The organism is Modestobacter sp. VKM Ac-2986 (assembly GCF_026967795.1).
Taxonomy (GTDB): domain Bacteria; phylum Actinomycetota; class Actinomycetes; order Mycobacteriales; family Geodermatophilaceae; genus Modestobacter.
The window spans coordinates 352021-409691 of the sequence record NZ_JAPVBH010000005.1 but is presented as its reverse complement, the minus strand read 5'-3'; the positions used below and the strand labels follow the sequence as shown (position 1 = coordinate 409691).

The following is a 57671-nucleotide window of genomic DNA, read 5'->3' as shown; positions in this document are numbered from 1 at the left end:
GCGGGCACCAGGTCGGTGAGCAGCTGCATCGCCTCACCGCCGATCAGCGCCGGGATGAGGGACTCCATGCCCTCGACGGCGATGCCCTCGGCCAGCTTGCCGGCGACCTCGGCGAGCTCGGGGTGGTCGACCGCCAGCTGGACGGCGCGGGCGCGCACCTCGTCGGTGAGCAGCAGCTCGCGGCACGGCGGTGCCCACAGCCGCTCCGGGCGCTCGTCGAGGGAGCGCTGGTCGGCGGCGGAGAAGTACCGCAGCTCGTCGACCTCGTCGCCCCAGAACTCCACCCGCACCGGGTGCTGCTCGGTGGGCGGGAAGACGTCGAGCAGGCCACCGCGGACGGCGAACTCGCCGCGCTTCTCCACCAGCTCGACCCGCACGTAGGCGGCGTCGGACAGCGCCTGCGCCACGTCGTCGAGCTCGGCGGACTGGCCCGGCGCCAGCTCGACCGGCACGAGGTCGCCCAGGCCCGGGGCCAGCGGCTGCAGGACGCTGCGCACCGGGGCGACCAGGACGTCGACGCCGCCGTTCGCGCCGGGGTGGGTGAGGTCGCGCAGCACGGCCAGCCGGCGGCCGACGGTGTCCGCGCGGGGGCTGAGCCGCTCGTGCGGCAGCGTCTCCCAGGCGGGGAAGACCTCGACCCGGGAGTCGGGGACGAAGCAGCGCAGCTGCGAGGCCAGTGCGTCGGCGTCCCGCTCGCCGGCGGTCACCACCAGCACCGGGACGGCGGCGCCCCCGGGACGGCGGGCCGCCAGGGCGGCGGCGACCAGCGGCTGGACCGACGGCGGCGCGGTGACCGCGAGCTGCGCCTGCCCTGCGTGCTGCACCACCGAGGCCATGCCGGGGTCGGTCAGGACGACGTCGAGCACGCCGCGCAGGCTCACGACAGTGACACTCCCGGTTCTGGGGCCGCACACGGCGCGCCGGGTGCGCGCGGGGGCCGGGTCCCAGGTTAACCCCGTGCCGGGGCCGCCGCGGACCGTCGGGAGGAGACCTCCACGACCCCGCGGGCGCTGGTGGGAGGGCCGGTCAGACGGAGACGGCGGCACCCGCGGGACGGGCGGCGTCCAGGGTGGCCAGCGCCTTGCGCAGCTGCGTGGAGGAGGTGTGCATCGTGTACGGGAAGTAGTGCACGGCCACGCCCACGGCGGCGAAGTCGGCTTCGAGCTTGTCGCCCTTGGCGGTGCCCCGCCAGTCGTCGCCCTTGAAGACCACGTCGAACTCCACCTCGCGCCAGGTGTCGATCTTGTCCGGCACGACCTCGGCGTGCACGCCGTCGACGACGCGCAGGTTGCGCACGATCTCCAGGCGCTCGGCCAGCGGCACGACCGGGAGGCGGCCCTTGGTCAGCAGCAGCATCTCGTCGGAGACGACCCCGGCGATCAGGTGGTCGCAGTGCTCGGCGGCGTGCCGGAGGATGTTCAGGTGCCCGACGTGGAAGAGGTCGTAGGCCCCTGGTGCGTAGCCGATCACGGTCATGTCGTCTCCCGGTGCGTCTGGCGCTGACGTGGTGCTGGTGGTCGATGACCACCCACGGTGACGGGACGGCGGTCCGAACCCGCCTCACCACCCCGTTCGTGAGCAAGTGAAGCCCCGCAGACGTCACGCAGCGTCATCTATCTGCGGCTGTCACCCCATCGGGCACCGCCCGGCACACCGGCGGGTGACGCCGCTCCCCCCGTCGGGTGTGGGCCCCGCGGACGGCCGGCGGGCCGGCCACCCCGCACGGGTGAGCACCCCCCGCCACTCCTGGTCGCACCCCGCCCCGGGCCCGCAGACTCGGCAGGACACCAGGGCAGGACGGCGACCGGCCGTGCGCGGAGCCGGCGGCAGGTGCGGCCGTGCCGCACGACGGGGAGCAGACACATGGAACTGAAGGACTACGTCGGCGCACTGCGGCGGCACTGGCGCGTGGGCGCCGGCACGTTGCTGGTCTGCCTGGTGCTGGCCGGCACGGTCGTGCTGGTCGCACCGCGCACCTACCAGGCCACCGCCCAGGTGTTCGTGAGCTCCTCGGCGCAGGGCACGGCCAGCCCGCAGTTCATCAGCGCGCGGGTGGAGAGCTACCCCGACGTCGCCGTCAGCGCCGCGGTGCTCGACCCGGCCGAGGACGACCTGCAGCTGGGCCTCACCGTCCAGCAGCTGCGCGGCCACCTGAGCGCGGTCAACCCCTCCGACACCTCGCAGATCAACATCACCGCGAGCTTCGCCGACGCCGAGACCGCAGCGGCGGTCGCCAACGCGGTGGCCGAGCAGTTCACCGGCGTCGTCGAGGAGCTCGAGCAGCCGGGCACGGGCACCTCCCCGGTGGCCCTGACCGTCACCAACCCCGCGACCGCCCCGGTCAGCCCGGCCACGCCGCAGGCGCTGCCGACCCTGCTGCTCGGCCTGGTCGTGGGCCTCTTCCTCGGGCTGGCGGCCTCGATCGTGCGCAGCCGGCTCGACCCGACCGTGCACGACGAGGACGGCGTCCGGCAGGCGTGGGGCCCCGACCCGGACCTGGCCGTCCTCAGCGCCCCCACCGGCCGCCGGCAGGGCGCGCTCAGCGGACGCCCCGCGGCCACGCTCGCCCGCCGGCTGGACCTGCTGGGTGACGACCGCCCCGGCTCGGTGCTGGTGCTCTCCCCGTCCCCCGCGGAGCAGGCGGCCGCCACCGCCTTCGCCGCGGACCTCGCCCGCGAGCTCGCCGCGCGCGACGTGCCCACCGTGCTCGACGACGCCGACCCGGCCGCCGTCGCGTCGGGTGCGGCACCGGTGTCGGTCTCCGTCACCGACCCGCTGGCCCCGGTCGCCGCCTGGCGCCGGGCGGCGGGGAGCTCCGTCGTCCTGGTCGTGCCCACCGGTCGGGTGGTGGCCGCGGACGTGACCGAGGTGCGCACCCTGCTCGGCGAGGTCGGCGCCACGGTGCTGGCCCTCGTGCTCACCCCGCCCGGGCCCCGGCACCGCCCGGCGCCGATCACCGGCGCCGGCACCGACCCGGCCGCTGCTGCGCCGGGCACGCCCGCCGTGGTGCCGGCCCCGCGCGCGGCGGCGGCGCCGTCGCCGTCCCCGCGGGCCACGCCCGCCCCCCGGTGACGGCGGCGCCGGTCCGGCGTCCCACCGCCCTCGCCGGAGGAGGACCGGACGCCGCGTCCGCCGCCCCCGGCCGGGCGACGGTGGCCCGCACCGTGGTGGCCCTGCTGCTGGTGGCCAGCACCGTGGGCTGGCGGCGCGGTGAGTACTTCACCGGCGCCCTGGACCCCGTCGTGGCCGGCAAGGGCCTGCTCAGCGTGCTGGCCCTGGCCGGTGCCGTGCTGCTGGCCGCGTCGGGACCGCGGCGGCGGGTGGGCACCGGCTCGGTCTGGTTCCTCGCCGTGCTGCTCAGCAGCTCGGTGCTCGGTGCCCTGACCCACGGCACGCTGCTGCCCAGCGGCCTGGTCGCCGTCCGGCTGGTCGTGGTGGCCGCGACCGTCCTGCTGCTGCTGCGCTCCTCCACCGTGCTCGAGTTCTCCCTCGCCCTGGCCCGGGCCTGCGGGGCGATCGCGCTGGTGTCGATGCTGACCGGCCTGCCCACGCTGTCCTCCGGCCGGCTGGCCGGGGGCGTGCCGCCGCTGAGCCCGAACGAGCTGGCCCTGCTCGCCGGGGTCGTCGTGGCCCACGTCGCCTGGCGCACGGTGCTCGGCGAGGTCAGCGTGCCCGGCACCCTGGCCGCCGCCGTCGCGCTCGCCGTCATCTGGGAGACCGGCTCGCGCACCGGGCTGCTCATGCTGCTCGTCGGGGTCCTCGTGACCGGCCTGCACCTGCGGCGGGCCCGCGTCGGCCTGGTCGTCAGCGGACTGCTTCTGGCCGGGCTGGGCGCGTTGGCCGTGGCCGGCACCGGCGCGGCCGCCGGTTTCGCCGAACGCGACGGCGCGGGCACCAGCACCCTGCACTCCCGGATGATCGCCTGGCGCGCCGCGACCACCTGGGCGGAGTCGGCCTGGCAGCTGGTGTTCGGCGGCGGTCTGTCGGTGAAGGAGATCGCCGTCCAGGGTCAGTTCTGGAAGACCCAGCCGCTGGACAGCAGCTGGGTGTCGGCGCTGGTGCAGGCCGGGGTGCTCGGCGTGCTGGTGACCGGCGCCTGGGCGGTGTGGGCACTGCGCGGCGCGTGGCGCGCCCCCCGCCCGCAGCGCGCGCTCTTCCTCGGCCTGCTGGTCTACCTGCTCGGGCGCAGCGTGCTGGAGAGCGGCCTGTTCGACGCCACCCCGGCGTTCCTGGCCTTCTTCGCCACCAGCCTGCTGTGCGAGGGGGCCTCACGCGACAGACTGGCCGACGACCTGCGCACCGACCCCCTGGCCGGGAGGCCGCCCGCGCCGGCGTCCGCGCCGCACGCCTGACGCCCGCCCTCCCCGACGACGGGTGGGGCCCCGCACGACCCGGGCGCGGCCCGGGCGACTGAGAACGAGGAGGACACGTGCGCAGGACGGTGCTCGTCGCACACCCGTCGGCCGACCTCTACGGCTCGGACCTGCAGCTGGTGGAGAGCGTGAGCGGGCTGACCGCCGCCGGCTGGGAGGTCGTCGTGGCGCTCCCCGGCGAGGGCCCGCTGCGCGCCCGGCTCGAGGCCGCCGGGGCCACGGTGGAGCTTCTCCCCGTGCCGGTGCTGCGCAAGTCGCTGCTGCGCCCGGCGGGGCTGCTCGGCCTGGTGGTCGACACCAGCCGCGCGCTGCCGGTGATGGTCCGGCGGCTGCGCGCCCTGGACCCCGCCGTCGTCTACGTCAACACCGTCACCGTGCCGCTGTGGCTGGTCGCGGCCCGGCTCGCCGGACGGCCGGCCCTCTGCCACGTGCACGAGGCCGAGGACGACGCCCCCCGCCTGGTCGGCGTCCTGCTCAACGCCCCGCTGCTGCTGGCCCGCACGGTGGTGGTCAACAGCAACGCCGCCGCGGCCACGCTGCTGCGTGCGGTGCCCGCCCTGCGGCGCCGCACCGAGGTGGTGCACAACGGCGTCGCCGGGCCGCCGGAGCCGCTGCCCCCGCTCGCGGCCCCGACCGGGCCGCGCCGCGTCGTGCTGGTGGGCCGGCTCGCCCCGCGCAAGGGCACCGACGTCGCCCTCGAGGCGGCCGCGCTGCTGCGCGCGCAGGGCCGGGACGTCGTCCTGCAGCTGTGCGGCACGGTCTTCCCCGGCTACGAGTGGTTCGAGCAGCAGCTGCGCGACCGCGCGGCCCGGCCCGACCTCGCCGGCGCCGTCGAGTTCGCCGGCTACACCTCGCCCACCTGGCCGGCCCTCGCGCAGGCCGACGTCGTGCTGGTGCCCTCGCGGGCCGAGCCGTTCGGCAACACCGCGGTGGAGGCCCAGCTGGCCGGCCGGCCGGTCGTCGTCTCGGCGGTGCAGGGGCTCCGGGAGATCGTCACCGACGGGGAGACCGGCCTGCTGGTCACCCCCGGCGACCCCGCCGACCTCGCCCGGGCGGTCGGCACGGTGCTCGACGACGCCGGGCTCGCCGGGTCGCTGGCCACTGCCGGCCGGGGGTCGGCGCTGCGCCGGTTCAGCCGGCAGCGCTATCAGGACACGGTGACCGCCGTCGTCGAGCGCACCGCCCGCTGACCGGTCCCCGGGGCGACCCGGGTGACCGGGGCGGTCAGGCCGGGACGGGTGCGGCGGTGGTGCCGGCGGCGGCCGGGACCGACAGCAGCGGCACCAGCACCAGGCGGCGGACCGCGACGGCGGCCAGCAGCGGGCCGAGGGCCAGCGCGGCGGGCGCCCAGCCGACGCCCCCGGGCACGAGCAGCACGAGCGCGAGCACCGCGACCAGCGACAGGAGCTCCAGCGACCGCAGGGCGAGCACCCGGCGCTGCCTGCGGTGCACCGAGGCCAGGCCCGAGTAGGGCAGCAGCACCGCCGAGGCGAGGGCGTAGGCCGTCCACCCCACGACGGCCCCCACCGGCACGGGGTAGTCCCCGCCGGTGAGCGCGGGGCCCAGCCACGGCAGCACGAGCACCGCGGCGCCGCCGAGCGCGGCGACCGCCAGCGCGAGGGCGGCGGCGGCCCGGTCGGCGTACCGCAGCCCGGCGGCGGGGCCGGCGGCCTGCAGCGAGACGAAGTGCGGCAGCAGCCAGGAACCGAGTCCGGCGACCAGCACCAGGGTCGGGGCCGTGTAGACGCGGGCGGCCTCCAGCGGCCCGTACGCGGCCGCGCCCGCCAGCGCGACCACCAGCAGCCGCAGCACGGTCAGCAGCGCCGGCCGGATCGCCTGCGCCGCGGCCCGCCAGACGCCGAAGGCGGCCACCACCCGCAGCGCGGGCCGGCGCCACGGGCCGCGGGGACGCTCGTGCGCGGGCAGGAGCGGCCAGGCCACCAGCGCGGCACCGGCCTGGCCGACGAGCAGGGCCAGCAGGAAGTCGGTGAGGTCGAGCGCGCCGGACAGCCGGAGCAGGCCCAGGGTGCCCAGGGCCAGCAGCAGGCTCGTGCCGTCGACGGCCGGCAGCGACCAGAAGCGGCCGGTGGCCATCAGCAGCCGGCGCAGCGCGTCCTCGGCGACGAAGGCGGCCGTGGCCAGGCCCAGCACCGGTCCGGCCCAGGGCGGCACCACGCCGGTCAGCACCCCGAGCAGGGCACCGCCCACGCCGGCGGCGCCGCACACCCAGGTGGCGCCGACGAGCAGGCCGGCGCGGGTGCGCGGCTCGTGCCGGTCCAGGACGGTGAGCGAGTCGCCGACCAGCCCGCTGCAGACGGCGGTGGCCAGCACGATGACGCCGTACAGCAGGGCGAAGGTGGCCAGCCCGCCGGCGCCGAGCGAGCGGGCGGCGGCCACCTGCAGGGCCAGCCCGGCCAGCGCCTGGGTGCCCTGCGCGGTCAGCGCACCGGTGGCCGGGCGGCGCAGCACGCGCAGCAGACCCGTCACCGGCCCATCGTGACAGCGCGACGGCCCGGCCCCGCCGCAGCGGGACCGGGCCTCACCCGCCAGGGGTGGTCGCGCGGGTGCGGTCAGGCGAGGGGCCGCACGGTGAGCTCGCCGAACCGCACCGTGGCCGGTCCGGTCGCGGAGCCGGAGAGGTAGCCGAGCAGGCCGACCGAGCCGGGCGCCTGCAGCGAGGCGGTGGTGTCGGTGCGCGTCAGGGTGGGGGTCGTGGGCTCCGGGGAGCCCGCCGGCCAGACGGTGACCGCGAGGTCGGTCGTGCCGGTGCCCCGGACGGTGAACCGGACGTTGAGCTCCTGGCCGCTGGTGTAGCGGTCGGCCAGGACGACGTTGCTGCCCAGCAGCGTCTCGGTGCCGGTCCCGGACAGCCGGGTCACCGCGACACCGGTGCTCCCGTCGGCCAGCAGCCGCACCCGGGCCCGGTACTCCTGGTTCGCGGCCACGCGGCGGCCCACCAGGTAGACGGAGGTGCCCGCCCCGCTCGGGGTCTCCGTGGAGGAGAAGCTGGTCCGCACGTCGGCGTCGGTGCGGCGGACCGCGTCCAGCACCGAGCCCGTGTTGGTGCCCGGGGTCAGGGCGAACACGGCCCGGCCCGGGGTCACCGACTGCCGGGTCGCCCCGGCCGTGGCGGTCCAGGCGCCGCCGAGGTCGGCGGTGCCCAGCCCGCCGGTGGCCGTGCGGTTGAAGGCGTCCGAGGCGACGGCGGCCGGGGCGCCCGGCGGGGTCGGCTCCGGCGCCGGGGCCGGTGCGGCCGGGGCGGTCACCGTCACCTGGCGGACGACGCTGGCGGTGGCGCCGTCGTCGTCGGTCACGGTCAGCGTCACCGGGTACGTGCCGGCCGCGGCGTAGGTGTGCGTGGCCGTGGCCCCGGTGCCGGTCGCGCCGTCCCCGAAGGCCCAGGACCAGGCGGTCACCGTGCCGTCGGTGTCGGTGGAGGAGCTGCCGTCGAGCGTGGCGGCGAGGTCCGCCGTCGAGGCCGTGGCCACCGCCGTCGGCTTCGCGTTGACCGGGGCCGGGGCCGGGGCCGGCGCCGGGGCCGGGGCCGGGGTGGCGCCGGCCGGCGCGGCGGTGAGCGTGCCCACGGAGACCGTGACCGGGGCGGTGGCGCTGCCGGCCAGGTAGCCGCTGACGCCGATCGAGCCGGGGGCCTGCAGGGACGCCGTGGTGCTGGTGCGGGTCAGCGTCGGCGTGGCCGGCTGGGCCGTGCCGGCCGGCCACACCGTGGCCGACAGCGTGGTCGGGCCGGTGCCGGTGACCTGCACGGCGACCTGCAGCGGCGTGCCGGCCGTGTACGTCAGCCCCGGGACGGTGACCTCGGCCCCGACCAGGGACTCCGTGGCCGTGCCCGCCAGCTCGGTGAACGCCACCCGGACGCTGCCGTCGGCCAGGAAGCGCAGGCGGGCCCGCTGCTCCTGGTTGGCGCCCACCCGCCGGCCGGTGACGTACACCGAGGCCCCCGTCCCGGTCGGCCGGGCCGACAGGGTCAGCGTGGTGCGCAGGTCGACGCTGGTCTGCGACACCGCGCCCAGGTACGAGCCGGTGTTGGTGCCGGCGGCCAGCGCCAGCGCCGCGGCACCGGGCTTCACCGACTGGCGGGTCGCGCCGGCCGAGGCCGTCCACGCGCCGCCCCGGTCGGCGGTGCCCAGGCCACCGGTGACGGTGCGGCCGAAGGCGTCGGAGGCCAGCACGGCGGAGTTGATCGTCAGCGAGGTGCGGGTGGTGCCGGTCGCGCCGTCGTCGTCGGTCACCGTGAGGGTGACCGCGTAGGTGCCGTCCGCCGCGTACTCGTGGGTGGTCCGGGCACCGGTGCCCGTGGTGCCGTCGCCGAAGTCCCAGGTGTGGCGGGCGACCTGACCGTCGGTGTCGGTGGACCCGGTGGCGTCGAAGGTGCCGGTGCGGCCGGCGGCCGCTGCGGTCGCCACCGCGGTCGGCGCGACGTTCGGCGGCGGCGCGGTCACCGTGACCGACGTCCGCTGGACCGCCGTGGCGCCCTTGTCGTCGGTGACGGTCAGGGTGACCGCGTAGGTGCCCGCGGCCTGGTAGGCGTGGCTGGTCGTGCGCCCGGTGCCGGTCGTCCCGTCACCGAAGGTCCACGCCCAGGAGGCGATGGTGCCGTCCGGGTCGCTGGAGGCCGACCCGTCCAGCGACGCCGTCAGGTCGGTCACCGACGAGGTGGACGACGCGGTCGGGGGCAGGTTGGTGACCGTGCCGGTGGTGCCGGCCCGGTGGTGGCCGGCGACCTGGGCGGCGGTCAGCGCCGTCGGGTAGACGGCGACCTCGTCGATCTTCCCGGCGAACCAGGGGGAACCGGACCAGCTGGAGTCCCCGCCGATGCGCCAGTAGCCGTAGTTGGGCTCGGCGGTCGTGGCGTCGGCGCGGGAGGCGACCAGCGCGCCGTCGACGTAGAGCTGCTGGCCGGCCGCACCGAGGGTGGCCACGACGTGGTGCCACCGGCCGTCGTTGTAGGCCCGGGGGCTGGTGACCGAGTCCGTCGCCCCGGTGTAGGTGCCGAAGAGCAGCCGTCCGGTGGCGTCCATGTAGACGTGCCGGTCGTAGTTGCCGCTGGTCCCGGTGGTCGAGGTGCCCCAGCCGATGATCTTGCCGCCGTTCCTCGTGGTCGTGTTGACCCACGCCTCGAGGCTGAACGTCTGCGGCCCGTAGGCCTTGGTGGTGGTGGCCGCGAAGCCGGTGGCGGTGCCGCTGAAGGACGCCGCCGTGTCGGTGTCCTGGGCCACCGCGCCGGCCTGCCGCAGGCTCACGCCCGCGTTGAGGGTCAGGTCGTTGGCGCCGGCGCGGTCGCGGGCGACCGTCCCGCTGGACTCCCCGAGCGACCAGGCGCCGCTGGCGCCGTCGGCGCGCACCAGGGAGGTGTAGCTGCGGGCCGGCGTGCTGCCCGCGGCCACGGTGACCGACGCCGTGGGGCCGGTGTTCCGGTTGCCGGAGGGGTCGACCACGCCGACCCGGTAGGTGTGCGCACCGGCGGTCAGGCCGGTGTCGTGGAAGGCCAGCAGGTCGGTGCTCCACCACTGCGAGGGCGAGGTGACCTCGTACACCGGGGTCGTCCCGCCGTCCCGGTACACCCGGTAGGTCAGGGACTGGTTGTCCTGGTCGGTGCTCTCGGTCCAGCTCACCCGGGCGGTGCCCGGGCTCGTGGACGTCACGGTGGGGGTCAGGCCCTTGCCGGTCGGCCCCATCTTCTCCGGGGCGGTGCCGGGGACGGCGAAGCGCACGAGGCCGCGCTGCTCGACGCCGTTGACCCGCGGGAACTCACCGCCGTAGACGACGTAGCGGCCGTTGCCGGTCACCGACCAGCCGGCCTGCTTCTGCCCGGTGACCTCACCGGCGGCGAAGCTGGGGTCCCAGATCTGCGCGGCGGGCGCGGGCGTGCCGACGAGGGCGGTGTTGCCGCGCACGTCGGCGTACCTGCGGTTGGTGCCGGTGGCGGCGACCGAGAGCGCCGAGGCGAACCGGAACACCTGCGGGGACTGCTCCGGGGCGCCGCCGTAGTTCGCCGCGGCGTGCGTGTGCGACGCCAGGTACACGGCCCCGCCGGCGGCGAAGCCGCTGTAGGTGTCGCCGCGGCTGTCGGCGACCCAGCGCACCGTGCCGGTGACCGCGTCGGCGGCGAAGGCGCCCTCGAGGTTGCCGGGGCCGTAGTAGTCGTACCCGGTGCCGTAGACGTTGGTGCCGTCGGTGGACAGGCTGTACACCGCGGAGTTGATGCCCTGGTTGGTGATCAGCTGGTTGATCGCGAAGGGCCGGGTGGCGCCGGTGACCGCGTCCAGGGCCCCGACGCCGGTGGCGTCGACACCGTTGAGGGTGTCGAAGCGCCCGGCGGCCACCACCTGGCGGCCGCCACCGGTGACGACCAGGGACATGACGTCGCTGCTGGTGCGGGCGTTGGCGGCGGTGTCGAGCGTGCCCGTGGGGTTGCCCTTGGCGTCGAAGACGGGCAGCCGGTTGCCCTTAGTGTCACCCACGCCGGGCACCGGGGCCCACGGCAGCAGGGCGCCGTTGCTCGCGCTGACCGCGGCGAGCCGGCTGCGGCTGGTCGAGCCGACGGCGTTGATCCCGCCGCCGAGGTAGACGGTGGTGTTCGTGGCGGCGATGGCCCGGACCTGGCCGCTGACGCTCGGCTTGAAGTCCGGCAGCAGCGCACCGGTGGAGGTGCTGTAGGCCGCGACCCGGTTGCGGACCTGGCCGTTGGCCCGGGTGAAGTCACCGCCCACGTAGACCCGCGAGCCGTCGGGCGAGGCGGTCACCACGAGCGCCGTGCCGTTGAGGTCGGGCGCGAAGGAGGTGATCAGCGCACCGGTGCGGACGTCGTAGGCGAGCATGTTGTTGCGCACCGTCTGCTGGGTGCCGGGCGCGGCACCGGCCGGGCGGGCGAAGCCGAACCTGCCGGCGACGTAGACGGTGTCGCCCACGACGACCTGCGACCAGGCGACGCCGTCGATCTGCACGGTGGGCAGCGCGTCGGCGGTGACCGTCTGCGGGGTCGCGGGGTCCGTCGCGTCCAGCGGACCGGAGTCCGCGCGCGCCGTGCCGGCCAGCAGCGTCAGGGAGCCGGCGAGCAGCAGCGGGCTCAGCAGGCCCGCAACGACCCGTCGGGTCGTGCTCGCTGTCGGTGACCTCATGCGGTGTTCTCCCTGGTTCTGGGCGGACGGCCGGCCGACGTGGCGGGCTCGACGGGTACTGAGAGTGACGATGTCAGGGAAAGCGGCGGCCGCCCATCCCCGGATCAGGTGGTGGTGACGCCGGGTGGCCACCGATCGGGTGAGGCCGGTGACGCACCGAGGTGGACGGTGGTCGGCGTGACCGCGAGGGCCCGGACCCGGCTCTGCAGCGCGGGCTCCCAGCTGGTCACCAGGGTGCCGCTGGCGGTGTCGTGGGCGGCCACCCGCTCGCGGGTCTGGCCGTCGGCGGTGGTGAGGTCCCCGGCCACGGTGAGCCCCGCGACCAGACCCGCCAGGGCCCTCGTGCGCACCGGCACCGGCGACCCGCTCATGTCGTCGTCCCACCCTCGTCGTGCTCCAGGTCCGGCCGCCTCACCGGGCGTCGGACTCGCTCGGTGACGATCACACGGTGTAGCGGGCCTGACACCCCCCGGACGGGGTGACCTGGTCCTGGAGGACCCAGCTGGGTGACAGTCACGTCACCGTCCGTGTCACCCGTCCGTGCGGTGGCGTGGCGGTCCCGACGCGGGGACCGGGCGCCCCCGGGAACGCCGGGAGGGGCCGACCGCGGTGTGCGGTCGGCCCCTCCGGGCGGTGCGACGGGTGCCGTCCGGGCGGGTGCCCGGACGACCGGTCAGCCCACCGGGCCGGTGAACTGCAGCAGCGGGGCGCCGGCCTCGTAGCCGACCTCGACGGTGACGGCGGAGCGCGCGTCGACCGGGACGCTGAAGACGTAGACGCCCGTCGCGGACGCACCGGGTGCGACGGTGCCGGTGAACGGCGCCTGCGACGGGTCCTCCACCGGGGAGGCCGGCGTGCGGTCGGGCCCGAGGTAGAGGTTGGTGGCCACCCCGCCCAGCGACACCGGCTCCGCGGTGCCGTTGGTGACCTGCACGGTCACCCGCAGCGCCGGGCCGGCGATGTTGCCCGGTCCGTTCGCCGAGGCGTCGATCGACTCGATCCGCGGCAACGCGGCCACGACGCCGTTGCCCACCGTCGCGGGTGCGTCCAGCGGCACGGCCGGCAGCTCGGGCGGCCCCTCGTCGGCGTCGGACGTCGGGCCGGTGGGCGTCGGCGTCTGCGGGGAGGGCGGCGGGGCCTCGCTCGTCGGCGCCGCGGACCCCGCCGCCGGTGCGCTGCTCGTGGCCGCCGTCCCGGTCGGGGTGGCGTCGGCGCCCGCGGCCGACGGCGCGCTGCCGCCACCGCCGAGGGTCACCGCGGCGACGACCGCGGCGACCAGGGCCGTCGCGGCGGCGGCCAGCGCCAGCCGGCGCCGGCCCGGGCGCCCGGTGACCGGGTCGGGCCCGGCCGGCTGCGGCGTGGTGGAGGGAGTGCTCATCGAGGCAACCTGCCCATCTCTCGGAACCAGCTGAGGGCGGCCAGCGCCAGGTAACCGGCCGTCAGGACGGCCAGCCCGGCGTAGACCGACAGGAACACCACCGGCGCGCCCAGGAGCACGAAGACCCAGCACAGCAGGCCGTAGTCGGTGGGCAGGACGACGAGGGAGCGCAGCACGCTGGGTCGGCCCGCGGTCCGCTGGGCGCGGGTCGGGGCACCGTGCTGGGCCCGCAGCGCCTCGTTGAGCATGGTGCCGAAGAACAGCACGGCGGCCACGACGCAGAACGCCAGCGGCACCAGCAGCACCGGCCCGCGCTCCACCGGCTCGAAGCGGTACAGCCCGACCAGCAGTGCCAGGTGCAGGCTGGAGGTCTTGAGCGCGTCGACCATGTGGTCCAGCCACTCACCGGCGGGCGAACCGCCGCCGCGGAGCCGGGCGAGCTGGCCGTCGGCGGAGTCCAGCGCGTAGCCCACGGCGAGGCAGCCGGCCACGGCCAGGCCCAGCCACCAGGACGGCGCGACCAGGGCGAGCAGCGCGATGCCGGTGAACGTGCACAGCGCGCTGATGCCGGTGACGGCGTTGGGGGTCAGCCCCGCGTGGAACGCCAGCGCGGCCAGCAGCCGGCCGGCACGACGGTTGACGAACCGGCTGTACGCCGGCGCCCCGGCCGCGCCCTTCTGCGCGGTGGACAGCCGGCCGAGGGTGTCCCGGAGGGTCTCCCCCGGCGCCACCCGGCGCGGTGCCGGCCGCACCTCGGGAGCCGGTGGGCTCAGCAGCGTCCCGCTCACGACCGGGCCGCCCGCGGGGCGGCGTCCTCGACGGACGCAGCCGGCGCCGGCGCGCCGTCGGCGGAGGCGGTGAGGTGACGACGGCGCGCGTCGACCGCACCGGCCTGGCGCGCCACGGGCACGAGGGCGCCGACGGTGGTCTGCCCGGCCCGGGTGGCCGGCTCCGGCTGGGCGGCCGGGCCGAGGCGCAGCCGCACCCCGCGGGGGCGGGTGCGCGGGAAGTCGCGGGCGGCCAGCCGGCGGCACAGCTGGGCGTAGCCCTCGGCCACGTGGTCCCAGTCGTAGCGGGCCGACAGCAGCCGGGCGCGCTTGCCGTCCTTGCGGGTGCGGGCCGGATCGGCCTCGGCGGCGGTGACCGCCACCGCGACGTCCTCGGCCGTGGAGAAGTAGCGGCCGCTGGTCTCCAGCACCTCGCGGTTGAAGGAGACGTCGTAGGCGATGGTGGCCGCGCCGGCGCCGATGGCCCGCAGCAGCGAGGGGTTGGTGCCGCCCACCGAGTGCCCGTGCAGGTAGGTGGCGCAGTGGGCGTAGAGCTGGTCGAGCAGCTCCTGGTCCCACACGCCGCCGAGGAACTGCACCCGGTCGTCGGCCAGCGAGTGCACCCGGCGGGTGTGGTCGTCGGCGTAGGGAGCCGAGCCGACGACGACCAGCGGCAGCTGCGCGTCGCTGCGCCGGTACCCGTCGACAATGACGTCGACGTGGTTCTCCGGCTCGAACCGGGCGACCACGAGGTGGAAACCACGCTCGGTGAGCCCCGCCTCGGCCAGCTTCTCACTCCGGGCGGCGTCGATCTTGGGCGCGCCGTAGGCGATCAGCTCGGTGGGCGCGGCGAACTCGTCGCGGTAGTAGTCGGCGATCCCGCGGGCGTCGGCGATGAGCGCGTCGGACCAGCGGACCGACAGCGCCTCGACGATGCGGTAGTAGCGCTTGCCGATGCCGCCCCACTTCGCGCGCTTCCACTCCAGGCCGTCGACGTGGGTCGCGACCGGGATGCGGGCGGCGCGCACCAGCGGCAGCCACGGGGCGTTGGCGGCGTTGAAGACGATCGCGGCGTCGACCCGGTGGGTGAGCAGGTGGAGCACCGACAGCCCGGTGTGGCTCAGCGTCTCCAGCGACCGGCGGCGCAGGGCCGGCAGGTGCACCAGGCGCATGCCCAGGTGCTCGGCCGGTCGCGAGGCGTCGGCGGTGGTGCGGCAGTAGACGACGACCTCGTGCCCGGCGTCGGCCAGCCGACGGCCGACCTCCTCCACGGCGGTCTCGAAGCCGCCGTAGCGGGCCGGGACGCCGCGCGTCCCGACCAGGGCGATGCGAAGCGCTCCCGACCTCCTGCGTGGCATGGCCTCTGGCTCCGTTCCTACGGGTTCAGCGGGTGCCTCGTCCTCGAGACGCCCGGTCACCGGCCGACGGCTCGGTGGTGGGCCCAGCCGTGCCGGCCGGCCCGGGAGAACCATCCCCCGCACACGCGAGGGCGTCGCCGTTCGCTGTCAACTGGTCACCCAGAGGGAGGAAGCCACCCGGTCGTGGACCGGGTGGCTTCCGCTCGGGCAGGGCGCCGTCGCGCCCGGTGGCTCAGTAGGCGCCGGAGGCGCGGACCACCGCGCGGGCGGTCTTCCACAGGATTTGCAGGTCCAGGGCCAGCGACCAGTTCTCCACGTACCGCAGGTCCAGCCGCACGGCCTCCTCCCACGGCAGGTCGCTGCGGCCGGAGATCTGCCACAGCCCGGTCAGCCCCGGGGTGACCAGCAGCCGGCGGCTCACCTCGCTGTCGTAGCGGGCGACCTCGGCGGGCAGCGGCGGCCGCGGGCCGACCAGCGACATGGTGCCGCGCAGGACGTTGACCAGCTGGGGCAGCTCGTCGAGGGAGAAGCGGCGCATGTGCCGGCCCAGCGGGGTGACCCGCGGGTCGTGCCTGATCTTGAACAGCAGGCCGTCGGCGTCGTTGCCGTCGGAGAGACCGGCGACCTGGGAGTGGGCGCCGTCGACCATGCTGCGGAACTTCAGCATGGTGAAGTGCCGGCCGCCCAGGCCGACCCGCTCCTGGCGGTAGAGCACGGGGCCGGGGCTGGTGAGGCGCACGGCCAGCGCGAGCCCGGCGAAGACCGGGGCGAGGGCCAGCAGCGCGACCAGCGCGACCGAACGGTCCAGCGCGCCCTTGACCACCCGGCGCCAGCCGGTGAAGCGGGGCTGCTCGACCGAGAGCAGCGGCAGCCCGTCGAAGGGCCGGATGTGCAGCCGGGGGCCGGCCACCTCCACCAGGCCGGGGGCGACCAGCAGCTCCAGGCCGGTGCCCTCCAGCTGCCAGGACAGGGTGCGCAGGTACTGGGCGGCGGTCTCGCTGGCCGAGGTGACCGCGATGGTGTCGGCCTGCACGCGGCGCGCGAGGTCCAGCACGTCGTCCAGGCCGGCGACGGGCAGCCCGGCGGCCCGGGCGACGCGGGAACGGTCGTCGGGGGTGACGCAGGCGGCGACGACCTGCAGCCCGGCGTGCTGGGTGCGCTGGAGCCGGTCGACCAGCTCGAGCACGGCGCCGCCGCGCCCGACGACCACCACGCGCTTCACACCGCGGCCCTGAGCGCGCTGGTGGTGGAGCACCCGGCGGGCGGCGTACCGCTCGAGCAGGGTGACCAGGGCCAGGGTGGGGACGGCGCCGACCACCAGGGCGCGGCTGAGGTCGAGCTCGGCGGCGTAGCTGAGGAAGCCCAGGCCGGCCAGCAGCAGCAGGCCGGCGCGGGAGACCCGGTGGAACTCGTCGGAGCCGATGCCGAAGGACCGCTCCTCGTAGGCGCCGGTGACGGCGAGCAGGGTCGGCCAGGCGACCACGAGGGACAGGCTGGCCCAGAGCAGCCCGCCGGTCGGGGCGACGTCGTCGGCCCGGGCGGACAGCACGGCCGCGGCGGCCACGGCGGCGAGCGTGGCCTCGACGGCGATCAGCCGGCGGCGGTGCCGGGCCGCCCAGCGGCGCGGGGTGTCGGTCCGGGCGCCGGTGAGCGTGGGCAGCGGCGTCCGGACGGCGGCGCGCAGCAGGCCGGGGACCGGGCGGGCCAGCGCGCTCGTCGGCTCTGCACGTTCCAGCAGCATGGTTCCCCCGGGGACTCTCGTCACGCGTTGTCATCGACGTCGCCGGCGTCCACCCGGCGGGTGGCCGTGCAGGCCATCCGCCGGTGCCATTGGCGACACTGAGTGACGATCACAGGAGGTGACGATCCGGGGCAATCGGCCCCGCGCCGGTTCACCCGCTGGGGCGGGGCGTCCACCCGTCCGGGCGAGGACGGCGACCGGGGGTGGTCAGCTGCGGGGGTGCACGCTGTTCTGGGCGGCCTCGAGACCGCGTTCGAGGAGCAGCTCGGTGGCGTCGGCGGCCTCGCTGATCAGCAGGTCGAGGGTCTTGCGCTCGGTGGCGGAGAAGTCGCGGAGCACGAAGTCGGCGGGGTCCTGCCGGCCGGGCGGGCGGCCGATGCCGACCCGCACGCGCAGGTAGTCCTTCGTGCCGGTGGAGCGGGAGATCGACCGCAGGCCGTTGTGCCCGCCCTCTCCCCCACCGCGCTTGAGCCGCACGGCCTCGAAGGCGATGTCGAGCTCGTCGTGGACGACGACGAGGTCGGCCGCGGGCAGGTGGTGGTAGTCCAGCAGCCCGCGCACGGGGCCACCGGACTCGTTCATGTAGGTCAGCGGCACGGCCAGCACGACGCGGCGGCCGGCCAGCCGCCCCTCACCGGACAGCGCCCGGGAGCGCGCGCCCTTGCCCGCGGACAGCTTGACCCCGGCTCGCCGGGCGAGCTCGGCGAGCACCATCGCACCGACGTTGTGCCGGTTGCCGGCGTACTCGGGTCCGGGGTTGCCCAGCCCGACGACGAGGAACGGGCCCTCGGAGGGTGCCGGGGCCGGGGCGGGTGACGCCGCGGGGGCGCCGGCAGTGCCGGCGCCCCCGCGGGTCGTGCTCTCGCTCAGTGCAGGACTCAGCTGTCGGCGGAGTTCGAGGCGGCGTCCATCGACTCGCCGCTGCCGGCGTCGGACGGCTCCGGCACGACGTCGCCGTCGGCGTCGGACTCGTCGCGCTCGATGCCGGCCTCGGCCTCGGCCTCGGCGAGCTCCTCCTCCAGCTGCGCGGCGGTCGGCGCACCGAGGAAGCCGATGACCAGGGCCTCGGGGTCGGTGACCAGCGTCGCGCCGGCGGGCAGCACCAGGTCGCCGGCGGTGATGCCGTTGCCGGCGGTGCGGCCGGTGATGTCGACCTCGATCGGGCCGGGCAGCTGGGTCGCGTCGGCCTCGAGGGAGACGGTGTTCAGCTGGTGGTTGCTGATCGTGTCCGGGGCGGCGTCGCCGACGATGATCACCGGGACGTCGACGACGGTCTTCTCACCGCGGCGGACCAGCAGCAGGTCGACGTGCTTGTGCTCGCGGCTGATCGGGTCGCGCTGGACGGCCTTGGTCAGCGCCAGGTGCTCGGTGCCGTCGAGGGTGACGGTCAGCAGCACGTTGGTGCCACCGTTGCGCAGCGCCGCGGCGAACTCGCGGGCGGGCAGCGTCAGGTGGACGACGTCCTGACCGTGGCCGTACAGGACGGCGGGGACGCGGCCGGCGCGGCGGTCGCGGCGGGCGCTGCCCTTGCCGAACTCGGTGCGGGACTGGGCGGCGAGGCGGAAGTCGGCCACGGGGTGTGCTCCTCAACAGTGGATCGGGTCTGCGCACCCAGCGCACGACCGCGACGACCCCTGGAGGCCACACGCACGTCGATCACGGAGCAGGCCGGAGCCACTCCCTCGCCGGGCAACAGGAACCAGGCTACACGGGCCCAGCCAGCGGACCTGACGCCCCCGAAGGCCGCGCACCAGCTGATCGAGGCCCAGGACCCCGACCCACCGCGGCGACGGCCCGGTGCTGACGCGACCGATGGAGGGACGCGGACCGCCGTCCCGGAGGGACGCCTGCGGGACCGGTCGCGGGGCCGGAGGCTCCCGACCGGGACCGCAGCCGGTCCGGCTGCACCGGCACGGGGCCCGGAGGGTCCCTGCCGGTGCAGCACCAACGGCTCAGCGCGGATCGGGCACGGCTCGTGGCCGCGGTGTGATCCGGAGGATCACGATGAGCTCAGCATGGCTCCTGCCCGCGGTGCGGCCCGGAGGGTCGCGAGTTAACTGGCCCCGTCGAACAGACTCGTCACCGAACCGTCCTCGAAGACCTGCGTGATGGCGCTGGCGAGCAGGGGTGCGATGGACAGCACCGTGAGCTTGTCGAAGCGGCGCTCGGGCTCGATGGGCAGCGTGTTGGTGACGATGACCGCGCTGACCCGACTGTTCTTGAGCCGGTCGACCGCCGGCCCGGAGAGCACGCCGTGGGTGGCGGCGATGATCACGTCGGCGGCACCGGAGTCGAACAGGGTCTCGGCGGCCTTGCTGATGGTGCCGCCGGTGTCGATCATGTCGTCGACCAGGATGCAGACCCGGCCCTCGACCTCACCGACGACGCGGTTGGCGACGACCTCGTTGGGCCGGGTCATGTCGCGGGTCTTGTGGATGAAGGCCAGCGGGGTGCCGCCGAGCTTGTCGCTCCACCGCTCGGACACCCGCACCCGGCCGGAGTCGGGCGAGACGACGGTGAGGTCGCGGTCGCCCCACCGGCGCTTGACCTCGTCGACGAGGAGGTCCATGGCGAAGAGGTGGTCGACGGGGCCGTCGAAGAAGCCCTGGATCTGCGCGGTGTGCAGGTCGACGGCCATGAGGCGGTCGGCGCCGGCGGTCTTGAACATGTCGGCGACCAGGCGGGCGGAGATGGGCTCGCGGCCGCGGTGCTTCTTGTCCTGCCGGGCGTAGGGGAAGAACGGCGCGACGACGGTGATGCGCTTGGCCGAGGCGCGCTTGAGCGCGTCGACCATGATCAGCTGCTCCATGAGCCAGGTGTTGATCGGCGCGGTGTGGCTCTGCACGACGAAGGCGTCGCAGCCGCGCACCGACTCCTCGAACCGCACGAACAGCTCGCCGTTGGCGAACTCGTAGGAGGCGGTCGGGGTGGGGGTCACCCCCAGGTGGCCGGCGATCTCCGTGGTGAGTTCGGGGAACGCCCGTCCGGAGAAGAGCATCAGGCTCTTGTTGGTCGTCTGCCTGATCACGCTCATGGCTGCCCCTGCTGGTCGTCGTCCGAGGTCCGGGCCGGGTGCGGGCCGGAGGGCTCTGGTGGAGTGTCGGTCGCGGGGGCGGATGCCGCACCAGCAGCCGCTGCTGCGGCCTGCGCTGAGGGGCTCCCCGGACGCCGTCGTCCCACCCAGCCTGCCACATTGCGCTGCTTGCCCCGGGCGACGGCCATGGCCCCCGGCGGGACGTCGGAGGTGATGACCGACCCGGCGGCGGTGTAGGCGCCGTCGCCGATGGTGAGCGGGGCCACGAGCATGGTGTCCGAGCCGATCCGGACGTGGTCGCCGACGGTGGTCGAGTGCTTGGCCACGCCGTCGTAGTTGACGAACACGGTGGCGGCACCGACGTTGCTGCCCGCGCCGATGGTGGCGTCACCGACGTAGGACAGGTGCGGGACCTTGGAGCCCTCGCCGACGGTGACGTTCTTGGTCTCCACGAAGGCGCCGACCTTGGCGCCGCGGGCCAGCCGGGTGCCGGCGCGCAGGTAGCTGAACGGGCCGACGGTGGCCGACGGGCCGACGTCGGCCTGCTGGCACTGCGACCGCAGCACGGTGGCGCCCTCCCCCACCCGGGTGTCGACGAGGGTGCTGTCGGGGCCGACCTCGGCGCCGGTGCCGACCGAGGTGGTGCCCAGCAGCTGGGTGCCGGGGTGCAGCACGGCCTCGGCGGCGACCTCGGCGGTGACGTCGACCCAGGTGGTCTGCGGGTCGACCACGACGACGCCGGCGCGCATGAGGTCGTCGAGCACCCGGTCGTTGAGGGTGCGGCGGCGGGCGGCGAGCTCGCGCTGGTCGTTGCAGCCGAGGGTGTCCTCGGCGTCGGCGGCGGTGTGCCCCCCGACGCGCTCGCCGTCGGCGACGAGCAGCCCGAGGACGTCGGTGAGGTACTGCTCGCCCTGGTCGTTGGCGGCGCCGACCCGGCGCAGCGCCTCCCGGACGGCGCGGGCGTCACCGACGTAGACGCCGGCGTTGACCTCGGTGATCGCGCGCTGGGCGGCGTCGGCGTCCCGCTCCTCGACGATCGCGGTGACCGCGCCGGCGTCGTCCCGGACGATCCGGCCGAGACCGGTGGGGTCGTCGACCCGGGCGGTGAGCACGGTGAGCAGGTTGCCCGCGTCGGTGTGCGCCCGGACGAGGTCGGCGAGGGTGGCGGCGCGCAGCAGCGGGGCGTCGCCGTTGACGATGAGCACGGCGCCGGCGAGCTCGGGCAGCGCGTCGAGGGCGACCGCGGCGGCGTGCCCGGAGCCCAGCTGCTGCTCCTGCAGCGCGGGGACGGCGGCGGGCGCGACCTCGGCCAGGTGCGCCTCGACCGCCTCCCGGCCGGAGCCGACCACGACCACGATCCGGGCGGCGCCCAGCGGTGCGGCGGCGGCGAGCACGTGGCCGAGCATGGAGCGGCCCCCGAGCCGGTGCAGCACCTTGGGGGTGCGCGAGCGCATCCGGGTGCCCTGGCCGGCGGCGAGCACGACGACCGCGCCCACCTGCCCTGTTGTCGTGGTCGGCTGCTGCTGGCTCACCTGGCTCCTCGGGACGGGCGGGGGACGGCGTCCGGCGGTGCAGGGCTGGTGCGCCCGGCGCCGTCCACGCGCGTCCGCGGACTGGCTGGGGGACTCGGACTCGAACCGAGACTGCACGGCTCCAAAGGCCGGCGGGCTGCCGATTACCCCATCCCCCACCACCGCCGGCGTGGACCGGCGGTGCAGCGTCGAGCGTAGTTGACCGACCCGCTCTCCCCCCCGACCCTCGCGGGTCCGGGCGGGACTCCGGCCCCCTCGGAGGGGCCCGCCGTGAGCGGAGCGAGTGGTGGGGGCGAGGGGGGCCTCCCTCAGCCCACCAGGCGGGCGCCGGGCACCGGGCCGTGCACCGCGCGCACGGCGCGGAAGGTCCCGGCGCCGGCCAGGTCGGCGGCCAGCCGGGCGGCGCCGTCCTCGTCCTCGGCCAGCGCGGCCACGGTCGGCCCGGACCCGCTGACCAGGGCCGCGGCGGCGCCGGCCTCGGTGGCCGCACGCAGCGCGCGGCGGAGCTCGGGACGCAGCCGCACGGCCGGTGCCTGCAGGTCGTTGGTCAGCGCCGCGGCCAGCGCAGCCACCGGGCCGCTGCGCAGCGCGGCGAGCACCGGCTCGGTCGAGGCGGCGACGGCGCCGTCGGGGATCTCCCCGGCCGCGCGCAGGGCGTCCAGCTCGCCGTAGACCGTCGGGGTGGACAGCCCCTCCCCCGCGATGCCCAGCACCCAGTCCCAGCGCCGGCGGGCCAGCACCGGCGAGAGCTGCTCACCACGGCCGGTGCCGAGCGCGACCCCGCCGAGCAGGCTGAACGGGACGTCGCTGCCGAGCTGGGCGGCCAGCGCGGCCAGGTCGCCGCGGGTGGCGTGGGTGCCCCACAGCGCGTCGAGGGCGACGAGGGTGGCCGCGGCGTCGGCGCTGCCCCCGGCCAGCCCGGCGGCGGCCGGGATCGACTTGTCGACGACCAGGTGCGCGTCGGCGGACACCCCGGCGTGCCGGGCGAGCAGCTCGGCGGCCTTCCAGACGAGGTTGCGGGAGTCGCTGGGCACGACGGCCGGCCCGGCGCCGTCAGCCGTGCCCTCACCGCGGACCTCCAGCGACAGGCCCGTCGACCGGCGCACGGTGACGGTGTCGAAGAGCGAGACGGCCAGGAACACCGTCTGCAGCTCGTGGAAGCCGTCGGCGCGCAGCGGGCCCACCCCGAGGTGGACGTTGACCTTGGCCGGCGCCCGGGCCACCACGGAGCCGTCACCGGCGATCCGGCCGGGGCCACCGGCCGTCGTGTTGCTCATCCCCTCAGCCTGCCACCGCGCCCGAGGGGTCGGTGCCGACCTCGGGGGTGGCGGCCAGCCGGGCGAAGTCGGTGACCGACAGCTGCTCACCGCGGGTCGTGGGGTCGATGCCGGCGGCCCGCAACCGGGTCTCGGCCGCCGCGGGGCTGCCGGCCCAGCGGGCGAGGGCGGCGCGCAGGCCCTTGCGCCGGGTGGCGAAGGCGGCGTCGACCGCGGCGAAGGTAGCCGCCCGGTCACCGGGGGGCGCGGGCCGCCGGGTGAGCGCGACCAGCCCGGAGTCGACGTTGGGCACCGGCCAGAACACCGGGCGCGGGACGTTGCCGGCCCGGCGGACGTCGGCGTACCAGGCGGCCTTGACGCTGGGCACGCCGTAGGACGCCGTCCCGGGGGCGGCGGCGAGCCGGTCGGCCACCTCGGCCTGCACCAGCACGAGGGCGCTGGTCAGCGAGGGCAGCAGCTCCAGCAGGTGCAGCAGCACCGGCACCGCGATGTTGTAGGGCAGGTTGGCCACCAGCGCGGTGGGCGGGGGGCCCGGCACCTCGGTCACGCGCAGGGCGTCGGCGGTGACCACGGTGAGCCGCTCGGCCCACTGCGGCGTCCGCTCGGCGACGGTGCGCGGGAGCTGCTCGGCCAGCCGCGGGTCGATCTCCACGGCGGTGACGTGCGCGCAGGCGCCGAGCAGGCCCAGGGTCAGCGACCCCAGGCCCGGGCCGACCTCCAGGACGACGTCGTCCGGGCTGAGGTCGGCGGTGCGGACGATGCGGCGGATGGTGTTGGCGTCGTGCAGGAAGTTCTGCCCGAGCTGCTTGGTCGGACGCAGGTCGAGCTGCTGGGCGAGGTCGCGGATGGCGGCCGGGCCCAGCAGCCCGTCGGACTGCTCCGGGGTGGCGCTCAGGTCCGCACCCGCGGACCGGTGGAGAGGTCCGCCATCAGTCGAACAGGTGGCTGCCGCAGCCCCACTGGCCGGCCCCACTGCGGGCGTAGAGCATCTGCGCGCGCATCGTCTGCTCCTCGACCGAGGCGGCGGCGGGGTCGCCGCTGCCACCCACGCCGGCCCAGGTGGCCCGGGAGAACTGGTACATGCCGCGGTAGGTGCCGCTGGCGCTGACCGCGTTGGGGCGGCCGCCGGACTCGCACCGGGCCAGCGCGGCCCAGTTCAGGCCGTCGGCGGTGGCCGGGGCGCCGGCCGCGACTGCAGCGGGCGCCGGCTCGGGCTCGGGCTTGGTGCCGACGGAGACCTGCTGCTCGACCGGCTTCTCGGTCACCGCGGAGGAGACCTGCTCGCGGCCGGTCTCGACGCCGTCGGTGACGGTGACCCGCCAGGTGGTGGTGCGGGCGCCCTCGACGCCCTCCTGCGTGACGGTGCGCTCGCCCTCGAGGGCCTCGGCGTCCTCGGTCTCGACGGTCTCGTAGTCGATCGTCTCGACCTCGGTGACCTCCTCGACCTGCACGCGGGTGACCCGCAGGACCATCCCGCCCAGCAGCGGCTGGGCCGGGTAGAGGGAGGTGCGGTCGGTGGCCGACAGCGCGATGCCCTGCTCGGCGAGGAGGTCGCCGGCCGTGGCGGCGGTGGTGGTGACCACGCGCTCGTGGCCGTCGGCGACCAGCCGCACGTCCTTGCTGGTGGTGATGGCCAGGTCCATGCCGTCCAGCGGCAGACGCTCGCTGCGGTCGGCCGACAGCTGCAGCTGGTCGGTGCGGTAGCCGAGCTGGTCGAGCGCGTCGTCCACCGACAGCGCGGTGGTGACGACCTCGCTGCGCACGCCGTCGACGGTGAGCGTCAGCGGGCGGGCGCGGTTGACCACGATCGTGTCGCCGTCGTTGACGTCGGTGCCCAGGGCGGGCAGCACGACGTCGTGCGCGGCGGGGGTGAGCCCCTCGTCGGCGAGCACCTCAGCGGCCGTGCCGGCGTAGGTGGTCACCAGGCGGGACTGGCCGTCGACGGTGAGGGTCAACGACTTCTCGGCCGCGAAGTAGGCGGCGACGCCCGCCACGAGGCCCAGGAGGACCACCGCGAACAGGCAGGACTTCAACGATCGGCGCACAACACATCCAGGTCAGCAGGACCCGGGCAGGGGAACCGGGCCGCAGGCGGAGGGCACCACCGTCAGGCGGCTCCCAGGAGCAGGCGAACCCGTCGTCGTCGCGATCAGGGGGTCACCCCGGCCGTGCACGACCACCTGGGTGTTCCCCACCCCGGCTGTCGGTCACGACACGATAACGAACGAACTCGCTGACACAACCGTGCTGAGTCAGGACACCAGCAGGTCGACAAGTCGTTCCGCAGGCACGCCGACACGGGACGTGACAGTGGACGGCGTGTTGGCGGGTCGTCCAGCGACGGGCACGGTGGGCAAGCCCACAGGGTCCGGCCCGTGCACCGACGGTCGGGCCGGCGCCGCGGCGGTCAGGCCAGCGCGGCGGCGCCCTGGCGCAGCGGCCGCAGCCAGGTGAGCAGGTAGCCGGCCACGGCCAGGCCGGCGGCGAGCGCGCCGAACCCGCCGGCAACCAGCGCCACCGGCAGCAGGCCGGCGCCGTCGCGCACCTCGTCGCCGAGGTCGACCCCGGCGACGAGCAGCAGGACCCCCAGCGGGACCAGCGCCAGCACGCTGGCCCCGGCCACGACCAGGTGCGCGGTCCAGGTGCGCTGCGCCTCGTCGACGGGCAGGTCGGCACCCTCGGCCGGCAGCGGCCGGAACAGCACCCGGGCCAGCGCCAGCTCGGCCAGCAGCCAGCCGAGGGCGGCGGTGACCACGAGCGCGGTGAGCGCGGCGTCGGACAGGTGGCCGGAGGACCCCAGCAGCACGGCGGTCACCAGCTCCCCCGCCACGGCCGCCCGCATGCTCCACAGCAGCACCAGCGACACCTGCTCCCCGCGGGCGGGACGGCGGGCGGGGCGGGCGACCGCCCAGCGCGGTCGCGGCCGGGTGACCTCGGCCAGCAGCACCCCGGCCAGCAGCCCGGCGGCCAGCGCGGGCAGCCACAGGAACACCGACGCCTCGGCGAACAGCACGACGCTGGCCACGATGCCGGCCACCCCGAGCAGCCAGCCCAGCTGCCGCACCCGGCGGCCGTGCACGGCCTGCCGGGACAGCTCGGCGGAGCCGGCCGGGGACAGCTCGACGAAGCCGACCGCCGCAGCGGCCACCGCCCGGCGGCCGGCAGCCAGCGACCAGGCCCGGGCCAGCGCGGCGGCCGGGACCAGCAGGGCGATGAAGAGGACGAACGCGATCAGGCGGCCCACGTGGTCAGTGTCCCCCTGTCGGGCCGGTCGTGGCCGTCCCCGGGCGCGTCGCGCACCCAGGCCCCGCCAGGACGCCCCGCCCCGTACCCGTCAGGGGTGGGGGCGGGAGGTTCACCAGGGCCCGAAGACCCGCTCGGCGGTGGCGGTGAGGGTGTCGCAGAGCTGCTCCAGCCCGGTGCCGGTGACCTCGGCGAGCGCGCGCACGGTGTGCGGCACCAGCCGTGCGGCGTTGGGCCGGCCCCGCAGCGGCGCCGGGGTGAGGAACGGTGCGTCGGTCTCGACCAGCAGCTGGTCCAGCGGCGTCAGGGCGGCGGCCTCGCGCAGGTACCCGGCGTTGCCGAAGGTCAGCGTGCCGGCGAAGGACAGCACGTAGCCGCGGTCGATGCAGGCCCGGGCAAACCCCGCGTCCCCGGAGAAGCAGTGCAGCACGGTGTGCTCCGGCGCGCCCTCGTCCTCGAGCACGCGCAGCACCTCGTCGTGGGCGTCGCGGTCGTGGACCACCAGCGCGATCCCGTGCCGCTTGGCGATGTCGATGTGCGCCCGGAAGGACGCCTCCTGCGCGGCCCAGCCGTCCTCGCCGGTGCGGTACCGGTCCAGCCCGGTCTCCCCCACCGCCCGCACCCGGGGCAGCGCCGCCAGCCGGTCGATCTCGGCCAGCGCCTCGGGCGTGGCCGCACCGGCGCCGGCCTCGTTCGGGTGCAGCGCGACCGCGGCCAGCACCTCCGGACGCCGGGCGGCGAGCTCGGCCGACCAGCGGGACGACGCGGCGTCCACCCCGACCTGCACCAGCCGGGTCACCCCGACGGCGACCGCGGCCTCGACCGCCTCGTCGACCTCCGCGGGCGTGGGCTCGCGGTCCTCACCGCCCACGGCGATGTCGAAGTGCGTGTGGCTGTCGACCGCGGGTGCCGGCAGCGGCTCCGGCGACGGCGGCGGCTCGCCCCGCTTGTTCGCCCGCGACGACGCCGACCGGCTCACCGCTCGCCCCCGAGGGCGGGAGTGGCCATCGTCGCCCCTGTCCGAGCGCGGCCCAGAGGGGCCGTGTTCGGGGACATGGCCCCGCTGGGATCCCGGCGAGCGGTGTCGGCTGGTGGGCGGGTCACGCCTCGCCGTCCGTGGGACCGCCCTGGCCGCCCTCCTCCAGACGCCGGAGCTCCTCCTCCACGATCGAGGGGTCGAGCTTGGTGAACACCGGCGTCGGCGTGGCCAGCGGCGTGCCGGCCGGCGGCAGCGGCGTGGACGCCCACACGGCCTGGCTGGCGGCGTAGTCGCCGGTGATGATCGGGTACGGCGAGCCGTCGTCGAGGTCGGTCGTCTCCACGATCTGCGGGGCGGCCGACCACACGCCGGTCCCGCCGAGCAGCTCGTGCACCTTCTGCGACGAGTGCGGGAGGAACGGCGTCAGCAGCGTGTTGCAGTCCTTGATCGCCTGCAGCGCGGTGTGCAGCACGGTGTCCCGGCGGTCCGGGTCCTCCTTGAGCTTCCACGGCGCCTGGTCCGACAGGTACTTGTTGGCCTCGCCGACCACCCGCATCGCCTCGGCGGCCGCGGCCTTCTGCCGGTTGCGCCCTAGCAGCTCACCGATGACCGGGAAGGCGCCGGAGGTGGCGGCCAGCAGCGCGCGGTCGGCGTCGGTCAGCTCCCCCGGCGTCGGGATCGCGCCGACGTTCTTGGCGGCCATCGACACCGAGCGGTTGACCAGGTTGCCCCAGCCGGCGACCAGCTCGTCGTTGTTGCGGCGCAGGAACTCCGCCCAGGTGAAGTCGGTGTCCTGGCTCTCCGGGCCGGCCGCGGCGATGAAGTACCGCAGCGCGTCGGCGTCGTAGCGGGCCAGGAAGTCGCGCACGTAGATGACGACGTTGCGCGAGGAGGAGAACTTGCGCCCCTCCATGGTCAGGAACTCGCTGGACACCACCTCGGTGGGCAGGTTCAGCGCGCCGTAGGAGCCCGGCGTCCCGCCCTTGTCGCCACCGCCGTTGTAGCCCAGCAGCTGCGCCGGCCAGATCTCGGCGTGGAAGACGATGTTGTCCTTGCCCATGAAGTAGTAGGCGTCGGCGTCCGGCGTCTGCCACCACTGCCGCCAGGCCTCCGGGTCACCGGAGCGGCGGGCCCACTCGATCGAGGCCGACAGGTAGCCCACGACCGCGTCGAACCAGACGTAGATGCGCTTGTCGTCGCGGTCACGCCAGCCGTCGAGCGGGACGGGCACGCCCCAGTCGATGTCGCGGGTGTAGCTGCGCGGCTTGAGGTCCTCCAGCAGGTTGACGCTGAAGTTCAGGACGTTGGGCCGCCAGTTGCCGCGGGTGGCCAGCCAGTCCCCCAGCGCCCGGGCGAAGGCCGGCAGGTCGAGGAAGTAGTGCTCGCTCTCGACGAACTTCGGCGTCTCGCCGTTGATCCGGCTCACCGGGTTGATCAGGTCGGTGGGGTCGAGCTGGTTGCCGCAGTTGTCGCACTGGTCGCCGCGCGCGCCGTCGTAGCCGCAGATCGGGCAGGTGCCCTCGATGTAGCGGTCGGGCAGCGTGCGGCCGGTGGACGGGCTGATCGCGCCCAGCGTGGTCTTGGGGAAGACGTAGCCGTTCTTCAGCAGGCCCAGGAAGATCTCCTGGCTGACGTTGCGGTGGTTGACCGTCGTCGTCCGGGTGAAGAGGTCGTAGCTGAGCCCGAGGCTGGCCAGGTCGTCGACGATGATGCGGTTGTTGCGGTCGGCGATCTGCCGCGGGGTGACCCCCTCGGCATCGGCGGCGACCGTGATCGGCGTCCCGTGCTCGTCGGTGCCGCTGACCATCAGCACCTTGTCGCCGCTCATCCGGTGGAACCGGCTGAAGACGTCGGAGGGGACGCCGAAGCCGGAGACGTGTCCGATGTGCCGCGGGCCGTTGGCGTAGGGCCACGCGACGGCGGTGAGGATGTGCCGATCTGTCACGGCACGAGGGTAGTGAGGTCGGTCCACCCGGTTCGCAGGCGGCGGGCTCAGGGAGCGCCGGTGACCGCGGCCGTCGTCGGTGCCGGGCCGTCCGCGGGGGCGCCGAGCACGGCCACCCCGGCCAGGGCCAGACCGATGCAGACGACCGTGACGCCGCGCAGCACGCGGTGCTCGGGGGCGACCGGTGCCCGGCGCGGGGCGCGGGGGCGGCCGCCGGCGGCGACCCAGGCCAGTGCGGACGGCGCGCTGGCCAGCAGCAGCTTCCCGGTCGGGACGGCGAGGCCCAGCAGCGCGAGCGCGGGCACCGGCAGGCCGACGTCCCCGGCCACGGCGACGAGCCGCACGCCACCGGGACCGGTCAGCCCGTGGACGGCGAGGGCCAGGCACCCGCCGATCTCGGCGACCGCGACCCCGACGAGCAGCCGGCGGCCGGCGCCGTCGACGAGGACGGCGCCGGCACCGGCGGCGAGCACGACCCAGGCGGCGAGCAGGAGCAGCGCGGCGGCCACCACCGCCCCGGGCAGCCGGGTGACCCCGGTGAAGAGGCTGCCGAGCCCGGTGAGGCCGAAGGCCAGCAGGGCGAGGGACTCCACGACCGACAGGACACCGGCGGCGGCGACCGGCAGCGGGGTGCGCCGCCGGCGGGCAGGCCGGGTGGCGCGGACCGCCGGTGCGCCCTGCGGGGCTCCGGCGGGGACGCGGGAGGCGTCGAGGACGGCGCTGGGCACGGGGGATCTCCTGATCGGTGACGGGCTTCACCGATCAGGTCGGGCGTTCGGGCGCCCGGCAGCAGGGCCGGGGCCGGGGCCTCACCCTGCGGGGTGAGGCCCCGCGGTCACCGCTCCCCGCCGGCCTGCTGCCCGGCCGCCCGGCGCTCAGCGGCGCCGATCTTCGAGAAGCGCGAGTGCCGGCGGCCGTAGACGAAGTACATGCCCACACCGAGGAGCATCCAGATGCCGAAGCGGAGCCAGGTGTCCCCGGGGAGGTTGAGCATCAGGTACAGGCAGGCCAGTGCGGAGACGATCGGCAGCACCGGCACCAGCGGCACGCGGAAGGCCCGCCGCAGGTCCGGGCGGGTGCGGCGGAGCACGATCACGCCGACCGAGACGAGCACGAAGGCGAACAGCGTGCCGATGTTGACCAGGTTGGCCAGCAGGTTCAGCGAGACGAACCCAGCGAGCACCGCGACGACGGCCCCGGTCACCAGGGTGATCCGGTAGGGCGTGCCGTACTTCCGGTGGACGGCGCCCAGCGCCGGCGGCAGCAGGTGGTCGCGGCTCATCGCGAACAGCACCCGCGACTGGCCGAGCATCAGGATCATCACCACCGACGTCAGCCCGGCCAGCGCGCCGACCGAGATCGCCCCGGACAGGAACGGCAGCCCGACGCTGCGGAAGGCGTCGGCGAGCGGCGCCTCCGACGACAACTCCGAGTACCGCTGCATGCCGACCACGACCAGGGACACGGCCACGTAGAGGACGGTGCAGACGACCAGCGAGCCGATGATGCCGCGGGGCAGGTCGCGCTCCGGGTCCTTGGTCTCCTCGGCCGCGGTCGCCACGATGTCGAACCCGATGAAGGCGAAGAAGACGATGGCGGCGCCGGCGAGGATCCCACCCACCCCGAAGGTGCTGGGGGCGAAGCCGAACAACGTCTGGATGAGCGGGGCGGTCCACCCGCTGCCGGTCTCGCTCGGCTGGGCCGGCGGGACGAACGGCGAGTAGTTGGCGGCCTTGACGTAGAAGAGCCCGACCACGATGACCAGCAGGACGATGGCCACCTTGATCGCCACGATCACCGACGTCACCCGCGAGGAGAACTTGATGCCCAGGACCAGGACCCCGGTCATCACCGCGACGATGAAGATCGCCGGCAGGTTGACCGTGGCCTCCTCCCCCGCGATCGAGGTGGGCAACGGGATGCCCAGGTCGCCCAGCAACTGGTTGAGGTAGCCCGACCAGCCGACCGCCACCGTCGCCGCGCCCAAGGCCAACTCCAGCACCAGGTCCCAGCCGATGATCCAGGCCACGAGCTCGCCGAGGGTGGCGTAGGAGAACGTGTACGCAGAGCCCGCAACCGGCACGGTCGAGGCCAGCTCGGCGTAGCAGAGTGCCGCAAGCCCGCACACCAGGCCGGCGATGACGAAGGAAATGGCCACGGCCGGTCCGGTCGTCGTCTTCGCGACCTCGCCGGTGAGCACGAAGATGCCGGTGCCGATGATGACCCCGACACCGAAGACGGTGAGGTCCAGGCCCGACAGGTTCTTCTTGAGCTGGTGGTCGGGTTCCTCGGTGTCGCGGATGGACTCCTCGACGCTCTTGACCCGGGCCTTGTTGGTGGCCACGGAAGCCCCCTCTCGGGCAGGCGGCGCGACGTCCGCCGTCCTGCTGGTGATCAACTGTGCGGGGAGCGTCCCACGGCGGGGGGCATCCCGCAGACCTAGGCTCCCCCCGCCCCGCACGGTCGCCGACCGGGCGCACGACCAGACCAGGAGGTGCCCGTGACGAGCACGGACAGCACCCGCTCACGGTTGCCCCAGGTGCACCGCCGTCCGCGCCCGGTCGGCCCGCCGAGCCTGCCCCCGACCGAGCGGCAGGGCAGCGACTTCGTCATCGACTGCGCTATCTACGTCGAGGGGCAGCGCCAGGCACCGGTGGCCTACGACGAGGCGCTGCCGGCCGCGATCGCTGCGGGCGGCTTCGTGTGGCTGGGGCTCCACGAGCCGACCCAGGCCGAGCTGGAGGGGGTCGCCGACGTCTACGGGCTGCACCCGCTGGCCGTCGAGGACGCCGTCGAGGCCCACCAGCGCCCCAAGCTCGACAACTACGACGACAGCCTGTTCATGGTGCTCAAGACCACGCGGTACGTGGAGCACGACGCCCTCACCGCCACCAGCGAGGTCGTGAACACCGGCGAGGTGATGGTCTTCCTGGGCAGCCACTACGTGATCACCGTCCGGCACGGCGACCACGGCGGGCTCAAGGACCTGCGGCGGACCCTCGAGGGCCAGACCGAGCTGTTGCAGCTGGGGCCGTCGTCGGTGCTCTACGCCGTCACCGACCTGGTGGTCGACCACTTCGTCGAGGTGGCCGAGGCGGTCGAGGACGACGTCGAGGAGCTCGAGACGTCGGTGTTCAGCCCCGCGCGGACCGACGACACCCCGCGGATCTACCAGCTCAAGCGCGAGCTGATGCAGCTGCGCCGGGCCATCCAGCCGCTGGAACTGCCGCTGACCGCCCTGGCCGACCGGCCCAACGACCTGGTGCCCGACGCGATGCGGTCCTACTTCCGCGACGTCCAGGACCACACGCTGCGGGTCAGGGACCAGGTGCTGGGTCTGGACGAGCTGCTGTCGAACATCCTGCAGGCGGCGCTGGCCCGGATCTCGGTGGCGCAGAACGACGACATGCGCCGGATCTCCTCCTACGCCGGTCTGATCGCCGCCCCGACCCTGGTCGCCGGGGTCTACGGGATGAACTTCGACCACATGCCGGAGCTGCACTGGTCCTTCGGGTACCCGTTCGCACTGCTGCTGATGGCCGCCCTCTGCTACCTCCTCTACCGCGGCTTCAAGCGCAACGGCTGGCTGTAGCCCGGGTCCTACCGGGGCAGCGACAGCCGGAGCCAGACGACGTCCAGGCCGCCGGCACCCGGGTCGCGGCCGGTCTCGACGAAGCCCCGGGCGGCGTACCAGCGGGCGGCCCGGTCGTTGCCCGCGGTGTACTCGGTCAGCAGCGCCGCCGTGCCCGCCGGCAGCGCGGCGACCGCAGCGTCCAGCAGCGCCCGTCCCACTCCCCCGCCGTGCCGGTCGGGGAGCACGTAGAGGCGCCACATGGTCGGGACGCCGTCGTGCTCGCCGACCTCGACCACCCCGACCACCTCCCCGTCGTCCTCGGCGACCAGCAGCAGGAGCGCCTCGGCGAGCGCCCGCTCCAGGGCCGCCGGTGACCAGTACGCCGCGAGGTTGCGCTCCACGTACTCGCGACCCGCGAACGACAGGTAGGTGGCCGGCCAGGTCCGGGCGCCGACCTCGGCGATGCCCGGGAGGTCGGCCGCCCCGGCCGGCCGGATGCGCAGCGTCATGCCCGGATCCTGCCGCAGCCCGCCCCAGCCGGACCGCCGTCGTGCGCTCAGGGCTGTCTCCGGGCCGCTGAGACAGCCCTGCGCGCACGACGGCGGCCTGTGGACGACGGCAGCGCGACCGCTCCCCGGTCCGGCACCGTGGTCGGGTGCCCGTTCCGGCCGTCGTCCCCGACCAGCTCCGCCGCGGCCCCTTCCTCGGCACCGAGGCGATCTCCGCCGGCCTGACCACCCGCGCGCGGCTGCGCAGCAGCCCGTGGCGACGGATTTTTCCCGACGTCCACGTGCACGCCGACGTCGAGGTGACCCACCAGCTACGAGTGCGGGCAGCCGCACTGCGGCACCCCGACGCGGTGGTGAGCGGCCGCAGCGCCGCCGTCCTCTGGGGTGTGCCGATGGCCGGCCCGGACGACGACGTGGAGCTCACCTCCTCCCCCGGCGCGCACCCGGTGCGGACGGCGGGGATCCGCATGCGCCGTGTCGACCTCGAGGAACGTGAGGTGCTGCGGTACGACGGGCTGTGGGTGACCAGCCCGGCGGCCACCGCGGTCGAGCTCGCCGGCGGCCCGGACCTCGACGAGGCGGTGGTCGCGGTCGACCAGCTCGTGGTGCTGGGCGGCGCCGACCTGACCGTCGTACGCCGGTCGGCCGACGCGGCGCTCGGACCAGGCTGTCGCCGGGCGCGGACGGCGTGCGCGCTGGCCGACGGCCTGGCGCAGGCGCCGCAGGAGACCAGACTGCGGCTGCTGATGCGGCGGGGTGGCCTGCCGACCCCGGTGGACCAGCACCGCGTCGTCCACGGCGGCCGGTTCGTCGCCGACGTCGACTTCGGCTGGCCGGGACACCGGGTGGCCGTGGAGCACGACGGGCTCTGGCACGCCGAGCCCGGTCAGTTCGCCAAGGACCGGCAGCGGCTGAACCGGCTCACCGCCGCCGGCTGGCAGATCGTCTTCGTGACGGACGCCGACCTCCACCGCCCGGACCAGCTGGTCGCCCGTATCGCGGCGGCACTGAACCCCGTTGTGCGCTGAGGGCTGCCTCTTCACCCACGAGGGAGCCATGAGCGCACAACGGCGTGCGGGTCAGGGCTTCTTGGCGGCGAGGACGGCGTCGTAGACCTGACGGCGGGGCAGGCCGGTGCGGGTGACGACGGCGCGGATGGCCTCCTTGCGGTCGGCGCCGGCGGCCTCCTCGGCGGCGACCTCGCGGGCCAGCTCGGCCGGTGACAGCGCCTCGGGCCCGGCCACCGAGCCGCCGACGACCAGGGTGATCTCCCCGCGCACGCCCTCGGCGGCCCACTCGACCAGCTCGGCCAGCGACCCGCGGCGGACCTCCTCGTGGGTCTTGGTCAGCTCCCGGCACACCGCGGCGGGGCGCTCGGGCCCGAAGGCGCCCACCGCGTCGGCGAGGGCGTCGGCCAGCCGGTGCGGGGACTCGTAGAACACCATCGTGCGCGGCTCGCGGGCCAGCGCGGCCAGCGCCGACCGCCGCTCCCCGCCCTTGCGCGGCAGGAAGCCCTCGAAGCAGAACCGGTCGCAGGGCAGACCCGAGACGGCGAGCGCGGTGACCACGGCCGAGGGCCCGGGCACCGAGGTGACGTCGATGCCGGCGTCGATCGCGGCGCGCACCAGCGTGTAGCCGGGGTCGGAGACCGAGGGCATGCCGGCGTCGGTGATCAGCAGCACCGTGGCGCCGTCCTGCATCGCCGCGACCAGCCCGGGCAGCCGCGCCTGCTCGACCGACTCGTAGAAGCTGACCAGCCGGCCGGTGAAGGTGACCCCGAGGTCGGCGGCGAGCCGGTGCAGCCGGCGGGTGTCCTCGACGGCCAGCACCTCGGCGGTGGCCAGCACCTCGCGCAGCCGGGGGCCGACGTCGCCGGGTTGTCCGAGGGGCGCGCCGCCCAGCACGAGTCGTCCGGTCATGTCCCGAGCCTGTCACGGCGGGCGTCCCCGGCTCGCCCGCAGGGGCCGGGGACGGCCAGGTGCCCTGGTTACCCTCACCCCATGGCGGTGCTGTCCCCCGAGCGGTCCGAGGTGGCACCCGAGGACGCGGGTCCCCGCCGCTGGCCACCGCTCCCCCGGCCGCGCCGCGAGGTCGTGCCGCCGCTGCCCACCGACCGGGTGCTGGCCGCGGTGCTCACCACGGTGCTGGCCGTGGCCACGCTGGTCACCCGGCTGTGGGACATCCGGTACCCGGCCGAGCTGGTGTTCGACGAGGCGTACTACCCGCCCGAGGCCGCCGAGATGCTCGAGTACGGCTACGAGGCCAACCGCGGCTACACGTTCATCGTCCACCCGCCGCTGGGCAAGTGGCTGATCGCGATCGGCGAGCAGCTGTTCGGCGACAACTCCCTCGGCTGGCGGGTGCCCTCGGCGGTGGCGGGCACGATCGCCGTCGTCGTCCTGGTGCGGCTGGCCCGCCGGCTGACCGGCTCGACGCTGCTGGGGCTGGTCGCCGGCCTGCTGATGGCCCTCGACGGCTTCTCCTTCAGCCTGGGCCGGATCGGCCTGCTCGACGTCTTCCTCCAGCTCTTCGTCCTCAGCGCCGTGGCCTGCCTGGTCGTCGACCGGGACTCCGTGCGCCAGCGGGTGCGCGACGCCGCCGACCGGGTGGGCGCCAGCGGCTTCGCCCTCGGCCCACGCGGCTGGCGGCTGGCCGCCGGGCTGATGTTCGGCGCCGCCTGCTCGGTCAAGTGGAGCGGGGTCTACTTCCTCGCGTTCTTCGGCGTGCTGTCGCTGTTCTGGGACCGGGCGGCCTGGCGCGAGGCCGGGGTGCAGCGGCCGAGCCTGGTGGCGCTGCGCCGCGGGCTGCCCGGCGCCGCCTGGGCGCTGGGGGCGGTCCCGGTGCTGACCTACCTGGCCTCCTTCACCGGCTGGTTCCGCGGCGAGGGCGCGCAGGGCCGGCACTGGGCCGACCAGCACCCCGACACCGCGTACGGGTTCGTCCCGGGCGCGCTGCGCTCGCTGTGGCACATGCACGGCGAGTGGCTGCGCTTCCACAACGGGCTGTCCAGCCCGCACCCGTGGGAGTCCGGGCCGTGGTCGTGGGTCGTCGACGGCCGACCGATCCTGCTGTGGAACCCGCAGGGGCTCACCGACGCCGACGGCAACCCGGTGATCCGCTACATCCTGATGGTCGGGACGCCGACGCTGTGGTTCGCCTTCGTGCCGGCGGTGCTGTGGCTGCTCTGGCGGGTCGTGGCCCGCCGGGACCCCACCGCGCTGACCGTCGCGGTGGCCGTCGCCGCCGGCTGGCTGACCTGGTTCGTCAACCTCGACCGGACGATGTTCCTGTTCTACATGGCCCCGGCGCTGCCGTTCTTCGTGCTGGCCGTGGTGCTCGTGCTCGCCGACGTCCTCGGCCCGCGGGACGCCCCGGTGCTGCGCCGCCAGATCGGGCTGGCCGCGGTGTGCACCTACGTCGCGGTGGTCGCGATGACGTTCGTCTTCTTCTACCCGGTGCTCACCGGGCAGCCGCTCACCCACGGCGAGTGGCTGCAGCGGATGTGGTTCCCCTCCTGGTTCTGAGGGAGGACCCCCTCGCAGAGGCCGACGAGGGGGCCGGAGGTCAGACGACGGGGACCCGCTCCGAGCGCGGCACCGGCACCTGGGCCGCGGTGTACCGGGACACCACCGCGGTCACCGGACCCTCGGTGCCGGCGAGCCAGGCCTGGTCGCGCCCGCCGTCCTTGGCCGAGTACAGCGCCGCGTCGGCCGCGGTGAGCAGTGCGGTGCCGGTGTCCCCGGCGGTGGCACGGGAGGCGATGCCGAGGCTGGCGGTCACGGCGCGCGGCCCGTCGATCTCCCGCAGCGAGGCGCGCACCCGGTCGGCCACCTCGACGGCGTCGTCCACGCTGGCGCCGGGCAGCACCAGGGCGAACTCCTCGCCGCCGTAGCGGGCGACGACGTCACCGCGGCGGACGCAGGAGCGCAGCGCGGCACCCACCGCGCGCAGCACGTCGTCGCCGGCCTGGTGGCCGAAGGTGTCGTTGAGCGACTTGAAGTGGTCCAGGTCGATGATCACCACGGCCAGCGCCGCGTCGGCCCGGACGGCGTCGGTGACCTCCCGCTCCAGCGCGGTGTCGAAGGCCCGGCGGTTGGCGACCCCGGTGAGCCCGTCGGTGAGCGCGCTCTGCTGCAGGTGCTCCAGCAGCGCGACGCGGGCGAAGGCGGTGGCGGCGTGGGCGACCGCCTGCTCGGCCACACCCACCCGGCGCTGCTCGATGCGCGAGCCGCTGCGGGCGTCGTCGGCGAAGCTCAGCGTCCCCGACCCCTGCCCCTCGAGCGCGAACGGGACGACGACGACCCGTCCGGCGCCCTCGAGCACCTCCTCGACCCACGGGTCGGGGGCGGTCATGGTGGCCAGCACCGTGCTGCCCCGCTCCTGGGCGAGGTGCAGCAGGGTGCCCGGCTGCGGCGTCCCGCTCAGCCGCAGGTTCTCCGCGGCGCGGTCGGCGTGCATGCGGACGGCGAGGTCGACCGAGGGCCGGCCACCCCCGTCGGGCAGGTGGTACTGCACCGCGGCGATCGAGGCGTCGGCGGCGTCGACGGCGAAGTCGAGCAGCGCCTCGGCCACCTTGGCGCCGCTGTCGGCCTCGTGGAGGGCGGCCGACAGCCGGCGCAGCGCCGCCTCGTCGTACCGGCGGCGGCGCAGCTCGCGCTCGTTGACCGCCCCCAGGCCGGCGGTGGTCACCGCGGTCACCCAGACCACGACCAGGAAGACGCTGTAGCCGATCGTGTCGAACCCGGCGATGCCCGGCTGCGCCGGGAGCAGCCCGGTGGCCACCGCCTCCAGCACGCACATCACGACCAGGGAGTGCCACAGGGCGATCCGCAGCCCGCTGCGGAACGAGCCGAGCAGCGACACCGCCAGCACGTGCAGGACGACGACGTACACGACCGGCCCGTCGAGCCCGCCGGCGAGGTACATGGCCAGTCCCAGGTGGACGGCGTCGAGCAGGGCCGGGACGGTCAGGGCCACGATCGCCCAGCGCCGGCCGAAGGAGGACAGCTGGGACAGCACCAGCCCGGTGGTCAGCACCACCACGCCCGACACCGCCGGCACCCACACCGAGCCGACGGTGGCCGGCGTGCCCGACCGGGTCAGGAGCCAGGCCAGCAGCGGCAGCGTGAGCACACCGATCCGGACGGCGAGCATCCAGCGGAGCCGGTCGGCCAGCGGCAGGATGTCCAGCGAGCCGCGCGAGGAGCTGGGCGTCTGCGTCATGACGGTGCCCTCCGCGGGCTCTCTGGGAAGTCGGGGAAGCTGCTGAGGTCGTGCCGGACCGGCGCCAGGGCGAGCTTGGGGTCCCGGCGGTCCAGCCGGCCCTGCAGGAACACGAAGCCGATCACGACCGCCACCAGGGCGAGCGGGAACTGGCCGTCGTCGGCCACGGCCAACGCGACCTCGCCCACGGCGGCGGCCACCTCGACCAGCGAGGACGGCGTGGTGTCGATCGGGGGCGCGAGCAGGACGTCGCCGGAGGTCCCGCCGCGTCGGGGCAGGCTGCCGCCCCCGAAGGGCCCGGAGCCGGTGACCGGTACGGCCGCCCCGGGGCTCGGGGCGGGCTCGGCGGACGGGACCGGCTGCACGGCAGGCGCCGGTGCCGACCCGGAGGCGCGGGCCGGGGCCGACGTGCGCACCGGGACCGGGACCCGGCCGGTCGCCGGTGCCGCGGTGGGTGCCGCGGAGGGCACCGGGACCGGTGTCGCCGAGGGCATCGGGGCCGGCGCCGGGGCCGGTGCCGGCACGGGGGCGGGCACCGGCTCGGCGACGACCACCGGCACGGGGGTCGGGGTCACGTCGAGGGACCAGACGAACGACGCCCGCGCCGTCCGGCCCTGGGCCCGCGGGTCGTCGAGCACGCCGACGGAGAAGCGGAACACCGCCTGCTGCTCGCGGCCGGGCCGCCACCCGGTGGGGACGTCGGTGGCCGGTGTGCCCGGGAGCTGCGCCAGCGTGCCGGTCCACACCTGCTGACCGGTGAACGTCTCGCACCGCGTGGGGTCGGCGAGGGCGCCGCGCTCGACGGTCAGGGACAGGTAGGGGGCGAGGTCGGCCTGGGACACCTCGGCGCTGAGCCCGACGCCGCTGAAGGACTGTGCCGCCCCGGTCACCTCGAGGGCGACGCAGCGCTGCTCCACCTGCCCGGGCACCAGCCCGGTGGAGGTGAACAGGGCCCCGCCGGCACGGTCGTCGACCAGCCGCACGGACGTCGAGTTCTCGGCGGCGGGCAGGAGCTCCGCGGGCACCAGGCCCACCGACGCCTGGGCGAGCAGGGCCGCGGCGGCCACCCAGCCGGCGGCCAGGGCAGCACGGCGAGGACGCCGTCCACCTGCCCGGGCTGCTCGGGACACCGTGCTCTCCTCTCGGTGCGGTACCCGTCCGCAGGGTGCGGCGGGCGGTGGCGACTGCACCGCCACGTCCTCGTCTTCGGCCGGGAGGCGCACATGTTGAGTTGCGCCCGACATGTGGTCCATCAACCGGCCGGCACCGGCCACGGGCCGGTCCGGTGGCGCCCGGGGCGGGCAGGCTCTGGACCGGTGCCGTGCCGGCGGGTGGCCCAGACCGTCACCCCGGCGAGCAGCGCGGTGGCGAGGACCGCGGCGCCCCGGTCCCCCGTGCGCCACCAGTACGCCGGCAGCCCGACGTGGGGCACCCGCAGGTGCGCCCGGCCGACCACCTCGGCCGCCGGGACCGGGCTGGGGTCGTCGCCCTGGTTGGCGTCTCCCCGGGTCACCAGGTCGCCACGGGCGTCGAAGGCGACGAGCCGGTGCAGCAGCGTGCGGCCGGGGTCCGCGGGGTCGCGGAACAGCAGCACCTGGCCCGGCTCCAGCTCCTGCGGGGTGACCGGGGCGGTCAGCACGACGTCACCCGGGGCGATCCGGGGCTGCATGGAGCCGGAGACGACGACGTCCGCCCGGAGGCCGAACGCCTGGGGCACCAGGCACAGCACCAGCAGCCCGGCCAGCGCGACCAGGGCGGCCAGGACGACGGCGCGGGCCAGCGCCGAGGCCCACGACCCGACGGCCGCGGCCACCGGCTCGGCCGTGGGACGGTGCCGGCCGTGACGACCCGCCCGGCGGGGGGTCCGTGCCGCGGTCACGTGCTGTGCGCTTCCCAGGTGAACGTCGCGCGGGACTGCGCACGCTGGGCGGCGTCGTCGTCGGCCACCTCGTAGGTGATCCGGAAGGTGAGGTGGGTGCCCGGCGCGATCGTCGGGGCCACGGGCAGGCCGGTGGCGAAGTCGTGGTGCCTGCTCTTGAGGTCGGCCAGGGTGCGCTCGGGGTCGGCGGCCACCGTGTCGGCCCGGGCGCTGTTCCAGACCAGGGTCCGCGGGGTGAAGCCGCTGCTGCAGTCAGGGGCCACCGCGGCACCGGCGGCCACGTCGGCTCCCCGCTCGACGCTCATCACCAGGTAGGGGTCCAGGGTCGAGGGGGCTGCCGTCGGCGTGCTCACGTGCACCCGGACCTCGGCCGCGACGTCGCCGGTGTAGTCGACCCGGATGCACCGGGACCGGCTGGACCCGGGCCGGAGGTCCCCGTCGGCCGGGCCGGCGAACAGCGCCCCGCCCGTGCCGCCGGTGCCGAGCACGACGCGGCCGCTCTGCCAGGAGTTGTCGGCGTTCCGGTCGGTGACCGAGAAGGCGGCGTGGGTCGACTGCCAGGCCAGCGTGCCGCTGAGCACCAGCCCCACGGGGACGGCCGCGGCCAGCAGGGTGCGACGCGCCCGCGGGGTGGACCGGTGCACGCTCGCTCCTCGGACCCGGGGGTGCAGCCGTCTGCACCCGTTGGGGCCGACATCGGCACCGGCGCACGCCACCTGTGCGGCGGCGACGGTGCCCTCACCCGCCCGGGGGAGGACCCGGGCCACAGGTGCACGGACCCGGGAACGCGTCAGGCCGGGTCCGTGAGGACCCGGCCTGACCAGGGTGGAGCTGAGGGGAATTGAACCCCTGACCCCCTCGATGCGAACGAGGTGCGCTACCGGACTGCGCCACAGCCCCTTGCGTCGGAGAGCTTACCGTCCGACTCCGTCGCCCCCGTCACGGGGGCGGCGCGGCCCCCTCGCAGGGACCCGCCGCGAGCTTGCTCGTGGCGGGGGCGAGGGGGTCCTCCCTCAGCCGTTGACGACCCGTCGCGGGGCGTAGGTGTCGATCTCGGCGAAGCCGATGTCGTCGTCGTCCAGCCCGACGACGGCGCTGTGCTGCCACCCGGCCGGGGCCGGGGTGCGGGCCGCGACGACCCGGCCCGGACGCAGCGGGTGCACGGGGGCCAGCGGCAGGCTCGGGTGGACCGGGCCGGTCTCGGTGACCACGACCGGGGCGGCCGCCGGGGCCGACCGCGGGGCGGGCGCCGGGGAGGCGGCGCGGCGCGGGGCCGGGGCGCGCATCGGCGGACGCTGCGCGAGGCGGGCGGCGCGGCGGGCGGCGGCCCGGTGCTCCCGCTTGGCCGCGGCGCGCAGCACCACGAGGTAACCGACGACCGCGAGGTCGAGCAGGACCTGCGGCGCCCACATCCAGGACCGGTAGGCCAGCGCGCCGACCAGGGCGAGCACGGCGAGGGCGACCAGGCCGGCCAGCGTGCGCCGGCGCACCGCGTGCACGTCGACCTTGAGCTCGCCGCTGCTGCGCAACTGCGCGCGGTCGATGTCCACCCGCTCCGTCTCCGCATGGACCACCGGGTCCACGGGACGACGACGCTGCAGGGTCCGTCCCGAGTCGGCGGCACCCGTGCCGGCGTGGGAGTCACCGCGGGTGACCACCATCGGCACGAGGACCACGAACCACAGCACGACGAGAGCGGCCAGCAGAACGCCCGAACCCATCACGAACACCTCGATCCATCCCTGGCACACCGGAAGGACCCCATCCCTGGGGCACCACGAGTCACATCAGTCACTCGGGAGTCACGGTAAGGGCGGCGACTGCCGATGTCGGGGACGCGCCCGGTGTGTCGGCGTGGTCCGCACGACGATCCGGCGTGCCGCCGTCCAGATCCGGTCTCGACCCGGTAACGGGTGGTCAGGGAGCGGGCACACTGCGCACTCGGGCGGCCTCAGGACGGGACGCGGGCCCGCCACCGGGCCAGGACGCCGCCGGGCACGTCACCGGCGAGCAGGGCGTAGCCCAGGTGGTCCCGCCACGCGCCGTCGATGTCCAGGTAGTCGCGGAACAGCGCCTCCTGACGAAAGCCCAGCCGCTCGACCAGCCGCCGGCTCGGCCCGTTCTCGGGGCGGATGTCGGCCTGCAGCCGGTGCAGCCCGGCCGGGCCGAACGCGTGGTCGCAGACCAGCGCCACGGCCAGCGAGGCCACGCCCCGCCCGGCGACCGCGGAGTCCACCCAGTAGCCCAGGTGCCCCGACCGCAGCGCGCCGCGCACGATGTTGTCCACCGTCACCTGCCCGACCAGCCGGCCATCGTGCCGGACGGCGAAGGGCAGCGTGGTGCCCGCCCGGGCGCGGGCGGACGTCGCCCGGCGCATGCCGCGGTAGACCGCCGGGGTGTGGCGCTCCGCCCAGGGCACGGCGCCCGAGGGCTCCCAGGGGGTCAGCCACGCCTCGTTGGCCGTGCGCAGCCGGGACCACTCCCGAGCGTCGGAGCGCTCCAGCGGCCGCAGCTCGACCGGCCCCCAGGCCAGCCGGGCCGGCCAGCCGGGGTGCAGTGCGGGGTCCAGCTCAGCCGCCGAGCAGCATGGGCATGACGGTGACCAGCCCGCCGGCCGCGACCTCGGTGACGTCCTCGTCCACCACGATCAGGCAGTTGGCGCGCGCCATCCGAGCCAGCATCGCCTGGTCGCCGTCGCCGATCGGCTCGACCACGTAGCCACCGTCGGGGTGCCGCATGACCTGCCCGTGCAGGTACTGCCGGTAACCCAGCGGGGAGAGCAGCTGCTCGGCCGAGACCGCCTGGACCGTGCGCCGGAAGAGCTGGCGCTTGCCCAGCATCAGCCGGATGGCGGGACGGACGAAGACCTCGAAGGCGACCAGTGCCGCGACCGGCTCGCCGGGCACGCAGATCACCGGCACCCCCTCGGGGCCGAGCCGGCCGAAGGCGTGCACGGGACCGGGGTGCATGGCGACCTGGGTGAAGGCCAGCCCACCGAGCTCGGCGAGGGCCTCCTGCAGCAGGTCCGGGCCGCCGTTGGCGAAGGTGCCGGCGATGAGGACGACGTCGCTGCGCAGCATCTGGCCCTCGAGCAGCTCCACCATGCGGCGGCGGTCGTTGGGCATGATGCCGGCGCGGTAGGCCTCGGCCCCGGCGTCCCGGGCGGCGGCGGCCAGCGCGTAGCTGTTGACGTCGACCTGCTGGCCGGGGCCGGCGATCCGCCCGACGTCGACCAGCTCGTCACCGGCGCACAGCACGGCGATCCGCGGCCGCGGGCGCACGGCGACCCGCTCGCGGCCGACGGCGGCGAGCAGGCTGATCTGGGCCGGGCCGATCGGGGTGCCGACCTGCACGGCGACGTCCCCGGGGGCGACGTCGTCACCGATCCGGCGCACGTAGCTGCCCGGGGCCAGCGCGGCGTAGACGGCCACCCGGGCCAGGCCCTGGTCGGTCCACGCGGCGGGCACCACGACGTCGGCGCCGGCGGGCATCATCGCGCCGACGGCGACCTTCCACGCCAGGCCCGGGCCGATCGCGGTGGCGTCGCCGGAGCCGGCAGCGCTCTCCCCCACGACGTGCAGGGCGACCGGGGTCTCCACCGTGGCGGTCGCGACGTCGGCCGAGCGCACGGCGTACCCGTCGAGCCCGGCCTGGTCGAAGGAGGGCAGGGCGCGCTCGCTGGTGACCAGCTCGGCGCAGAGCAGGCCCTGGGCGTCCAGGACCGCCAGCTCGATCGGCTCGGGGGTGGGCACCGCACCGAGGATCTCGTCCAGGTGGTGCTCGACGGTGCGCAGCCGGACGCCGGAGACGTCGACCGAGCCGGTGTCGGCCAGCGGGTCCGGCGAGCGGTCACCGGTGGCGATCGCCGGGGAGGGCACCCGGTCGGAGGCGAACACCGACCGGTCGACCTGCACGGTGTCGTGGCTGACCGTGGGCGCCGGGCCGGAGACCTGGTGCACCTCGCGCGGCTGGGGGACGAGGCCGCCCTGCTCCAGGTCCAGCTGGGTCGTGTCCCGGCTGGACCTGGAGAACCACCCACGTGTCGTGTCGTCGGTCATGCCCGCCACCGTCGTCGCTCCCTCCGCGGCCAGAGATCGGCCAGGACCCGCCGCTCGACGGACCTCTCAGGGAGCGATGGTGCCTCCTGACCCGCCTCGTCAGGCCGGCGACGCGCCCTCGGTGGGCAGGTCTGTGACGAAAGACCGCAGCCACGGCCCGAAGTCCGGACCCAGGTCCTCGCGCTCGACGGCGAGTTGGACGACGGCCTTGAGGTAGTCGAGCTTGTCGCCGGTGTCGTAACGGCGGCCGGAGAAGACCACGCCGTGCACCGGGACGCCGTCCTCGACCAGCTTCAGCAGCGCGTCGGTCAGCTGGATCTCGCCACCGCGGCCGGGCGGGGTCGCGCGGATGGCGTCGAAGACCTCGGCGGGCAGCACGTAGCGGCCGATGATCGCCAGCGAGCTGGGCGCCTCGCCCGCCGGGGGCTTCTCGACCATGCCGGTCACCCGGAAGACCTGGTCACCGTCACCGGCGACCTGGACGTCCTCCACGGCGACCGCGCCGTACTTGGAGATGTTCTCCGCGCCGACGTCGAGCAGCGCGATGACCGCGCCGCCGTGCTCGGCCTGGACGGCGAGCATCTGCTCCAGCAGCAGGTCGCGGGCGTCGATGATGTCGTCGCCCAGCAGCACCGCGAAGGCCTCGTCGCCGACGAACGCGGCGGCCTGCAGGACGGCGTGACCCAGGCCCTTGGCCTCGCCCTGGCGGACGAAGAAGACCTGGGCGACGTCGGTGGACTCGTTGACGGCGTCGATGCGCGCCTGGTCGCCCTTCTTCTCCAGCGCCGCCTCGAGCTCGGGCGTGCGGTCGAAGAAGTCCTCGATGGCGCCCTTGTTGCGCCCGGTGACCATGAGCACCTCGGACAGGCCGGCGCGGGCGGCCTCCTCGACGATGTACTGCAGGGCGGGGCGGTCGACGACGGGCAGCAGCTCCTTGGGCACCGCCTTGGTGGCGGGCAGGAAGCGGGTGCCCATCCCGGCGACCGGGATGACGGCCTTGACGGTCGGACGCGGCTCGGAAGGGCTCGACATGCGGCGAGGGTAACTACCCTGCCGCCGTGGCCGACTCCCCCGTCGTGGTGAACACGAAGGCGACGCTGCGCACATCCGTCCAGGCCCGGCGTGCTGTCCGCCCGGCCGGACAGCGGGCGGCCGCCGCCGACGCCCTCGCCGCGGCCCTCGTCGCGGCCCCTGCCGTGCAGGCCGCCGCCGTCCTCGCCGGGTACGTGCCGCTGGCCGAGGAGCCCGGCGCCGGGCGGCTGCCGGCGGCGCTGCCCGGCCGGGTGCTGCTGCCCGTGGTGCCCGGGCAGGGCCGGGAGCTGTCCTGGGCGGTGGCCGGGGGCGAGCTGGTCCCCGGCCGCTTCGGGCTGCAGGAACCCACCGGTCCCCGGCTGCCGGCCGGCGCGCTCGCCGAGGCCGACGTCGTCGTCGTCCCGGCGCTCGCGGTCGCCGCCGACGGCGCCCGGCTGGGCCGCGGCGGCGGGTACTACGACCGGGCCCTGCGGCACGCGCGACCCGACGCCGTCCTGGTGGCGCTGGTGTTCGACGAGGAACTGGTCGCCGAGCTGCCGGTCGGGGAGCACGACCGCCGGGTCGACGCCGTCGTCACGCCCTCCGGGGGCTGGCTGAGCCTGGGCTGAGTGCTCCTGGCGATCATGAGAGGGTGACCCACGTCTCCGGGCGACAGCCGTCCGCAGCGCCGTCGCCGTAGGAGCTCCGTGTCCGCCGAGATCATCTCCATCCTCGCCCTCGTGGCGATCTTCGCGATCGCCACCGTGCTGCCGATCAACATGGGCGCCCTGGCGTTCGTGGCGGCCTTCCTGGTCGGCACGCTCGCCGTCGGGATGACGACCGCCGACATCCTCGACGGCTTCCCGGCCGGGCTGGTGCTGACGCTGATCGGCGTCACCTACCTCTTCGCCATCGCGCAGAACAACGGCACCGTCGACCTGCTGGTGCGCGGTGCGGTGAAGCTGGTGGCCGGCCGGGTGGCCCTGATCCCCTGGATCATGTTCGCCGTCACCGCGGTGCTCACCGCGATCGGCGCCCTGTCCCCCGCCGCGGTCGCGATCGTCGCGCCGATCGCGCTGGGCTTCGCCGCGAAGTACCGGATCAACCCGCTCCTGATGGGCATGATGGTCGTCCACGGCGCCCAGGGCGGTGGCTTCTCCCCGATCAGCGTCTACGGCGTCACGGTGAACAAGGTCGTCGCCGACAACGGCCTGCCCGGCAGCCCGCTGACGGTCTTCCTCGCCAGCCTGGTCTTCAACATCGCCATCGCCGTCGTGCTGTTCCTGGTCTTCGGGGGCCGGGAGCTGCTGAGCCGCCGGGTCGGCGAGGAGGAGGTCGCCACCGAGCGCGAGCTGGCCACCGCCGGTGGCGCGGGGCAGGTCGTCAAGGGCCACGGGGTGCGCACCACCGGCGACGCCGACGACGAGCCGTCCACCGGGCGGATCACCGCCGAGCAGGCGCTCACGCTGGTCGGGCTGGTGACGCTGGCGGTGCTGGCCCTGGCCTTCGACCTCGACATCGGCTTCGTCTCGATCACCATCGCCACCGTGCTGGCGCTGTTCTCCGCCGCCCGGCACAAGGGCGCGGTCATGCAGATCAGCTGGTCGACCGTGCTGCTCATCGCCGGGGTGCTGACCTTCGTCTACGTGCTGCAGGAGGCCGGCACGATCGAGTACGTCGGTGAGTCCGTCACGAAGCTGGGCAGCCCGCTGCTGGTGGCCCTGCTGCTGGCCTACATCGGCGCGGTCGTCTCGGCCTTCGCCTCCTCCACCGCGATCCTCGGCGTGGCCATCTCGCTGGCCGTGCCGTTCCTGCTCGACGGGTCGATCGGTGCCGTCGGGGTGGTGGCCGCCCTGGCCGTGGCCGCCACGATCGTCGACGTCAGCCCGTTCTCCACCAACGGCGCGCTGGTGCTGGCCAACGCCCAGGACATCGACCGCGACCGGTTCTACAAGCAGATGCTGGGCTACTCGGGTGCCGTGGTGGTCATCGGACCGCTCGTGGCCTGGTTGGTCTTCGTCGTCCCCGGCTGGCTGTAGGAGGCTCCCGTGACCGGACAACTGGACGGCGTGCTCGTCGTCGACCTGACCCGGGCCCTCGCCGGCCCGCACGCCGGGATGATGCTCGGCGACCTGGGCGCCCGCGTGATCAAGGTGGAGAGCCCCGGCGCCGGCGACGACAGCCGCGGCTGGGGCCCGCCGTTCGTCGAGACGGGGTCCGGCCGGGAGTCGACGTACTTCTTCTCGGCCAACCGCAACAAGGAGTCGATCACCCTCGACCTCAAGGACGACGCCGACAAGGCGGTCCTGACCGAGCTGGTGCGCCGGGCCGACGTGCTGCTGGAGAACTTCCGCCCCGGCACGCTGGACCGACTCGGCTTCGGCACCGACGTGCTCGCCGAGCTCAACCCGCGGCTGGTGCAGCTGTCGATCTCGGGCTTCGGCCACGACGGCCCCGAGGGGCAGCGGGCCGGCTACGACCAGATCGCCCAGGGCGAGGCCGGGCTGATGTCGCTGACCGGCTCGGGGCCCGAGGACCCGCAGAAGGTCGGCGTCCCGATCGGCGACCTGCTGGCCGGCATGTACGGCGCCTACGGGGTGCTCGCCGCGCTGCTGGAGCGCGAGCGCACCGGCCGCGGCCAGGTCGTGCGCACCTCGCTGCTGGCCGCCGTCGTCGGCGTGCACGCCTTTCAGGGCACGGCGTACACCGTGGCCGGCAAGGTCAACCGCGGGCAGGGCAACCACCACCCCTCGATCGCCCCGTACGGGCTGTTCCGCTGCGCGGAGGGGAGCGTGCAGCTGTCCTGCGGCAGCGAGGGACTCTGGAAGCGGCTGTGCACCGAGTTCGGGCTGGACCCGGCGGCCGAGGGCATGGCCACCAACGGCGAGCGGGTCGAGCACCGCGACGAGGTCATCGAGCTGCTGGAGCGCACGTTCGCCGACATCCCGGCCCCCGAGCTGCTGGCCCGGCTCGACGCCGCGGGCGTGCCGGCCGGCAAGGTGCGCACCCTCGACGAGGTCTACGCCTGGGAGCAGACGCTGTCCCAGGGCCTGGCGATCAGCGTCGACCACCCGACCGCCGGGCAGCTCACGCTGCCCGGGCCGCCGCTGCGCTTCTTCGCCCCCAGCCCGGACGGCGAGGTCGAGACCACCCGCCGCGAGCACACTCCCCCGCCGGTCCTGGGCGCTGACGGTGACGCGCTGCGGGCGTGGCTGTCGCACCCGGACGGCGTCCCCCAGCCCGAGGGCGAGGGCGGCGACGTCGAGGACGGGCACGCCACGTGAACACGTCCCGGCTGGACGCCCGGTCGCTGCGGGACCTGGTGCTGGACGAGGGGTCCTGGCGGTCCTGGGACACCCCGGTGCCGCCGCGCGAGGTCGACGACGCCTACGCCGCCGAGCTGGCGCGGGCGGCGGAGAAGACGCAGCAGGACGAGGCGGTCGTCACCGGTGAGGCGACGCTGCGCGGACGCCGGGTCGCACTCGTCGCCGGTGAGTTCGGCTTCCTGGCCGGCTCCATCGGGACCGCGACCGCCGAGCGGCTGATGGCGGCGATCGAGCGGGCCACCGCCGAGGGGCTGCCGCTGCTGGCCGCCCCGGTCTCCGGCGGCACCCGCATGCAGGAGGGCACGGTCGCCTTCCTGCAGATGGTCGGCATCACCGCCGCCATCGCCCGGCACAAGGAGGCGGGGCTGCCCTACCTCGTCTACCTGCGCGGCCCGACGTTCGGCGGTGTGCTGGCCTCCTGGGGGTCGCTGGGCCACGTGACCATCGCCGAGCCCGGTGCCGCCATCGGCTTCCTGGGCCCGCGGGTCTACGCCGCCCTCTACGGCGAGCCGTTCCCGGAGGGCGTGCAGACCTCGGAGAACCTGGCCGCCCACGGGCTCATCGACGGCGTCGTCCCGCACGCGGAGATCGCCGACGTCGCCGACCGGGCGCTGCGGGTGCTGTCGGCCCGGGCGACCTGGCACCGGGACGCCCCGGTCGCCGCCCCCGACCCCGACGACGGCACCGACGCCGACGACCCCGAGGACCACCGCAGCGCCTGGGACGTCGTCACCGCCTCCCGCCGTCCCGACCGCCCCGGGGTGCGCGAGCTGCTGCGCGCCGCGGCCACCGACGTCGTCCCGCTCAACGGCACCGGCGCCGGGGAGTCCGACCCCGGCCTGATGCTCGCGCTGGCCCGCTTCGGCGGCGCCCCGTGCGTGGTGCTCGGCCAGGACCGCCGCGACCAGTCCCCCACCGCCCCGCTGGGCCCGGGCGCGCTGCGCGAGGCCCGCCGCGGGATGCGGCTGGCCGCGGAGCTGCGGCTGCCGCTGCTCACCCTGATCGACACCCCCGGTGCCGCGCTGTCGGTGGCCGCCGAGGAGGGCGGGCTGGCCGGGGAGATCGCCCGCTGCCTGTCCGACCTGGTCACGCTGCCCGCGCCCACGCTGGCCGTGCTGCTCGGGCAGGGCACCGGTGGCGGCGCGCTGGCACTGGTGCCGGCCGACCGGGTGCTGGCCGCGGCCAACGGCTGGCTGGGCCCACTGCCACCCGAGGGCGCCTCGGCGATCGTGCACCGCACCGTCGACCGGGCCGACGAGATGGCGGCCGCCCAGGGCGTGCGGGCGACCGACCTGTGGCGGGCCGGGATCGTCGACCGCGTCGTGCCCGAGCGGCCCGACGCCGCCGACGAGCCGGTGGAGTTCTGCCAACGGCTGGGGCGGGTCCTCGCCCAGGAGCTGGCCGGGCTGCTGGGCCGCGACGACGTCGAGCGGATGCGCAGCCGCACCCGCCGCTGGCGCCACCTCGGCACCTGACGTCCCGCGCCGTCCTCCGGCGTCACCGCCGTGTGGACGTGGCCCGTCGTCCGTCCGGAGTCGGTCGGTGGTCGTGACGTGGATCAGGTGACCTGATCCACGTCTGTCCTCCCGCACCAGCGTTGGTGAGGGAGGACAGCCATTGGTGCAGTAGGACGGCGCGTCGTACCCACGGGCCAGGATCACCGCGTGGACTCCCGCCCGATCCGCCGTGTCCGCCCCGACCCGGGTGCCCTGCCGACGGACCCCCAGCGTCGGAGCTGGCCGCTGACCGTGCCGGCGGTGGCTCAACTGGTCGACGAGGGCCTCGAGCTCCCGGCCGGGGCGCTCGTCCTGGTCGGGGAGAACGGCTCGGGCAAGTCGACGGTGATGGAGTTGCTCGCGGTCACGCTCGGCCTCAACCCGGAGGGCGGGTCGCGGAACACCCGGATGAGCACGCGCCCCAGCGAGCCGGAGTCCCTCGGTCTGATCGTCGAGCGCAGCCCTGGGGCGTCCCGCTGGGGGTACTTCCTCCGCGACGAGACGCTGCACGGGCTGTACAGCCACCTGGAGTCCGTCGGCGGCGAGCCGACCTCCTTCCACGAGCTCTCCCACGGCGAGGCGTTCCTCGAGGTGCTCACCAGCCGGGCGGCCGGGCGGGGCACCTACCTGCTCGACGAGCCCGACGCGGCGCTGTCCTTCGGCGGCAGCCTGGCGCTGGTGTCCCACCTGCTCGCCCTGGTCGACCGCGGCGCCCAGGTGGTCGTCGCCACCCACTCCCCCGTGGTGGCGGCGCTGCCCGGCGCGACGCTGCTGGAGGTCGGTGAGTGGGGGCTGCGCCCGACGACGTGGGAGGAGCTGGAGCTCACCCGCAGCTGGCGGCAGTTCCTGGGCGCCCCGGGCTCGTTCCTCCGTCACCTGGGGTGAACTCGGTGGCCCGCAACGGGGTTGCTCGGCGCAGCGAGCGGGCACGGCTGTCGGGGAGCCGGGGAGACCGTCCGGCCACTGCAGCGGCCCTCCGGGCCGAGCCCCACGAGGAGATCTCATGTCGAACGACCAGCACACCGTCCTCCGCTCGATGCACGACCTGGGCCTGGCTGCCTGGTTCGGCGGCAACCTGATGGGCGCGGTCGGTCTGAACAAGGCCGCCGCCGCCGCGAAGGACAGCACCGAGCGCACCCGGCTGTCCTCGATCGGCTGGGGCGCCTGGGGTCCCGTCCAGGCCGCGGCCATCGGCGCCCACCTCATCGGTTCGGTCGGCATGCTGCGCGCCGACCGTGGCCGGGTGGCCACCGAGTCCGGCGCGACGCTGAACACCGTGGTCAAGAGCGTGCTCACCGTCTCCGCCATCGTCACCACCGCCACCAGCGGCGCGTTCGGCGCGAAGATCGGCGCCAAGTCGGTCAGCGGCGGCGTGCCCAGCGCGACCGCCACCGAGCCCTCCGCCGGCACCCCGGCCGACGTCGCCGACGCGCAGAAGGCGCAGAAGCCGCTGCAGTGGGTCAACCCCGCGCTGACCGCGGTGCTGATCGTGCTCGCCGCCCAGCAGGGCGAGCAGCAGCGCACCGCCTCCACCGTCCGGGGCGCCTTCGGTGCCGGCCTCACCAGCCTGAAGGCCGCCGTCCTCAAGGCCGCGTAGTCCACGGCCTCCGTCGTCCCGCGCCCCCACGGGCGCGGGACGACGGGTTCAGGCAGCGACCTGCTCGACGGTCGGGAGACCCCAGGCCGCGGCCAGCAGCTCCAGGCTGCGCACTCGCTCGGCCACCCCGTGGGTGGACGCGGTGACCATCAGCTCGTCGGCCCCGGTCTCGGCGGCCAGCGCGCGCAGTTCGGCCACGACCCGCTCCGGTCCACCGAGGACGGCGTTGCTCGGCATGTTCTCCGCGGCGGCCCGCTCGGGGTGCACCGCCGCCTCCTTCAGGCTCGGCACCGGGCGCAGCCGGCCGGTCCGGATCGACAGCCGCATCAGCTGACCGGGCAGCGCCAGCCGGGCGGCCTCGGCGTCCGTGTCGGCGACCAGTGCGTTCGCGGTGACCACCGCGTAGGGCTGCGCCAGGTGGTCCGAGGGCACGAAGGCGTCCCGGTAGACCTCCAGCGCGGCCACGGTGTGCGGGCTGCCGAAGTGGTGGGCGAAGGTGAACGGCAGCCCGAGCTGACCGGCCAGCTGGGCGGAGAAGCTGCTGGAGCCCAGCAGCACGACCCGCGGCGCGGTGGCCGCAGCCGGGGTGGCGCTGAACCGTTCGGCCAGGCCGCCTTCGACCCGGGCGTCACCGAACAGCCCGAGCAGGTCGAGCACGTTCTGCGGGAAGTCCTCGGCCGACAGCGCCTTCGGGTCCCGGCGGAGCGCGAGCGCGGTGTGCTGGTCGGTGCCCGGCGCACGCCCGATGCCCAGGTCGATCCGGCCCGGGTGCAGCGCCTCGAGCAGCGCGAACTGCTCGGCGACCACGAGCGGGGCGTGGTTGGGCAGCATCACCCCGCCCGAGCCGACGACGATGCGCTCGGTCACCGCGGCCAGGTGCGCGATCAGCACCGGCGGGTTGGTGCTGGCCACCGCCGGCATGTTGTGGTGCTCGGCGACCCACAGCCGGCGGTAGCCCAGCCGGTCGGCGGCCCGGGCCACGGCCGTGGTGTTGGCCAGCGCGTCGGCGGTGGTCTGCCCGGTGCCGACCGTGGCCAGCTCGAGGACGGACAGGGGCAGCGGGGTCTCGGACATCACCGGCGGCAACGCCGCCCCGTCCGGGACGCTTCCCGGCCGGTCAGCCGGCCTCGGGCACCCGCAGCGTCGCGTCGGGGTCCAGCCGCTCCAGGACGGCGGTGAGCGCGACCTCCAGCAGCTCGGTCTGCTCGGGGGTGAGCGCGGCGAACAGGCCCTCGCGCACCGCGGTGACGTGCCCGGGCGCCACCCGGGACACGACGTCCTGGCCGGCGTCGGTGAGGACGGCGAGGTTGCCGCGCCGGTCCTCGGTCGCCTTCTCCCGGCGCACCCAGCCGCGCTCCTCCAGCCGGGCTACGGTGTGCGAGAGCCGGCTCTGCGACTGGTTGGCCACCCGCGCCAGGTCGCTCATCCGGCGGCTGCGGTCGGGGGCCTCGGACAGCATCGCCAGCACCACGTAGGCCGGGTGGGTCAGACCGGCGTCACGCTGGAGCTGGGCGTCGAGCGCGCGCGGCAGCAGCTCCGTCACGGCCAGCCAGGCCCGCCAGGTGCGCTGCTGCTGCTCGTCGAGCCACTGCTGGACCACGCCGGAACCGTACCGCCGCGTCCGAGACACCACGTGCGAACGGGGACTCGCGCGCCCGACGCGATCGGCGGGCGTCACGATCGCGGTGGTCCTGCCGAGGCTGGGTCAGACGCCAGACGTCGGTGAGTGGGGCTCTGCACGCGCAGCGGCAGTCGCACCTGACGGCGCCATCGCGGGGGTGGGCGACCCGTGCGGCCACGAGTGTGACGCCTGGTCGTTGCGCCACTCGCCGGCGGGGGCGGCCGTGAGCACCGTGCGCGTGAGGCCCGGTGCCGGCGCAGCCGTGACAGCGTGCCCGGCAGGTCCTGGGTGTCGTCCGCCTCGGATGACACAGCAGCTCGAGACCGTGGGGCCATGGACTGCGCCGGACAGGTCCTCCGCGGTCGGCACCGTGACTCAACCGGGCGTGGGGGTGGTCGTGCCCGGACGCTCTGCCAGGGCGCGCACTGCCCGTTCGATGGCGGGGCGTATGTCGAGTCCTGGGTCGACGGTGAGCCGGTGCAGCAGGAGGCCGTCAGCGAGGGCCATCAAGGCCCGGGTGGCCGGTACGGGGTCAGCCACACCGACGGCGACCACGATCTGCTCGGTCCACCGCTCGAACTCGCGACGTTGCCTCCGCAGCGGCTCGCTGAGCTCAGGGTCATCAGCGAGCTCGAGGAAGAGTGCATAGCGCGCGCGGGTGCGCGCGGCGAACGGCCCGGACTGGATCTCCGCCATGGCGGAGAGCCTCTCGATCAGCCCGCCGACGTCCCGGATCGACGGCATCGCGCTCGCGTCGAAGTCGGCGCGCTCGCGCTCGGCGATCCAGTCGACGACGCCCCCGAGCAGCGCCCGCCGGGTGCGGTACCAGTTCGAGGTCGACCCGGCCGGGAGGCCCGCTCGTCGATCGACCCGAGCATGACTCAGAGCGCGCACGCCCTCTGCGCCCAGCAACTCCACGGCCGCCTCGAGCGCGCGTTCGCGGGTGGTTGCGGGCATGGACACCTCCTCACTGCACGGCTTACTATGAACGTAGTACGATCTTCTGCGCGAAAGAGGTCGACATGGCCACGACCGAGTCTCGTGTCACACGCCCTGACGACGCGTCGACCTGGTCGCCGCCGCTGCCAGAGGCCTCCGGTTTCGACCACCTCGTCGTCGAGGCGCCCGGCCTCCGTACTCACCTCGCCGTCATCGGCGCGGGCGAACCCGTCGTGCTGCTGCACGGTTTCCCGCAGCACTGGTGGCAGTGGCGTGCAGTGGCTCCGGCCATGGCCGAGAGCGGCTACCGCGTCTTCTGTCCCGATCTGCGCGGGGCCGGCTGGACCGTGGCCGACGATCCACGGGTGGGACGCGAGACCCGTCTACGCGATCTGCTCACCCTCTTCGACGTCCTCCGCATCGAGCGCGCCCACCTGGTCTCGCACGATCTGGGTGCCCTCACTGCGATGCAGTTGACGTACGACCACCCAGAGAGGGTGCGGACGGCGGTGCAGCTCTCCGTCCCGCCGGCCTTCATGACGGTGAGCCCCAGGGTCGTGCCGGGCTTCCGGCACCTCCCCTCGTTCATCTGGCACCGCCCTGGCGCCCCACTGAACGGCATCTTCTCCGAGAGGTACGTCGCGCGCCCGATGGCGCAGGCGACCATCGACGCCCACCTCGTCCCGATGCGCCGTCCAGACATCGACGCCGCGGTCCGCACCCTCACCCGTGGCGTCGTCGTGCCCGAGGGCATGCGCATGGCCCGCGGGGTCTACCGCCACCGCCGGCTCACGGTGCCCACCCTGTTCGCCTTCGGTCGCCTGGACCGTTACTGGAACGAGGACGTCATGGGACGCATCTGCCGGCACCCGGAGCGGTACGCCGATCGGGTCGAGTTCGCCTACGTCGAGGACGCTGCGCACTTCGTCACCGATGACGCCCCTGCTGCCGTCGCCGACCTCACGCTCGACTGGTTCCGCCGAGCGGCTTGACGACGTGGGACGCCTCACGCGTCCCCGGGTGCTGCAGCCTCTTCGTCCAGGTGGCCGCGCCCTGTCCCGAGCGGACGACCCGGTCCGCGGCCATCCGCGCTCCACGACCGGGTGTCGTGAGTTCCCCGAGCCCGCACTCGGACGTGCCCAGCGATCGCCGTCCCGCTCGCAGCGCGCGCCGAGGTGACGTTCGTCGACATGCGTGGACGGCAGGTGGACCGACAGCGCATGATTGGCAGTCGCCGGAGCAGAGTGCCAGCTCCGGTCCGGATCGGATCGAGGAGCTCGCAGCACCGTGCCCACGTACCAGTACGTCTGCTCCAACCCCGAGGGCAAGCACGAGTTCGAGGTCGTGCAGTCGTTCACCGACCCCGCGGTGGCCACCTGCCCGCAGGACGGCTCGGCCGTGCGCAAGGTCTACGGCTCGGTCGGTGTCGTGTTCAAGGGCTCGGGCTTCTACCGCACCGACAGCCGCAAGGCCGAGAGCGCCACCAGCGCATCGGCCCCGGCCAAGGAGTCGACCGCGAAGAAGGAGTCCTCGGGCAGCGCCGGCAAGGAGTCCAGCTCCCCGGCCCCCGCGGCGAAGCCCTCCACCTCCAGCAGCGGCAGCACCGCCGGCTGAACCACGGACGACGGCGGCGCGCTGCCGCCCGTCCACACCGGGACCCGCGGTCCACAGCCCGCGGCGGAGCGCGCCGGTCGCCCGCTCCGCCGCGGAGCATGACCGCGTGCCGCTCCCACGACTGCGCCGTCCCCGCTCGCCGGTGCACCTGCTCCGGCAGGTCGCCGCTGCCGCCCTCGCCTGCCTGGCCCTCGTGCTGGCGCTGCGGCCACCCCCGCCCGGCGCCGCCCCGGTCGCCACGACCGTCCCGGTGGTCGTGGCCGCAGCCGACCTGCCCGGTGACCGACGTGCCGCAGCTGACCGGCGCGGTGCTGGCCTCGCCGGTGCGCTCCGGCGAGCCGGTCACCGACGTGCGCGTCGTCGGCGCGGGGCTGTGGTCGGCGGTGCCGGCCGGTCAGGTCGCGGCCCCGGTGCGGCTGGCCGACCTCGCGGTGTCGACCCTGCTGCGGGCCGGGGACCGGGTCGACGTGCTCGCCACCGGCGACGTCGCCGCGGGAGGCGCCGGCCCCGCCGTGCAGGTGGTCGCCACCGGCGCCCTGGTGCTCACCGCGCCGGCCGCCACCGGCGGGGACGGCCCGGCGGGAGGTGCGCCCGAGCCCGACGGGCTGCTGGTGCTCGCCGTGCCCCCGGACACGGCCGGCCGGCTGGCGGCTGCGTCCGCCTCGGCCACGCTCACCGTTACCCTCGGCCGGCCGTGACCCCCGGGCAGGCCGCCCGGCACGACACGAGAGGTGCAGACGTGCTCAAGGGCTTCAAGGACTTCCTGCTGCGCGGGAACGTCGTCGACCTGGCGGTGGCGGTGGTCATCGGTGCCGCGTTCACCGCGGTGGTCACCTCGTTCACCACGTCGTTCCTGCAGCCGCTGATCGGGCTGGTCGGCGGCGGCGGCGCCACGGGCGGCACCTTCGTCGTCAACGAGCAGGTCTTCACCTGGGGCGCGTTCGTCAACCAGGTCATCACCTTCGTGCTGACCGCCGCGGTCATCTACGTCGTGGTGGTCGTGCCGATGAAGGTCGTCGTCGAGCGGCGCCGGCGCGGCGAGGAGGCCGGCCCGGTCGCCCCGACCCAGGTCGAGCTGCTGGCCGAGATCCGCGACCTCCTCCGCGCCCAGCAGGGCCTCGACCAGGTGCCCGGCGAGGACGGCGGCCGGCACGCCCACACCGGGGAGTTCCCCCGCCCGTAGCCGCACCTCTCCAGCACGTCCCGGCCCGGCCCCCGTCCAGCGGCTCGTCCCGAGCTCGCGAGGGATGAGGGGGACGGGGGTCCTCCCTCAGTCGCTGCCCCAGTGCGGCGGGCGGTCCTCCAGGTAGCGGCGGTCGTCGTCGTCGGGGTCGGTGAGCCGCTCACCCCAGCCGACGTCGCTGTCGTCCGGTGCGCGGACGGGGCGTCGGGCGGCGTCGTCGGCGGGCTGCTGTGGTGCGGACACGTCCCCGAGCCTAGGCCGGGACCGGGTCAGTCCAGCGGCTGACCGAGGCCCTCGAGCACCTCGGCACCGGGCAGCGCGGCGAGCACCGAGCCGGGCACCGCGAGCTTGCTGCCGCGGGTGCCCGAGCCGACCACCAGCAGCTCGCTCGCGGCCACCGCGGCGTCGACCAGCACCGGCCAGGACGCCGGCAGCCCGACCGGGGTGATGCCCCCGTAGGCCATCCCGCTCTCGGCGACCGCGACGTCCTGCGGTGCGAAGGAGGCCTTGCGGGCGCCCAGGTGCCGGCGCACCAGGCCGTTGACGTCGGCGCGGGTGGTGGCCAGGACCAGGCACGCGGCCAGCGTCGTCTCCCCGCCCCGGCGCGCGGCCACCACCACGCAGTTGGCCGAGGCGGTCAGCGGCACCTCGTAGGTCTCGGTGAACGCAGCGGTGTCGGCAGCCGTGTCGTCGATCTCGGCCACCCACGCCGGGCCGGACAGCCCGGCGACGGCCGCCGCGACCGGGTCGCCCAGCAGGTGCCGGTGCTCGTGCGCCGGCAGCCAGGTGAGCGTGCCGAGCTGGGGTGCGGGGTCCGGTGCGGCCATGCGCTGATCGTGCGACACGTGCGCGCCTGGCCCTCGCCCGGGGTCGCC

At 75.4% G+C, this 57671-nt stretch carries 52 protein-coding genes and 2 tRNA genes (1 of these 54 running past the window's edge); 16 read left to right on the top strand and 38 right to left on the bottom strand.

The window, feature by feature from the left end; translation table 11 throughout:
- Together mfd and O2W14_RS15385 are read right to left on the bottom strand one after the other, a co-directional pair.
- Positions 1–881: part of a transcription-repair coupling factor coding region (gene mfd / locus O2W14_RS15390; RefSeq protein ID WP_269176979.1), annotated on the bottom strand (this coding region is incomplete at its 3' end). Its footprint begins 2530 nt before the window's first position; the window shows 881 of its 3411 annotated nt.
- A 145-nt stretch (positions 882–1026) separates the two neighbouring features.
- Positions 1027–1476 (bottom strand): adenylyltransferase/cytidyltransferase family protein, encoded by a 450-nt coding sequence (locus O2W14_RS15385; RefSeq protein ID WP_269176978.1) that lies wholly within the window; start codon positions 1474–1476, stop codon positions 1027–1029.
- A 387-nt stretch (positions 1477–1863) separates the two neighbouring features.
- Between O2W14_RS15385 and O2W14_RS15380 the strand changes: the two genes are divergently transcribed.
- The 3 genes from O2W14_RS15380 (at position 1864) to O2W14_RS15370 (ending at position 5563) form a co-directional block, all read left to right on the top strand.
- Complete coding sequence (locus tag O2W14_RS15380; protein WP_269176977.1) at positions 1864–3072, top strand: YveK family protein; 1209 nt, start codon at positions 1864–1866, stop codon at positions 3070–3072.
- Positions 3069–4352 (top strand): hypothetical protein, encoded by a 1284-nt coding sequence (locus tag O2W14_RS15375; RefSeq protein ID WP_269176976.1) that lies wholly within the window; start codon positions 3069–3071, stop codon positions 4350–4352. The genes O2W14_RS15380 and O2W14_RS15375 overlap by 4 nt, the downstream gene beginning before the upstream one ends.
- A 77-nt stretch (positions 4353–4429) precedes the next feature.
- The gene (locus O2W14_RS15370) at positions 4430–5563 is read left to right on the top strand and encodes a glycosyltransferase family 4 protein (RefSeq protein ID WP_269176975.1); all 1134 of its coding nucleotides are present in this window, start codon (positions 4430–4432) and stop codon (positions 5561–5563) included.
- A 34-nt stretch (positions 5564–5597) separates the two neighbouring features.
- Here the strand turns inward: O2W14_RS15370 and O2W14_RS15365 are convergent, their stop codons facing one another.
- The 20 genes from O2W14_RS15365 to O2W14_RS15270 form a co-directional block, all read right to left on the bottom strand.
- The gene (locus O2W14_RS15365) at positions 5598–6860 is read right to left on the bottom strand and encodes a hypothetical protein (protein WP_269176974.1); all 1263 of its coding nucleotides are present in this window, start codon (positions 6858–6860) and stop codon (positions 5598–5600) included.
- Positions 6861–6943: 83 nt separating this feature from the next.
- Entirely contained in the window at positions 6944–11512 is a 4569-nt protein-coding gene (locus tag O2W14_RS15360; protein WP_269176973.1) for a PKD domain-containing protein, read from the bottom strand.
- A gap of 104 nt (positions 11513–11616) precedes the next feature.
- Positions 11617–11883 carry a hypothetical protein gene (locus O2W14_RS15355; protein ID WP_269176972.1) on the bottom strand — a complete coding sequence of 89 codons (267 nt, stop codon included), beginning with the start codon at positions 11881–11883 and terminating at the stop codon, positions 11617–11619.
- Positions 11884–12185: 302 nt separating this feature from the next.
- On the bottom strand, positions 12186–12890 hold the full coding sequence (locus tag O2W14_RS15350) for a hypothetical protein (protein ID WP_269176971.1): 705 nt from the start codon (positions 12888–12890) through the stop codon (positions 12186–12188).
- Positions 12887–13678, bottom strand: a complete 792-nt coding sequence (locus tag O2W14_RS15345) for a CDP-alcohol phosphatidyltransferase family protein (RefSeq protein WP_269176970.1) — start codon at positions 13676–13678, stop codon at positions 12887–12889. Before O2W14_RS15345 ends, O2W14_RS15350 begins: the two co-directional genes overlap by 4 nt.
- Complete coding sequence (locus O2W14_RS15340; RefSeq protein ID WP_269176969.1) at positions 13675–15015, bottom strand: DUF1972 domain-containing protein; 1341 nt, start codon at positions 15013–15015, stop codon at positions 13675–13677. The genes O2W14_RS15345 and O2W14_RS15340 overlap by 4 nt, the downstream gene beginning before the upstream one ends.
- Before the next feature lie 232 nt (positions 15016–15247).
- Positions 15248–16756, bottom strand: a complete 1509-nt coding sequence (locus O2W14_RS15335) for a sugar transferase (protein WP_269176968.1) — start codon at positions 16754–16756, stop codon at positions 15248–15250.
- A 207-nt stretch (positions 16757–16963) separates the two neighbouring features.
- Positions 16964–17521 carry an aminoacyl-tRNA hydrolase gene (pth, locus tag O2W14_RS15330; protein ID WP_269176986.1) on the bottom strand — a complete coding sequence of 186 codons (558 nt, stop codon included), beginning with the start codon at positions 17519–17521 and terminating at the stop codon, positions 16964–16966.
- Between the two features lie 113 nt (positions 17522–17634).
- Entirely contained in the window at positions 17635–18330 is a 696-nt protein-coding gene (locus O2W14_RS15325; RefSeq protein WP_269176967.1) for a 50S ribosomal protein L25/general stress protein Ctc, read from the bottom strand.
- A gap of 479 nt (positions 18331–18809) precedes the next feature.
- Positions 18810–19790, bottom strand: a complete 981-nt coding sequence (locus O2W14_RS15320; protein WP_269176966.1) for a ribose-phosphate diphosphokinase — start codon at positions 19788–19790, stop codon at positions 18810–18812.
- Positions 19787–21322 carry a bifunctional UDP-N-acetylglucosamine diphosphorylase/glucosamine-1-phosphate N-acetyltransferase GlmU gene (gene glmU, locus O2W14_RS15315; RefSeq protein ID WP_269176965.1) on the bottom strand — a complete coding sequence of 512 codons (1536 nt, stop codon included), beginning with the start codon at positions 21320–21322 and terminating at the stop codon, positions 19787–19789. Before glmU ends, O2W14_RS15320 begins: the two co-directional genes overlap by 4 nt.
- Positions 21323–21404: 82 nt before the next feature.
- A tRNA-Gln gene (locus tag O2W14_RS15310) sits at positions 21405–21480 on the bottom strand.
- 150 nt (positions 21481–21630) lie between these two features.
- Positions 21631–22599 carry a 4-(cytidine 5'-diphospho)-2-C-methyl-D-erythritol kinase gene (locus tag O2W14_RS15305; protein WP_269176964.1) on the bottom strand — a complete coding sequence of 323 codons (969 nt, stop codon included), beginning with the start codon at positions 22597–22599 and terminating at the stop codon, positions 21631–21633.
- 4 nt (positions 22600–22603) lie between these two features.
- The gene (rsmA, locus tag O2W14_RS15300) at positions 22604–23572 is read right to left on the bottom strand and encodes a 16S rRNA (adenine(1518)-N(6)/adenine(1519)-N(6))-dimethyltransferase RsmA (protein ID WP_269176963.1); all 969 of its coding nucleotides are present in this window, start codon (positions 23570–23572) and stop codon (positions 22604–22606) included.
- Entirely contained in the window at positions 23529–24644 is a 1116-nt protein-coding gene (locus O2W14_RS15295) for a resuscitation-promoting factor (RefSeq protein ID WP_269176962.1), read from the bottom strand. The genes rsmA and O2W14_RS15295 overlap by 44 nt, the downstream gene beginning before the upstream one ends.
- 362 nt (positions 24645–25006) lie before the next feature.
- Entirely contained in the window at positions 25007–25843 is an 837-nt protein-coding gene (locus O2W14_RS15290) for a hypothetical protein (RefSeq protein WP_269176961.1), read from the bottom strand.
- A 111-nt stretch (positions 25844–25954) separates the two neighbouring features.
- On the bottom strand, positions 25955–26821 hold the full coding sequence (locus O2W14_RS15285) for a TatD family hydrolase (protein ID WP_269176960.1): 867 nt from the start codon (positions 26819–26821) through the stop codon (positions 25955–25957).
- Between the two features lie 121 nt (positions 26822–26942).
- On the bottom strand, positions 26943–28766 hold the full coding sequence (gene metG / locus O2W14_RS15280) for a methionine--tRNA ligase (RefSeq protein ID WP_269176959.1): 1824 nt from the start codon (positions 28764–28766) through the stop codon (positions 26943–26945).
- A 47-nt stretch (positions 28767–28813) separates the two neighbouring features.
- Complete coding sequence (locus O2W14_RS15275; protein WP_269176958.1) at positions 28814–29494, bottom strand: hypothetical protein; 681 nt, start codon at positions 29492–29494, stop codon at positions 28814–28816.
- 107 nt (positions 29495–29601) lie between these two features.
- Positions 29602–31110: an amino acid permease gene (locus O2W14_RS15270; protein ID WP_269176957.1), complete on the bottom strand. Its 1509-nt coding sequence runs from the start codon at positions 31108–31110 to the stop codon at positions 29602–29604.
- Positions 31111–31266: 156 nt separating this feature from the next.
- Between O2W14_RS15270 and corA the strand changes: the two genes are divergently transcribed.
- Complete coding sequence (corA, locus tag O2W14_RS15265; RefSeq protein ID WP_269176956.1) at positions 31267–32358, top strand: magnesium/cobalt transporter CorA; 1092 nt, start codon at positions 31267–31269, stop codon at positions 32356–32358.
- An 8-nt stretch (positions 32359–32366) separates the two neighbouring features.
- Here the strand turns inward: corA and O2W14_RS15260 are convergent, their stop codons facing one another.
- Entirely contained in the window at positions 32367–32849 is a 483-nt protein-coding gene (locus O2W14_RS15260; protein ID WP_269176955.1) for a GNAT family N-acetyltransferase, read from the bottom strand.
- Positions 32850–32995: 146 nt separating this feature from the next.
- Between O2W14_RS15260 and O2W14_RS15255 the strand changes: the two genes are divergently transcribed.
- Complete coding sequence (locus tag O2W14_RS15255) at positions 32996–33877, top strand: DUF559 domain-containing protein (RefSeq protein ID WP_269176954.1); 882 nt, start codon at positions 32996–32998, stop codon at positions 33875–33877.
- Between the two features lie 51 nt (positions 33878–33928).
- On the opposite strand, the gene rsmI is transcribed toward O2W14_RS15255, so the two are convergent.
- A complete protein-coding gene (gene rsmI / locus O2W14_RS15250; protein WP_269176953.1) occupies positions 33929–34768 on the bottom strand; it encodes a 16S rRNA (cytidine(1402)-2'-O)-methyltransferase in 840 nt (279 codons plus the stop codon).
- 81 nt (positions 34769–34849) lie between these two features.
- On the opposite strand from rsmI, the gene O2W14_RS15245 reads away from it, so the two are divergent.
- Positions 34850–36373, top strand: a complete 1524-nt coding sequence (locus O2W14_RS15245) for a dolichyl-phosphate-mannose--protein mannosyltransferase (RefSeq protein WP_269176952.1) — start codon at positions 34850–34852, stop codon at positions 36371–36373.
- A gap of 40 nt (positions 36374–36413) precedes the next feature.
- On the opposite strand, the gene O2W14_RS15240 is transcribed toward O2W14_RS15245, so the two are convergent.
- From O2W14_RS15240 to O2W14_RS15200, 9 genes are all read right to left on the bottom strand, one after another.
- Positions 36414–38072, bottom strand: coding sequence for a GGDEF domain-containing protein (locus O2W14_RS15240; RefSeq protein WP_269176951.1), 1659 nt, complete (start codon positions 38070–38072; stop codon positions 36414–36416).
- Positions 38069–39202 carry a hypothetical protein gene (locus O2W14_RS15235; RefSeq protein ID WP_269176950.1) on the bottom strand — a complete coding sequence of 378 codons (1134 nt, stop codon included), beginning with the start codon at positions 39200–39202 and terminating at the stop codon, positions 38069–38071. Before O2W14_RS15235 ends, O2W14_RS15240 begins: the two co-directional genes overlap by 4 nt.
- Before the next feature lie 122 nt (positions 39203–39324).
- A complete protein-coding gene (locus O2W14_RS15230; protein ID WP_269176949.1) occupies positions 39325–39885 on the bottom strand; it encodes a signal peptidase I in 561 nt (186 codons plus the stop codon).
- Between the two features lie 62 nt (positions 39886–39947).
- Entirely contained in the window at positions 39948–40595 is a 648-nt protein-coding gene (locus tag O2W14_RS15225) for a hypothetical protein (RefSeq protein ID WP_269176948.1), read from the bottom strand.
- A 182-nt stretch (positions 40596–40777) separates the two neighbouring features.
- Positions 40778–40851, bottom strand: a tRNA-Ala gene (locus O2W14_RS15220).
- A gap of 113 nt (positions 40852–40964) precedes the next feature.
- A complete protein-coding gene (gene sepX, locus O2W14_RS15215) occupies positions 40965–41672 on the bottom strand; it encodes a divisome protein SepX/GlpR (RefSeq protein WP_269176947.1) in 708 nt (235 codons plus the stop codon).
- Positions 41673–41902: 230 nt separating this feature from the next.
- Complete coding sequence (locus O2W14_RS15210) at positions 41903–42454, bottom strand: GNAT family N-acetyltransferase (protein ID WP_269176985.1); 552 nt, start codon at positions 42452–42454, stop codon at positions 41903–41905.
- A gap of 67 nt (positions 42455–42521) precedes the next feature.
- Positions 42522–44009 (bottom strand): molybdotransferase-like divisome protein Glp, encoded by a 1488-nt coding sequence (gene glp, locus O2W14_RS15205; protein ID WP_269176946.1) that lies wholly within the window; start codon positions 44007–44009, stop codon positions 42522–42524.
- Positions 44010–44108: 99 nt separating this feature from the next.
- Complete coding sequence (locus O2W14_RS15200; RefSeq protein WP_269176945.1) at positions 44109–45041, bottom strand: UTP--glucose-1-phosphate uridylyltransferase; 933 nt, start codon at positions 45039–45041, stop codon at positions 44109–44111.
- A 26-nt stretch (positions 45042–45067) separates the two neighbouring features.
- Here O2W14_RS15200 and O2W14_RS15195 point away from each other — a divergent pair, with 26 nt between their 5' ends.
- The 6 genes from O2W14_RS15195 (at position 45068) to O2W14_RS15170 (ending at position 51439) form a co-directional block, all read left to right on the top strand.
- A complete protein-coding gene (locus O2W14_RS15195) occupies positions 45068–45649 on the top strand; it encodes a 5-formyltetrahydrofolate cyclo-ligase (protein ID WP_269176944.1) in 582 nt (193 codons plus the stop codon).
- 78 nt (positions 45650–45727) lie between these two features.
- Positions 45728–47059: an SLC13 family permease gene (locus tag O2W14_RS15190; RefSeq protein WP_269176943.1), complete on the top strand. Its 1332-nt coding sequence runs from the start codon at positions 45728–45730 to the stop codon at positions 47057–47059.
- Between the two features lie 9 nt (positions 47060–47068).
- Positions 47069–48304: a CaiB/BaiF CoA transferase family protein gene (locus tag O2W14_RS15185; protein ID WP_269176942.1), complete on the top strand. Its 1236-nt coding sequence runs from the start codon at positions 47069–47071 to the stop codon at positions 48302–48304.
- Positions 48301–49821 carry a carboxyl transferase domain-containing protein gene (locus O2W14_RS15180; RefSeq protein WP_269176941.1) on the top strand — a complete coding sequence of 507 codons (1521 nt, stop codon included), beginning with the start codon at positions 48301–48303 and terminating at the stop codon, positions 49819–49821. Before O2W14_RS15185 ends, O2W14_RS15180 begins: the two co-directional genes overlap by 4 nt.
- Positions 49822–50103: 282 nt before the next feature.
- On the top strand, positions 50104–50727 hold the full coding sequence (locus O2W14_RS15175) for an AAA family ATPase (RefSeq protein ID WP_269176940.1): 624 nt from the start codon (positions 50104–50106) through the stop codon (positions 50725–50727).
- A gap of 118 nt (positions 50728–50845) precedes the next feature.
- On the top strand, positions 50846–51439 hold the full coding sequence (locus tag O2W14_RS15170; RefSeq protein ID WP_269176939.1) for a hypothetical protein: 594 nt from the start codon (positions 50846–50848) through the stop codon (positions 51437–51439).
- Between the two features lie 48 nt (positions 51440–51487).
- Here O2W14_RS15170 and O2W14_RS15165 read toward each other — a convergent pair whose 3' ends face one another.
- The 3 genes from O2W14_RS15165 to O2W14_RS15155 all read right to left on the bottom strand — a co-directional run bounded on the left by O2W14_RS15165 (position 51488) and on the right by O2W14_RS15155 (position 54017).
- The gene (locus tag O2W14_RS15165) at positions 51488–52513 is read right to left on the bottom strand and encodes an LLM class flavin-dependent oxidoreductase (protein ID WP_269176938.1); all 1026 of its coding nucleotides are present in this window, start codon (positions 52511–52513) and stop codon (positions 51488–51490) included.
- A 43-nt stretch (positions 52514–52556) separates the two neighbouring features.
- Positions 52557–53039 carry a MarR family winged helix-turn-helix transcriptional regulator gene (locus O2W14_RS15160; protein WP_269176937.1) on the bottom strand — a complete coding sequence of 161 codons (483 nt, stop codon included), beginning with the start codon at positions 53037–53039 and terminating at the stop codon, positions 52557–52559.
- Between the two features lie 396 nt (positions 53040–53435).
- Complete coding sequence (locus O2W14_RS15155; protein ID WP_269176936.1) at positions 53436–54017, bottom strand: TetR/AcrR family transcriptional regulator; 582 nt, start codon at positions 54015–54017, stop codon at positions 53436–53438.
- Between the two features lie 65 nt (positions 54018–54082).
- Between O2W14_RS15155 and O2W14_RS15150 the strand changes: the two genes are divergently transcribed.
- From O2W14_RS15150 to mscL, 4 genes are all read left to right on the top strand, one after another.
- Positions 54083–54991, top strand: coding sequence for an alpha/beta fold hydrolase (locus tag O2W14_RS15150; RefSeq protein WP_269176935.1), 909 nt, complete (start codon positions 54083–54085; stop codon positions 54989–54991).
- A 295-nt stretch (positions 54992–55286) separates the two neighbouring features.
- Positions 55287–55613 (top strand): FmdB family zinc ribbon protein, encoded by a 327-nt coding sequence (locus O2W14_RS15145; RefSeq protein WP_269176934.1) that lies wholly within the window; start codon positions 55287–55289, stop codon positions 55611–55613.
- Positions 55614–55891: 278 nt separating this feature from the next.
- Complete coding sequence (locus tag O2W14_RS15140) at positions 55892–56311, top strand: RcpC/CpaB family pilus assembly protein (protein WP_269176933.1); 420 nt, start codon at positions 55892–55894, stop codon at positions 56309–56311.
- A complete protein-coding gene (gene mscL / locus O2W14_RS15135) occupies positions 56308–56796 on the top strand; it encodes a large conductance mechanosensitive channel protein MscL (protein WP_269176932.1) in 489 nt (162 codons plus the stop codon). The genes O2W14_RS15140 and mscL overlap by 4 nt, the downstream gene beginning before the upstream one ends.
- A gap of 87 nt (positions 56797–56883) precedes the next feature.
- Here the strand turns inward: mscL and O2W14_RS15130 are convergent, their stop codons facing one another.
- A complete protein-coding gene (locus O2W14_RS15130) occupies positions 56884–57039 on the bottom strand; it encodes a hypothetical protein (RefSeq protein WP_269176931.1) in 156 nt (51 codons plus the stop codon).
- Positions 57040–57065: 26 nt separating this feature from the next.
- Positions 57066–57623, bottom strand: a complete 558-nt coding sequence (locus O2W14_RS15125; RefSeq protein WP_269176930.1) for a YbaK/EbsC family protein — start codon at positions 57621–57623, stop codon at positions 57066–57068.
- Positions 57624–57671 lie beyond the last annotated feature (48 nt).

What these genes read in the sequence shown, in the direction of transcription:
- O2W14_RS15385 (WP_269176978.1), bottom strand. Translation starts at nt 1,476, where the DNA reads ATGACCGTGATCGGCTACGCACCAGGGGCCTACGACCTCTTCCACGTC.
- O2W14_RS15380 (WP_269176977.1), top strand. Translation starts at nt 1,864, where the DNA reads ATGGAACTGAAGGACTACGTCGGCGCACTGCGGCGGCACTGGCGCGTG.
- O2W14_RS15360 (WP_269176973.1), bottom strand. Translation starts at nt 11,512, where the DNA reads ATGAGGTCACCGACAGCGAGCACGACCCGACGGGTCGTTGCGGGCCTG.
- O2W14_RS15355 (WP_269176972.1), bottom strand. Translation starts at nt 11,883, where the DNA reads ATGAGCGGGTCGCCGGTGCCGGTGCGCACGAGGGCCCTGGCGGGTCTG.
- O2W14_RS15350 (WP_269176971.1), bottom strand. Translation starts at nt 12,890, where the DNA reads ATGAGCACTCCCTCCACCACGCCGCAGCCGGCCGGGCCCGACCCGGTC.
- O2W14_RS15340 (WP_269176969.1), bottom strand. Translation starts at nt 15,015, where the DNA reads ATGCCACGCAGGAGGTCGGGAGCGCTTCGCATCGCCCTGGTCGGGACG.
- O2W14_RS15335 (WP_269176968.1), bottom strand. Translation starts at nt 16,756, where the DNA reads ATGCTGCTGGAACGTGCAGAGCCGACGAGCGCGCTGGCCCGCCCGGTC.
- O2W14_RS15320 (WP_269176966.1), bottom strand. Translation starts at nt 19,790, where the DNA reads ATGAGCGTGATCAGGCAGACGACCAACAAGAGCCTGATGCTCTTCTCC.
- O2W14_RS15305 (WP_269176964.1), bottom strand. Translation starts at nt 22,599, where the DNA reads ATGAGCAACACGACGGCCGGTGGCCCCGGCCGGATCGCCGGTGACGGC.
- O2W14_RS15260 (WP_269176955.1), bottom strand. Translation starts at nt 32,849, where the DNA reads ATGACGCTGCGCATCCGGCCGGCCGGGGCGGCCGACCTCCCGGGCATC.
- rsmI (WP_269176953.1), bottom strand. Translation starts at nt 34,768, where the DNA reads ATGACCGGACGACTCGTGCTGGGCGGCGCGCCCCTCGGACAACCCGGC.
- O2W14_RS15245 (WP_269176952.1), top strand. Translation starts at nt 34,850, where the DNA reads ATGGCGGTGCTGTCCCCCGAGCGGTCCGAGGTGGCACCCGAGGACGCG.
- O2W14_RS15240 (WP_269176951.1), bottom strand. Translation starts at nt 38,072, where the DNA reads ATGACGCAGACGCCCAGCTCCTCGCGCGGCTCGCTGGACATCCTGCCG.
- sepX (WP_269176947.1), bottom strand. Translation starts at nt 41,672, where the DNA reads ATGGGTTCGGGCGTTCTGCTGGCCGCTCTCGTCGTGCTGTGGTTCGTG.
- glp (WP_269176946.1), bottom strand. Translation starts at nt 44,009, where the DNA reads ATGACCGACGACACGACACGTGGGTGGTTCTCCAGGTCCAGCCGGGAC.
- O2W14_RS15200 (WP_269176945.1), bottom strand. Translation starts at nt 45,041, where the DNA reads ATGTCGAGCCCTTCCGAGCCGCGTCCGACCGTCAAGGCCGTCATCCCG.
- O2W14_RS15170 (WP_269176939.1), top strand. Translation starts at nt 50,846, where the DNA reads ATGTCGAACGACCAGCACACCGTCCTCCGCTCGATGCACGACCTGGGC.
- O2W14_RS15165 (WP_269176938.1), bottom strand. Translation starts at nt 52,513, where the DNA reads ATGTCCGAGACCCCGCTGCCCCTGTCCGTCCTCGAGCTGGCCACGGTC.
- O2W14_RS15155 (WP_269176936.1), bottom strand. Translation starts at nt 54,017, where the DNA reads ATGCCCGCAACCACCCGCGAACGCGCGCTCGAGGCGGCCGTGGAGTTG.
- O2W14_RS15150 (WP_269176935.1), top strand. Translation starts at nt 54,083, where the DNA reads ATGGCCACGACCGAGTCTCGTGTCACACGCCCTGACGACGCGTCGACC.
- O2W14_RS15125 (WP_269176930.1), bottom strand. Translation starts at nt 57,623, where the DNA reads ATGGCCGCACCGGACCCCGCACCCCAGCTCGGCACGCTCACCTGGCTG.